57 protein-coding genes and 1 tRNA gene (2 of these 58 cut by a window edge) are annotated in these 57,671 nt (G+C 42.9%); 34 read left to right on the top strand and 24 right to left on the bottom strand.

Features of this window, described 5'->3' with window-relative positions; all coding sequences use genetic code 11:
• On the bottom strand, positions 1-537 hold the 5' portion of the coding sequence (locus tag ACZ45G_RS13175) for an IclR family transcriptional regulator (protein WP_464178808.1). 240 nt of this gene lie to the left of the window's left edge; the window shows 537 of its 777 coding nt (coding positions 1-537); it begins with the start codon at positions 535-537; the stop codon falls past the left edge of the window.
• A gap of 158 nt (positions 538-695) precedes the next feature.
• Between ACZ45G_RS13175 and xseA the strand changes: the two genes are divergently transcribed.
• The 4 genes from xseA to ACZ45G_RS13155 all read left to right on the top strand — a co-directional run bounded on the left by xseA (position 696) and on the right by ACZ45G_RS13155 (position 3,802).
• Positions 696-2,087, top strand: coding sequence for an exodeoxyribonuclease VII large subunit (xseA, locus tag ACZ45G_RS13170; protein ID WP_464178806.1), 1,392 nt, complete (start codon positions 696-698; stop codon positions 2,085-2,087).
• On the top strand, positions 2,074-2,292 hold the full coding sequence (gene xseB, locus ACZ45G_RS13165) for an exodeoxyribonuclease VII small subunit (protein WP_464178804.1): 219 nt from the start codon (positions 2,074-2,076) through the stop codon (positions 2,290-2,292). Before xseA ends, xseB begins: the two co-directional genes overlap by 14 nt.
• Positions 2,293-2,362: 70 nt before the next feature.
• On the top strand, positions 2,363-2,743 hold the full coding sequence (locus ACZ45G_RS13160; protein ID WP_464178802.1) for a hypothetical protein: 381 nt from the start codon (positions 2,363-2,365) through the stop codon (positions 2,741-2,743).
• Positions 2,744-3,802, top strand: a complete 1,059-nt coding sequence (locus ACZ45G_RS13155) for an ADP-ribosylglycohydrolase family protein (RefSeq protein WP_464178800.1) — start codon at positions 2,744-2,746, stop codon at positions 3,800-3,802.
• A 51-nt stretch (positions 3,803-3,853) separates the two neighbouring features.
• Here ACZ45G_RS13155 and ACZ45G_RS13150 read toward each other — a convergent pair whose 3' ends face one another.
• Positions 3,854-4,681 carry a DNA/RNA non-specific endonuclease gene (locus ACZ45G_RS13150; RefSeq protein ID WP_464178798.1) on the bottom strand — a complete coding sequence of 276 codons (828 nt, stop codon included), beginning with the start codon at positions 4,679-4,681 and terminating at the stop codon, positions 3,854-3,856.
• 425 nt (positions 4,682-5,106) lie between these two features.
• Here ACZ45G_RS13150 and ACZ45G_RS13145 point away from each other — a divergent pair, with 425 nt between their 5' ends.
• Positions 5,107-5,379: a DUF6812 domain-containing protein gene (locus tag ACZ45G_RS13145; protein ID WP_464178796.1), complete on the top strand. Its 273-nt coding sequence runs from the start codon at positions 5,107-5,109 to the stop codon at positions 5,377-5,379.
• A gap of 522 nt (positions 5,380-5,901) precedes the next feature.
• Positions 5,902-6,414: a hypothetical protein gene (locus ACZ45G_RS13140; RefSeq protein WP_464178794.1), complete on the top strand. Its 513-nt coding sequence runs from the start codon at positions 5,902-5,904 to the stop codon at positions 6,412-6,414.
• A gap of 313 nt (positions 6,415-6,727) precedes the next feature.
• Here ACZ45G_RS13140 and ACZ45G_RS13135 read toward each other — a convergent pair whose 3' ends face one another.
• The 8 genes from ACZ45G_RS13135 to ACZ45G_RS13100 all read right to left on the bottom strand — a co-directional run bounded on the left by ACZ45G_RS13135 (position 6,728) and on the right by ACZ45G_RS13100 (position 12,793).
• Positions 6,728-9,649, bottom strand: coding sequence for a UvrD-helicase domain-containing protein (locus tag ACZ45G_RS13135; RefSeq protein ID WP_464178792.1), 2,922 nt, complete (start codon positions 9,647-9,649; stop codon positions 6,728-6,730).
• A 110-nt stretch (positions 9,650-9,759) separates the two neighbouring features.
• Entirely contained in the window at positions 9,760-10,089 is a 330-nt protein-coding gene (locus tag ACZ45G_RS13130; protein WP_464178790.1) for a DUF6794 domain-containing protein, read from the bottom strand.
• An 8-nt stretch (positions 10,090-10,097) separates the two neighbouring features.
• Positions 10,098-10,322, bottom strand: a complete 225-nt coding sequence (locus ACZ45G_RS13125) for a YheU family protein (protein ID WP_464178788.1) — start codon at positions 10,320-10,322, stop codon at positions 10,098-10,100.
• A gap of 13 nt (positions 10,323-10,335) precedes the next feature.
• On the bottom strand, positions 10,336-10,791 hold the full coding sequence (locus tag ACZ45G_RS13120; protein WP_464178786.1) for a hypothetical protein: 456 nt from the start codon (positions 10,789-10,791) through the stop codon (positions 10,336-10,338).
• A 16-nt stretch (positions 10,792-10,807) separates the two neighbouring features.
• Entirely contained in the window at positions 10,808-11,092 is a 285-nt protein-coding gene (locus ACZ45G_RS13115) for an integration host factor subunit alpha (protein WP_464178784.1), read from the bottom strand.
• Between the two features lie 44 nt (positions 11,093-11,136).
• Complete coding sequence (locus ACZ45G_RS13110; protein ID WP_464178782.1) at positions 11,137-11,865, bottom strand: L-2-amino-thiazoline-4-carboxylic acid hydrolase; 729 nt, start codon at positions 11,863-11,865, stop codon at positions 11,137-11,139.
• 58 nt (positions 11,866-11,923) lie between these two features.
• Positions 11,924-12,229, bottom strand: coding sequence for a putative quinol monooxygenase (locus tag ACZ45G_RS13105; protein ID WP_464178780.1), 306 nt, complete (start codon positions 12,227-12,229; stop codon positions 11,924-11,926).
• A 12-nt stretch (positions 12,230-12,241) separates the two neighbouring features.
• On the bottom strand, positions 12,242-12,793 hold the full coding sequence (locus ACZ45G_RS13100; RefSeq protein ID WP_464178778.1) for a hypothetical protein: 552 nt from the start codon (positions 12,791-12,793) through the stop codon (positions 12,242-12,244).
• Positions 12,794-13,162: 369 nt separating this feature from the next.
• On the opposite strand from ACZ45G_RS13100, the gene ACZ45G_RS13095 reads away from it, so the two are divergent.
• Both ACZ45G_RS13095 and ACZ45G_RS13090 read left to right on the top strand, forming a co-directional pair.
• Complete coding sequence (locus ACZ45G_RS13095) at positions 13,163-14,161, top strand: S66 family peptidase (RefSeq protein ID WP_464178777.1); 999 nt, start codon at positions 13,163-13,165, stop codon at positions 14,159-14,161.
• Positions 14,162-14,203: 42 nt separating this feature from the next.
• Positions 14,204-14,620, top strand: coding sequence for a secondary thiamine-phosphate synthase enzyme YjbQ (locus ACZ45G_RS13090; RefSeq protein WP_464178775.1), 417 nt, complete (start codon positions 14,204-14,206; stop codon positions 14,618-14,620).
• Between the two features lie 621 nt (positions 14,621-15,241).
• Here the strand turns inward: ACZ45G_RS13090 and ACZ45G_RS13085 are convergent.
• Positions 15,242-15,317, bottom strand: a tRNA-Lys gene (locus ACZ45G_RS13085).
• 165 nt (positions 15,318-15,482) lie between these two features.
• Between ACZ45G_RS13085 and hemL the strand changes: the two genes are divergently transcribed.
• The 12 genes from hemL (at position 15,483) to ACZ45G_RS13025 (ending at position 28,724) form a co-directional block, all read left to right on the top strand.
• Positions 15,483-16,766, top strand: coding sequence for a glutamate-1-semialdehyde 2,1-aminomutase (hemL, locus tag ACZ45G_RS13080; RefSeq protein WP_464178773.1), 1,284 nt, complete (start codon positions 15,483-15,485; stop codon positions 16,764-16,766).
• Positions 16,766-18,157 (top strand): UDP-N-acetylmuramate:L-alanyl-gamma-D-glutamyl-meso-diaminopimelate ligase, encoded by a 1,392-nt coding sequence (gene mpl, locus ACZ45G_RS13075; protein ID WP_464178770.1) that lies wholly within the window; start codon positions 16,766-16,768, stop codon positions 18,155-18,157. The genes hemL and mpl overlap by 1 nt, the downstream gene beginning before the upstream one ends.
• 196 nt (positions 18,158-18,353) lie before the next feature.
• Positions 18,354-18,788, top strand: coding sequence for a bacteriohemerythrin (locus ACZ45G_RS13070; RefSeq protein WP_464178768.1), 435 nt, complete (start codon positions 18,354-18,356; stop codon positions 18,786-18,788).
• Positions 18,789-18,868: 80 nt separating this feature from the next.
• Entirely contained in the window at positions 18,869-19,135 is a 267-nt protein-coding gene (locus ACZ45G_RS13065; RefSeq protein ID WP_464178765.1) for a hypothetical protein, read from the top strand.
• Between the two features lie 148 nt (positions 19,136-19,283).
• A complete protein-coding gene (recD, locus tag ACZ45G_RS13060) occupies positions 19,284-21,020 on the top strand; it encodes an exodeoxyribonuclease V subunit alpha (RefSeq protein WP_464178763.1) in 1,737 nt (578 codons plus the stop codon).
• A gap of 20 nt (positions 21,021-21,040) precedes the next feature.
• Positions 21,041-22,402 carry a cytochrome c biogenesis protein ResB gene (gene resB, locus ACZ45G_RS13055; RefSeq protein ID WP_464178760.1) on the top strand — a complete coding sequence of 454 codons (1,362 nt, stop codon included), beginning with the start codon at positions 21,041-21,043 and terminating at the stop codon, positions 22,400-22,402.
• A gap of 5 nt (positions 22,403-22,407) precedes the next feature.
• Positions 22,408-23,241 (top strand): c-type cytochrome biogenesis protein CcsB, encoded by an 834-nt coding sequence (gene ccsB, locus ACZ45G_RS13050; protein WP_464178758.1) that lies wholly within the window; start codon positions 22,408-22,410, stop codon positions 23,239-23,241.
• 295 nt (positions 23,242-23,536) lie between these two features.
• Complete coding sequence (gene qrcA / locus ACZ45G_RS13045) at positions 23,537-24,211, top strand: menaquinone reductase multiheme cytochrome c subunit QrcA (RefSeq protein WP_464178756.1); 675 nt, start codon at positions 23,537-23,539, stop codon at positions 24,209-24,211.
• A 45-nt stretch (positions 24,212-24,256) separates the two neighbouring features.
• A complete protein-coding gene (gene qrcB, locus ACZ45G_RS13040) occupies positions 24,257-26,377 on the top strand; it encodes a menaquinone reductase molybdopterin-binding-like subunit QrcB (RefSeq protein ID WP_464178754.1) in 2,121 nt (706 codons plus the stop codon).
• A gap of 31 nt (positions 26,378-26,408) precedes the next feature.
• Positions 26,409-27,266, top strand: coding sequence for a menaquinone reductase iron-sulfur cluster-binding subunit QrcC (gene qrcC, locus ACZ45G_RS13035; RefSeq protein ID WP_464178752.1), 858 nt, complete (start codon positions 26,409-26,411; stop codon positions 27,264-27,266).
• Between the two features lie 33 nt (positions 27,267-27,299).
• A complete protein-coding gene (gene qrcD / locus ACZ45G_RS13030; RefSeq protein WP_464178750.1) occupies positions 27,300-28,547 on the top strand; it encodes a menaquinone reductase integral membrane subunit QrcD in 1,248 nt (415 codons plus the stop codon).
• Positions 28,548-28,565: 18 nt separating this feature from the next.
• Entirely contained in the window at positions 28,566-28,724 is a 159-nt protein-coding gene (locus tag ACZ45G_RS13025; protein WP_464178747.1) for a hypothetical protein, read from the top strand.
• Between the two features lie 151 nt (positions 28,725-28,875).
• Here ACZ45G_RS13025 and ACZ45G_RS13020 read toward each other — a convergent pair whose 3' ends face one another.
• Positions 28,876-29,157: a hypothetical protein gene (locus ACZ45G_RS13020; RefSeq protein WP_464178745.1), complete on the bottom strand. Its 282-nt coding sequence runs from the start codon at positions 29,155-29,157 to the stop codon at positions 28,876-28,878.
• Positions 29,158-29,391: 234 nt separating this feature from the next.
• Between ACZ45G_RS13020 and ACZ45G_RS13015 the strand changes: the two genes are divergently transcribed.
• Positions 29,392-31,494, top strand: coding sequence for a methyl-accepting chemotaxis protein (locus ACZ45G_RS13015; protein ID WP_464178743.1), 2,103 nt, complete (start codon positions 29,392-29,394; stop codon positions 31,492-31,494).
• Positions 31,495-31,506: 12 nt separating this feature from the next.
• Here the strand turns inward: ACZ45G_RS13015 and ACZ45G_RS13010 are convergent, their stop codons facing one another.
• Genes ACZ45G_RS13010 through ACZ45G_RS12995 form a run of 4 tightly spaced genes read right to left on the bottom strand, consistent with a single transcriptional unit; the run spans position 31,507 to position 37,185 of the window.
• Positions 31,507-31,992, bottom strand: coding sequence for a DnaJ domain-containing protein (locus ACZ45G_RS13010; protein ID WP_464178741.1), 486 nt, complete (start codon positions 31,990-31,992; stop codon positions 31,507-31,509).
• 5 nt (positions 31,993-31,997) lie between these two features.
• Complete coding sequence (gene dapB, locus ACZ45G_RS13005) at positions 31,998-32,834, bottom strand: dihydrodipicolinate reductase (RefSeq protein ID WP_464178739.1); 837 nt, start codon at positions 32,832-32,834, stop codon at positions 31,998-32,000.
• Positions 32,835-32,846: 12 nt separating this feature from the next.
• Positions 32,847-34,535: a sugar phosphate nucleotidyltransferase gene (locus ACZ45G_RS13000; RefSeq protein ID WP_464178737.1), complete on the bottom strand. Its 1,689-nt coding sequence runs from the start codon at positions 34,533-34,535 to the stop codon at positions 32,847-32,849.
• Between the two features lie 4 nt (positions 34,536-34,539).
• On the bottom strand, positions 34,540-37,185 hold the full coding sequence (locus ACZ45G_RS12995; protein WP_464178735.1) for a 1-acyl-sn-glycerol-3-phosphate acyltransferase: 2,646 nt from the start codon (positions 37,183-37,185) through the stop codon (positions 34,540-34,542).
• A gap of 297 nt (positions 37,186-37,482) precedes the next feature.
• On the opposite strand from ACZ45G_RS12995, the gene ACZ45G_RS12990 reads away from it, so the two are divergent.
• Entirely contained in the window at positions 37,483-37,740 is a 258-nt protein-coding gene (locus ACZ45G_RS12990; protein ID WP_464178733.1) for a hypothetical protein, read from the top strand.
• 36 nt (positions 37,741-37,776) lie between these two features.
• Here the strand turns inward: ACZ45G_RS12990 and ACZ45G_RS12985 are convergent, their stop codons facing one another.
• Both ACZ45G_RS12985 and ACZ45G_RS12980 read right to left on the bottom strand, forming a co-directional pair.
• Positions 37,777-38,448 carry an RNase H family protein gene (locus ACZ45G_RS12985; RefSeq protein ID WP_464178731.1) on the bottom strand — a complete coding sequence of 224 codons (672 nt, stop codon included), beginning with the start codon at positions 38,446-38,448 and terminating at the stop codon, positions 37,777-37,779.
• A gap of 22 nt (positions 38,449-38,470) precedes the next feature.
• Positions 38,471-39,646 carry an exo-beta-N-acetylmuramidase NamZ family protein gene (locus ACZ45G_RS12980; RefSeq protein WP_464178729.1) on the bottom strand — a complete coding sequence of 392 codons (1,176 nt, stop codon included), beginning with the start codon at positions 39,644-39,646 and terminating at the stop codon, positions 38,471-38,473.
• Positions 39,647-39,778: 132 nt separating this feature from the next.
• On the opposite strand from ACZ45G_RS12980, the gene hisC reads away from it, so the two are divergent.
• The 6 genes from hisC (at position 39,779) to ACZ45G_RS12950 (ending at position 46,375) form a co-directional block, all read left to right on the top strand.
• Positions 39,779-40,870, top strand: coding sequence for a histidinol-phosphate transaminase (gene hisC / locus ACZ45G_RS12975; RefSeq protein ID WP_464178727.1), 1,092 nt, complete (start codon positions 39,779-39,781; stop codon positions 40,868-40,870).
• Between the two features lie 27 nt (positions 40,871-40,897).
• The gene (gene cmk, locus ACZ45G_RS12970) at positions 40,898-41,557 is read left to right on the top strand and encodes a (d)CMP kinase (RefSeq protein WP_464178724.1); all 660 of its coding nucleotides are present in this window, start codon (positions 40,898-40,900) and stop codon (positions 41,555-41,557) included.
• 118 nt (positions 41,558-41,675) lie between these two features.
• Complete coding sequence (locus ACZ45G_RS12965) at positions 41,676-43,505, top strand: 30S ribosomal protein S1 (RefSeq protein WP_464178722.1); 1,830 nt, start codon at positions 41,676-41,678, stop codon at positions 43,503-43,505.
• Positions 43,506-43,644: 139 nt separating this feature from the next.
• Positions 43,645-44,553, top strand: coding sequence for a signal peptide peptidase SppA (gene sppA, locus ACZ45G_RS12960; RefSeq protein ID WP_464178720.1), 909 nt, complete (start codon positions 43,645-43,647; stop codon positions 44,551-44,553).
• A gap of 92 nt (positions 44,554-44,645) precedes the next feature.
• Entirely contained in the window at positions 44,646-44,879 is a 234-nt protein-coding gene (locus ACZ45G_RS12955) for a hypothetical protein (protein WP_464178718.1), read from the top strand.
• Complete coding sequence (locus ACZ45G_RS12950; protein WP_464178716.1) at positions 44,876-46,375, top strand: two-component system sensor histidine kinase NtrB; 1,500 nt, start codon at positions 44,876-44,878, stop codon at positions 46,373-46,375. The genes ACZ45G_RS12955 and ACZ45G_RS12950 overlap by 4 nt, the downstream gene beginning before the upstream one ends.
• A gap of 192 nt (positions 46,376-46,567) precedes the next feature.
• On the opposite strand, the gene ACZ45G_RS12945 is transcribed toward ACZ45G_RS12950, so the two are convergent.
• Positions 46,568-47,176 (bottom strand): L-threonylcarbamoyladenylate synthase, encoded by a 609-nt coding sequence (locus ACZ45G_RS12945; RefSeq protein WP_464178714.1) that lies wholly within the window; start codon positions 47,174-47,176, stop codon positions 46,568-46,570.
• 181 nt (positions 47,177-47,357) lie between these two features.
• Positions 47,358-48,443 carry a 6-phosphofructokinase gene (locus tag ACZ45G_RS12940; RefSeq protein WP_464178712.1) on the bottom strand — a complete coding sequence of 362 codons (1,086 nt, stop codon included), beginning with the start codon at positions 48,441-48,443 and terminating at the stop codon, positions 47,358-47,360.
• A gap of 213 nt (positions 48,444-48,656) precedes the next feature.
• On the opposite strand from ACZ45G_RS12940, the gene ACZ45G_RS12935 reads away from it, so the two are divergent.
• The 4 genes from ACZ45G_RS12935 (at position 48,657) to ACZ45G_RS12920 (ending at position 53,446) form a co-directional block, all read left to right on the top strand.
• The gene (locus tag ACZ45G_RS12935; protein WP_464178710.1) at positions 48,657-49,718 is read left to right on the top strand and encodes an esterase/lipase family protein; all 1,062 of its coding nucleotides are present in this window, start codon (positions 48,657-48,659) and stop codon (positions 49,716-49,718) included.
• A gap of 199 nt (positions 49,719-49,917) precedes the next feature.
• Positions 49,918-50,190 carry a PxxKW family cysteine-rich protein gene (locus ACZ45G_RS12930; RefSeq protein ID WP_464178708.1) on the top strand — a complete coding sequence of 91 codons (273 nt, stop codon included), beginning with the start codon at positions 49,918-49,920 and terminating at the stop codon, positions 50,188-50,190.
• Between the two features lie 149 nt (positions 50,191-50,339).
• Complete coding sequence (locus ACZ45G_RS12925) at positions 50,340-51,656, top strand: aminotransferase class I/II-fold pyridoxal phosphate-dependent enzyme (RefSeq protein WP_464178705.1); 1,317 nt, start codon at positions 50,340-50,342, stop codon at positions 51,654-51,656.
• 2 nt (positions 51,657-51,658) lie between these two features.
• Complete coding sequence (locus ACZ45G_RS12920) at positions 51,659-53,446, top strand: chloride channel protein (protein WP_464178703.1); 1,788 nt, start codon at positions 51,659-51,661, stop codon at positions 53,444-53,446.
• Positions 53,447-53,544: 98 nt separating this feature from the next.
• On the opposite strand, the gene tnpA is transcribed toward ACZ45G_RS12920, so the two are convergent.
• The 3 genes from tnpA to ACZ45G_RS12905 all read right to left on the bottom strand — a co-directional run bounded on the left by tnpA (position 53,545) and on the right by ACZ45G_RS12905 (position 55,341).
• Entirely contained in the window at positions 53,545-53,979 is a 435-nt protein-coding gene (gene tnpA, locus ACZ45G_RS12915; RefSeq protein ID WP_464177064.1) for an IS200/IS605 family transposase, read from the bottom strand.
• 149 nt (positions 53,980-54,128) lie between these two features.
• A complete protein-coding gene (truA, locus tag ACZ45G_RS12910) occupies positions 54,129-54,890 on the bottom strand; it encodes a tRNA pseudouridine(38-40) synthase TruA (RefSeq protein ID WP_464178701.1) in 762 nt (253 codons plus the stop codon).
• On the bottom strand, positions 54,874-55,341 hold the full coding sequence (locus tag ACZ45G_RS12905) for a MarR family winged helix-turn-helix transcriptional regulator (RefSeq protein WP_464178699.1): 468 nt from the start codon (positions 55,339-55,341) through the stop codon (positions 54,874-54,876). Before ACZ45G_RS12905 ends, truA begins: the two co-directional genes overlap by 17 nt.
• Before the next feature lie 216 nt (positions 55,342-55,557).
• Between ACZ45G_RS12905 and argJ the strand changes: the two genes are divergently transcribed.
• Both argJ and ACZ45G_RS12895 read left to right on the top strand, forming a co-directional pair.
• The gene (argJ, locus tag ACZ45G_RS12900) at positions 55,558-56,739 is read left to right on the top strand and encodes a bifunctional glutamate N-acetyltransferase/amino-acid acetyltransferase ArgJ (RefSeq protein ID WP_464178697.1); all 1,182 of its coding nucleotides are present in this window, start codon (positions 55,558-55,560) and stop codon (positions 56,737-56,739) included.
• A gap of 2 nt (positions 56,740-56,741) precedes the next feature.
• Positions 56,742-57,476, top strand: a complete 735-nt coding sequence (locus ACZ45G_RS12895; protein WP_464178695.1) for a pseudouridine synthase — start codon at positions 56,742-56,744, stop codon at positions 57,474-57,476.
• On the opposite strand, the gene trpS is transcribed toward ACZ45G_RS12895, so the two are convergent.
• A protein-coding gene (gene trpS / locus ACZ45G_RS12890) for a tryptophan--tRNA ligase (RefSeq protein ID WP_464178693.1) crosses the window boundary here: on the bottom strand, positions 57,465-57,671 show its 3' portion. Its footprint extends 804 nt past the window's final position; the window shows 207 of its 1,011 coding nt (coding positions 805-1,011); the start codon falls outside the window, past its right edge; it ends in the stop codon at positions 57,465-57,467. The genes ACZ45G_RS12895 and trpS overlap by 12 nt on opposite strands.

Here is a 57,671-nt window from a genome sequence, read left to right as displayed (position 1 = left end):
TTTTTCTTTATCAAGGATCGTTCTACTGGTTTTATGCTCAAATGGTAACTCATTGACGATTTCATCCATTTCTTTTTTTGGAAGAAATGCAAGAACAGCTTTTCCAAGAGCAGTGCTGTTAAGATTTTTAATTATCGTCGGAAGTTGATAGGGTAATGCATTGTTTGTTTCTTTTCTATATATGATAAGAAGAGAATCAGAATCCAGAAGAGCCGTATCTATGTTTAGTCTATAGTTATCACATACTTCATCTACTATTGGTTTGATCATTTGAACTAAGTCAAAGCCCCTTAGAAAGCCATGTCCCATGGAAATGGCTTTCGGCCCGAGTTTAAGAATTTTCGTTTCTGGATTTTTATTTAAAAATCCCAGTTCAACAAAGGTATTCACAAACCTGTAAGTAGAGGTCATATTTATATTTGTTAGCTTTGAAACTTCTGACTGGGTGCATTCCATGCGATCTTGATTAAAAAGACTTAGTATCCGTAGTCCCTTTTCAAGAGTTGTAGAAAAATAATGAGATTTCGCTTTCGTCATTTGAATGGCCTTGTTTACTATAATAGTAAATGCTTTACGATTATAGTTAATTATTAGTTCTTCAGTTTCTTGCTGTCAAGAGAAAATAAAAAACAGTCAGCATATGCCTGTTAAAAAATGATTAGAAAATGGAAGATATATGATATGTGTTCATACTTATGGCTGATAAAAAATTTTTCAATTTAACAGATATTACCAAACGAGTGCAGCATTACCTGCAGCCGGCAGTGGGTAAATCCTTTTGGCTGAAAGCCGAGATATCCTCCGGGAGGGAAAGAGGTGGGTCTTTCTACTGCAACCTGGTTGAGACCGATTCTAATGGAAAAATTCTGGCCAAATTGAGTTGCACGATCTGGTCCCGGGATTTATCAAGAATTAGAAATAAGTTTCAAGATCAAAATCTGTCGCTAAAACTTGATGATGGGACCTCAGTTGGCTTTCAATGCGCCATCCAATACAACCCTCAATATGGGTTGTCTCTAAAAGTTGAGGATGCAGATCCAGCATTTGCCCTGGGGGAATTGGAATTAAAGAAACGAGAGATCTTAGATCAACTTGCAAAAGAGGGCCTATTCGAGAAAAACAGAGGAAGAAGGGTCCCAATGCTTCCCCAAAAAATAGGTTTGATAACAAGCCAGGGGAGCGCCGCTTACAATGATTTTGTTAAAACCCTTCAAAGCTCTAAATTTGGTTTTGAAATCATTGTGGCAGATTCCAATATGCAGGGGCCTCAAACCGAGACTTCAGTTCTCCAGGCATTAAGTGTGTTGGAAAAGCTTAATATTGACCTTGTGGTAATTATCAGGGGCGGTGGAAGTAAAACCGATTTATTCTCCCTTGATAATGAAAATATTGCCAGAGCCATTGCAAGCCATAAAATGCCCGTTTGGACAGGCATAGGCCATGAGATTGATACGAGTGTGCTCGATTACGTTGGAAACCGGTCTTTCAAGACACCAACGGCTGTTTCTGAAGAGTTGGTTGCAAGATTCATTGAAATGGATCGTCATCTTAATGAATCCAGAAACAGACTCAAATCAACCTGGGATTATCGGTTTGAAGGGGAAAGGGCTTGGGTCTCTGAATCAAAGACAGGTATTCGGGAAGGCACTCGAAAGCTGATTGATATCCTGAAAAGTGATTTGAAAAGCAAGGCCAATCAATTGGCGGTCAAGGTGAATACTCGCCTGGCAACCGAAAAGGGTATGGTCTCTGTTTCGAAAAGCAGGATTGTGTCTTTGCCAGAAAACAGAATCAAAGAATATAGACGGGATATCGGATATTTTAAATACCGGTTCAGTAAAGATAAAATTCTGGTCCAGCTTAAAAATGAACGAGCTGCCCTCCGCATTAAAAAATCAACACTGAAAGCATATGACCCAAAGACAAGTTTAGAAAGGGGATTCTCTCTAATTTACAATAAGGCCGGCAAACTCCTTAAATCTGTTTCGGAGATTTCCCAGAACGAAACGATAATAACTCAATTAGGTGACGGACGACTGACCAGTATCATAGAAACAATAGAGGTGAAGACAAATGAACGAAATTGATATCTCAAAGATGACCTACGAACAAAAATCTGAAAAACTGGATGAAATATTAAACCGGCTTGATAGATCAGAAACGCCTATTGATGAACTGGCCGAGGATGTAAAATTAGGTGCCAGATTAATCAAGGAGCTTGATAAAAAATTGAAGGCCGTTGAAACTGAAGTTAAAGATGCTTTTAAAGAATTAGAGGATCAAGAAACCTGAACCTCTGCAAAGATATGTTTAAACCCCCTTTGAATCTGTAATTGATAACTCAAAACTGAAAGGTTATGAAATGAAATTCCTTATGCAAATAGTTTATATGTTTTTGTTTATATTAGTGTTAATACCCATGATGAAAGGGTTGCCATTCTTGTGGGTATTCCTGAGCGAAAAAGGGCTTGAAGTTCACAGAACAATTCAAGCAATTCCGATGATAATATTCGCTCTTCTTGTTTTATACTCTCTTTGGTTAGCCAAAGAGTCGGCTGAAGCGTTCGCCGAAGGTGATTGCCTTTTTGTAGAAGCCATTATTATCTCTTTTAAAAAATCGCTCTTATATCTTCCATTCTTGCCAATTGTCGGAGGTTACTTTGAGAAACAAGAACGCAATAAACAGAAACGATCCGACACAAAAGAGATAGATCCCCAGACTCGGTTTGATAGGGACCTTTAAATGGAAATAAGTATTATGTCTTCCAAAAATAAACGAACAATTGAACATTTCAAAGGTTGTATAATTGGTGGAGCAATTGGAGATGCGTTGGGTGCACCAATTGAATTCATGTCGATTGATCAAATCCGATCTATCTTCGGGCATCCTGGACTGACTGATTATTCAGAAGCATATGGTCGAAGAGGTTCCATTACCGATGATACTCAAATGACTTTATTCACAGCCGAAGGTTTGATTTTATCAAAAGTCAGACAGGAATATCAGGGGGATAAAGGGATAATAACTGCTGTTTACCATGCTCTTTTAAGATGGTTATATACCCAAGAAACAAATCGTCAAGATACTCTTATTCAAAATCATGGGACCTGTTCAATTGTGGATGGAGTATTAACAGGCTATAAAGAACTTTTTTCATTAAGAGCGCCAGGGAATAGCTGTTTGTCTGCTTTGAATTCTGGAAGAATGGGGACTATTGAAAGCCCCATTAATGACAGCAAAGGTTGCGGCGGTGTCATGAGAATTGCACCAGTCGGACTCGCCTACAATGATGCTGAAAAAGCATTTCAAATTGGTTGTGAATGTGCAGCGATTACACACGGTCATCCTACTGGTTATCTGAGCTCCGGGGTTTTGGCTGCTCTAATTTCCATGATTCTTTCAGGAGGCTCTCTTGTATATGCAATTGATGAATCTATTAGGATTTTGAAAAATGAGAAAAATAATAGAGAAACATTAGAGACAATTGATAAAGCAATGGGGATGATGGGTAAAACAACTCCTGGACCTGGTGTCATAGAAGATATTGGAGCAGGATGGGTGGCAGAAGAAGCTTTGGCTATCAGTATTTATTGTGCATTGGTTGCCGGCGATGATTTTAAAAAAGGGGTTTTGCTTTCAGTTAATCATTCAGGCGATAGTGATTCGACTGGTTCCATTACTGGGAATATTTTGGGTGCATTGTATGGTCTTGATATTCTCCCTAAAAATTGGGTTATAAACCTTGAACTAAAAGAGCTAATTGAAGAGACTGCTGGCGATCTGTTTGATCAATTCGGATGAACAAATTTAGCAGAAAGAGAAATTGATTCAAATCATGACAGAGATACTTATTTAATCACCGATCTCCTCCAAATTTAATCTCCGTTTCTTGCTTTCCAAATTCCTCTGCTTCCTGACAGTCAACTCAGAAAAAAACTCTAATCCAGTCAGTTTCTCAATTTCATCAATAGTTGTCACATAATCCATGAAATCATTGGTCCCGGGTTCTTGAGGAAAAATGAATGAGACAGCTTTTAAGGTGCTCAAATATCCTTTTTTGAATGCAATTATTTTATAAAATTCATCAGGGATAGCAACGCCAGATTCTAATTTCTCTGGTGGATTCTTTTTAAATATGGGACCGGTTATGACATAAACACTATGGATCTGTTTGTTCGTTGTATCATCTTGGGAAATTTCATCCCTGATTTTACCTTCCAGACTCTTCCAGATCCCCCTGTTTAATGCTGGGGTCTGTGGACAGATATTTGACATTAAATAGGTTTCAAGCTGCGCCATTTGTCCATACTGTTCCATCATTGCAAAGTTTGGGATCATATGCCCTCGATCATATCCAGAGCTTGTATAATCTTCATGGGTTACCTTCGAATCAGTTCTGGTATCAACATAAAAGATCCAGGGGCGTTCCCATTCCTGGATCGATTCAGTTTTTTTGTTCCCCAATCGATATACCGCCCACAATGGATTCTTTAGTTTTTCAGAATAACCAACAGCATATCCTGTATTGACAAGGATTTTGAAATCAGATCTTACATTTTGGGCAACTGGTAAGCCGCCGTATGTGAATAGTTGGGTGCGGTGGATATTGGGGATGTCGTTGGCATATATGGGCGTGATATTGAATAACAGAATTATCGCAAATAGGATAAATTTTTGCATTGAAGGCTCCAATAATTTGAACTCATTCAGTTTCAGGTTTAACCAGATCCTTCTCATCAGCGCTTATCATTTTCTGACAATAATGACACACCATATTCAATTTTTGAACATTTCCTTTGAAAAGGAATCTATCGCAATGCGGGCAATAATAGGATTTCAGGTTTGGATAATTTTGCATTGGTGGGACTATCGGTTCTGTAATATTTGAATTGTTCATTTTTTTCACTGCCTTTGATTAAGGTGGGAGATACCAAAATAAATATTATCATTCAAAAGATTTTTTTTATATCTAATTAATGATACCATCGACGAATATTTTCACAAATAAGGTTTTAAAATTCACATCTTTATTTACAAGCTCCCTTCCTGCCTGCGCTCTTCTTCAAGCTCACCTTTAAAACCAACCTTTATCATGGAGGTATAATATGGATAAAAACATACCATACAAAGAGACTAAAGACCGTATAATCAGGATTCAACTCATTAATGGATCTCAGGTCAACGGACAGATCAATCTCAATAGAGATCCACCATATGACAGATTGAGTGACCTTGTTGCGAGTGGGAGAGAGCCATTTTTGGTTTTATCAAATGCAACCATTCATCAATCTGATTTGGATAATCCTGTTAAATATAAAACTCTTTTTGTGAATACAAATCATATCATTTGGGCGTCGCCTGAGGAGGATCAGAAGTAAGGAAGATGTTGACCACAGGGCTGGCCCTTAAAGCCAAGAGAATCCGGAATCAGGGATGAAAGCCAATTCTCTATACCCTGTGGCTGTAAAAGATTAATAATTCTGATAAAAAATGTCAAAAGCTTTTTATATTTCTCCATAAAAAAAAGTCGATTTAAAGCCCTCCTTTATTATTCTCTGAGTTTTAATTCCATATGAGCTAAGGATAGCATCCCCCGCCATTCTCCATATTCAACTCTTTAAAAATATACATCACATCCTGGTAGATACAGGGAAAATATTTTTCAGGATTTAAACTGTTGGAAAGTGTATCTCCAATAAAAGTTATTTTGTTAGATCGCTTCTAAATAAATTATATTTTCGCTAAAATTGATTTTTTGAAATTTCTTTACAGGTATCTGAAATATTGATAAAGCATTCTTAATCCAGATTTTTAACTTATCTGGTCGGAGATCATTCAAAGTTACATGATAAACGGAACAACACATTTACTGGTTATGTGAAATAAGGAAAGCAACAAGAGTGCAGTGGACGGTGTACTTAAACTTGTTTGGTCTAACATTAGAAATCGTGGCTGCATTTATATTAGCTATTGAGTCTATAGGGCTGGATAGAGTGAGCAGGTGGGCGGGAATAATAACGGCTTTGAGGCACAAGAGCTTCGAGTTTGAAAAAGATCACCCCCCCAAGCCTATTAGTATTGAGGGCATTGTTGCGACGTTGCCAAGCGGAGCAACTGCGTTTGCAGTTGCATCGTTTTTTTATTTTAAATTAGAAGAAGTAAATGAAGCTATTAATGGTTGGTGGGTAATTCCACTGTGTGCTCTGGTTGGTGGTCTTACAGCAGGACTCCTTAGTTTAGTCGTTGCTGAATTAACAGTGAGAGTTTTTAAATATTCGGCAATTGGATTGTTAAAATTGGAGTTAAGTACCAGAGAGGGAAAATCCGGAGTGATCGGGTTTTTGGTGTTGTTGATAGGCTTTTTATTGCAGTTTGCTGCTAATGTTGCACAACTCCAATTGCCATCACAGTAATTGCTGACTTCGTCCAGCCCCACATTAAACTTTATTTCTTGTCAACCTTAATAAACGGCCTTCCCCTCAGTGTTTTTTATAATATATAAAAATCATGCCACTGTTTGCACTCAAGATTAAGTATCCAATTCATTACCTTAACCGGGCTTCAAAGTATCATGAATACTGTTTTAAGCATAAGCATTTTGGACGGAAAAAACTCCAATTTTAAAATTGGAAAATTCAAATGCCGAGGGCGACTATATTGTCTATGATTGAGGTATTGAGGGGTTAAGCCCTTTATTCAAGGGGTGTTCGATACTTTTGATAAAACTCAGTATAATTTTTCTGTATACCGGCACTCTGTCCTTCCATAGTTGGAACAACCAAGGAACTTGCCATATTTACCATTTCGTTCAACCATGATCCCATCCGAACAATTTTTGCAAGCTTTGGCTGTATGATCGCATTCCGGATTTTTACAGTGATAAGATGAACCCTCTTTAACCATGGGAGCTTTATTACAAGCGTTACATGTAATGGGCTTATAGTTACAAAAAGGATAATTACCACAGCCAAAGAAAAATTGTCCATCAGGCATAACACGCATGGTAATTTTCCCTGTTTTACAAACGGGGCAACTACCATAGTCAGGTGGCGATGACTCAGCCCCTTTTGTTAAAAACTCATCAAAGTGGTATTTGGTTTTATTCTCAATAATTTCTTTTATGAAAGCCGACTGAGCATCAACGTCATACAAAACAAAAGTGTGATTCTTGGTCCTCGTAAGCGCCACATAGAAGAGCCTTCGCTCTTCAGCATATTTATAAGGTTCTTCTGGCGGTAAAACCAATTTTAATAAAGGATCATCATTTATCCTCGATGGGAACCCATACTTAGCATCGTTGACATCCAGCACAATGACGAAATCGGCTTCCTTGCCCTTACTCCCATGGACCGTATCAAATTGAATTGTATATTCTATATACTGAGTTTTAAGGGTTTCAAAATGATCTGGTTTTGTAAATCCATACCGGCCAAGGATATACACGGTTGCCGGATCGGGATGCATCCTCCGTATCTGCTCCAGGCATTGTTGTACGGCTTTGCTTTTATCCTGGTAATACCCCACCAGCGTAATTCCATTTCCGGAAATATTTTTATAGGCAGTTATGGCTTTTTTGAGCTGTGCCGGGTTTTCTGTGATAAACGTTTTTGAAAAGGCATTGATTTTATCATTGAACCGGAACGTTTTATCCAACAGGACCTTTTCCGTGTGGCCAAAATGCTTTTCGAACTTTCCAGTGTAATTGATATCAGATCCACTGAACCGATAGATGCTCTGCCAGTCATCGCCTACACATGCCAAAACCGTATCATCCCCATGATCGACAAGAGATTTTACCAAATCTGCTCGAATGGCAGATATATCCTGAAACTCATCTACAAGAATGAATTTAAAACTGTGTTTATATTCCCCTGACCGAACACAATCGGTTGCTTTCCGGATCATGTCACTGAAATCCACACTATTTGTGCGATTAAGTTCCGCAGTATATTCATCCAGAATAGGCTCAAAGATATCTAAGAAAGCGTGACAACGGATTTTTTCTTTGTGTTGGTTGGCTTTTTCTCTTACCGTTTCAAGTGTGTATCCGGACTGCTTGTACAGATCCAAAAAATTGACAATGAGCTTGGTGAGCTGAGTGGCTTTCTTCTCTTCTCCTATCTTATGCAATAATGCCAGAATATCTTCAAATGACATAGGGGAGAACTGAACCCCTTTATTCTCAAGTTTTGTGTGTAGCAGGTCCGTGAGCGTACCTTCCTGCATTTCATAGCTGTAGGTTTCAACAAGAGAGGTCCCTTTTTCTCTGTGAAGGTCCCTTTTCCAGTCTATGCTCTGTTGATAAACAAATTCATCAACAAATGGTGCTGTTTTCCCGTTTCTGTTAATCCCAAAATGCTCAATATAAATGTCATATTCCGGCAGATAGAAATCAGGTTGGTACTGAGTCTTATCTGCGGATGCAGTATCATATTTATAAGGAGCTTCATATTGGTATTCGATGCCATTCACGAACAGAAAATCAGCAATAACAACTTCTTCAAAACTTTTCAATTGCTCCTGTTTTAGAGAAACTCTCCCAGTTCTCTTTTCTTCCCATTGGAGTCTCGATTTAAGGGACCGGATGTCTCCCTCTTTCAGGGCAGCGAAATACTCTCCTTGTTCCGTATAATCAAATTCACTTTTATGGGGAATCAAATGGGTGATAAAATAATCTATGATCCGTTGATTGTATGCAAAATCTCTCTGTGTCAGTTCCGTAATTATGCGGTTGATTAAAGCATCGAATTCAGAGGCATCTTCCTGAAGTTTGCTGACCCTTGGCTTTTTACCGGTTGCATTACCGATGATGTCCAGCCCTAATTTATGAAATGTACTGGTTTTAACGCCTTCAATGTTTGGCAGCTTTTCCTTGATCCTCTCATTGGTTTCCTTGCTTGCCTTTCTACCATATGCCAAGATCAGGGTTTCATGCGGTTGGGCCAGGCCAGATTGAATAAGGTAGCCTGTCTTTGCGATTATTACCGATGTTTTCCCGGAACCAGCCCCGGCCAACACAAGATTGTTATCTTCATTGACAACACATGCCATCCGCTGGTTTTCTGTCAGCGGGTTGTTTTCTACTGTATCAAAATAGTTTCTATACTTTTGGAGTTCTTGAGTTATGAACTTCTGATTTTGACCCTCCCGAAGGGAGTGGGCTTCGGAGACCAGATAAAGGTATTTTTTAACTCTTTTACTCTCGTCATCTGGGAGACTTTGCAACGCAAATTCATTATTAAGCTTTTGATAGATATCTGCACTTTTTCGTTTCCAGCTTTCAATTGTGCTGTGTCTGACGTATTTCCCATTAAAACTGGTCTTAAAAGCATGATAGCTTTCAGGGATTAGTCTGCAATATGGTAAAAGCTCCTGTCGATGGAAATCTTGAATGCCGTTGGTGATTGAATCAAAAATCGATTGGGCATCTCCATTCTTTATGCCAGAAACTTTGAATTTACCGTTTGTAGAAGAGGGGAAAACAATGTCAGTCCAGAAAAAGCCTTTGTCCATCTTTGGCCTGGCCGTTACATTTGTGTAATTCACGGTATCTGATTCAGATTGAACCGAGTATTCAACAATTTTAGCTTTATGATTCCATTGGAATGTAAAGAGACGGTAGAACCAGCTAATAGGGATATCAATCATATTTTACCTTAGAATCTGAGAATATAATAAAAATGAAAGAACGAATGAAAAAGGAAGTGTATCCCGCTATCATGGATATTGCCAGCACAATCTTGAGTTTCAGGTTCGAATCAATATCCGTATTGATCTTTATCCCGAACCAATTTCGGTGGTGGATATTCCTGCAGTCTTTTCCATAGGGCCTTAATAATTATCCCGGAAGTATCATCGACATGAAGATTTGGATTTCCAGAAGATCTTTTACAATCCTCAAGCAATTTAGAGTCTTCATTCCACAGACCGAATTCATTTCGGATACCAACACCAAGACCCAAATGGAAATTGATTAAACCGTTTTCACTGGAATTCTGGATCTGATTCTTGGATTCAAAGGGAAGATCCGACAATAATCTGTTCACGGCTTCTGCTATGGTCGTGGGTTTATTTTTATTGTCATCCATTTAGCACCTCAATCCATTTCATCACTTTTCAAAACAGTACAGGTTTCAGATCGCTGGTCAAAAACGATAACAGCTATTCCAGATTTAAGCTGGGCAAGAGCCTGGGCAATTTTTGTTTCCAGGGGTATTTCAACTTTTCCATAGTCAGTGCCACCTCTGGTGACAAATTCTTCGATAACACCATGCAGTGCTTCTGGACTTAATTGGTCGTATGGAACTTTAAGGGCTGTCATTTTAAAAGGGATACTAAATTCGATCTTTTAACCAGTTAATAATAGGTTCAAGAGGTGCTTTATCTCCCTGAAAAAGAATCTCCATTTCGTCAGTATAAAAAATACGGTATTGAGATTTTTTAATGTTGACTTGAAGCAGAACTATTTCCAAACAATCAAATTGTCCTAATATTTCTTGAAGTCTACGTTTTTGTGTTTCCCCTGGTGTGTTGAAATTATTCAGAGACCCTTTATACTCGATTATAAAAGGAATTTCATTTTTAAAGCCCAAGAAATCAAACGCTGATCCTTTAAAATCTGGACCTTTTTCAACTTTTTCAAAACCTTCGTATTTTTCGAGTATGTATGGTACGAGGAATTCTGTTTGGCGCTCAATTTCTAAATTTCCCATATTTTTATGAAGGTTTTCAAATTTGTCATGAAATTTGGAACTGTCAAAATCTTTAGGAGTTGGTCTTTTTGTATTCATGTGCATCCTTAAAAATTTATTGGTTAATCCGATCCCGCAAAATCCCAGCACATTTAAACGTAACAGTTCTCCTCCCATCCAACATCATTTCCCGACCAGTAGCCGGATTCCTTCCCTTCCGTGGTGCTTTGTCATTGACCTGGAATTTACCAAATCCTGATATCATAACATCTTCTCCGGATGCCAAGGTAGATTTCATGATTTCAAGGAGAATTTCAATTGTGTCTTTTGCCTGGGGAGGCGACTGATTAATTTCTTCTGAGACTTTTTCAATAATTGTTTGTTTAGTTAGTGCTGACAAGGGGTGGTGCTCCTATTTCGGGTTGAGATCTGGTGATTAATGATCTATTGTGGCAATTTATCAAAATCCATGTCCAAATATTTTTTAATTATTTCAATATGGCCTTTTGAAGAAAATTTAACAAAATCAGTCAAAGCGTTTTCCATTATTTCATCTGCCGCAGTCCCCAATTCATGTTTGATGACTTCTCCAACTGTTTTGAACAGATGACCAGCATGATATTCCCAAGGCATAATAGCGGATGCTCCTGGTTTAATTTTTTTTTTATAAACCAAATTGAGCAGTTTAAAGAAAGTGATCTCTGCATCTTTGAAAACGAAATCACAGAGTTCTTCCCCATTGGTTTGAGTTGAATTAACCTTTATTTCAAGAGCTGGGTTAAAGCCTTTAACAAGAGCTGTATCAACTTCTTTACAAAAATATTTTCCATATTCTAAAAGGTTATTTTCCTTCCAGACAGCGTACCATGGACATTTGAAAATATTTAAACGGGCGTCAGGTTTTTTTTCGATCAGTTTAAAATCCATCTCACCTTTTGGTAATTCCCATTCTCCATAGGCAAAATAATTAGCAACGGATAAATCATGGCCATTATTCCTGGCTCGAAGTGCCATCCTTTTACCACGTTGCTGGCCATATTTTTTAACAGCCTTACGTATTAATTTTCCACCATTTTCTTCACCGATTTTGTTAATGACTACCTTTGAAATGCTTGTAAAAAGTAGAGCATGATGTTGTGCTGTAAATATATTATCACCATTGGTTCGTGACATTTTATGTCCTATTTTAAAGATCATTTTGCTCTTATAATTATCAGATTGTCACCAAAGTTTATGCTTCTTTCAGTATTTTCAAAGACATTTTTTCAATGAGATTCTTAACTTTTTCTTTATAAGCAAGCATATGTGGTGCTGATATGTGTGCCTGCAAATCATCCAAATCATCCCACTTCTCTATAATTGTAACAATATTACTATTCAATTCCTGAGGGGGTAATCCTGTCGGTACGTCAACCGTTGGCACATACTCTATACATCCTTTCTCTTCAATAACATTGGGAACATTAGATTTGAAAATTTCAATAAATTCTGATAACTGACCTTCTTTGATTTGTATTGATGCAATCACATTTATCATTTTATAATTTCCTTATTCCTGTTGAGGTTTACATGTTCCGCAAGGCTTATAACCTTCCTGAATTGCTTCTTCATTGGTGTTAAAAGCAGCAGTGCATTTTTTGCTTTTTGCAAATTTACAATCAAAATTATGAAAAACAAGAGTGCCTGTATTGCCCAATAATTTTGGAGTGTCATCAGGAAAGGTACCCGGAATGTTTTTTTCAATATCATTTTCAAAAGACTTCGTTTCTACCGATTCCGTTTTCTCTGACTTGGTTTCTACAATTTTGACTTCGTTGATCTCCGTTTCAATTGGTTCTGCTTGTTTTGGTTCGACCGTTGAAGACACCGTTTCGAGAGGTACAGTTGGTGAAGGCGTGTCTGTAATGCCGGGATTATTACAGCAGGTTGTTACACCAGTGTCTTTTGCTGACTCATGCTTAAGATAAATTGTCAGGCATCCAGCTATTAATAGTATTAAAGATATTACAATGGCCATAAGATTAAAAAAGGCTGAGAAGAATGCTGAAAAACAGAATAATCCGAGGATAACTGCTATCGATCCACCAATGATTTTTTTCATCCACCAATTCCTTTAATTTGAAAATCCTAATAACATTATGAAATATGAATAATTGTTTTCATTGTATGTATTGTTATTTGTGGAATGTTGTCAAGGACTTGGATTTGGGAGTCCACCGATGCTCCTATTTTTTTTGAAATCTGCCTGTTATTAAAGATGCTTTTTAAGATTTTTGCTGGGGCAAGGATTGGAAAAGTTAAGACAGCAGGCAGTAAGCCCGACAGGGGTCATAACAGGGATCTCAAACGGAATTATCGATTGGGCTTAGTCCTTTGATTTTGACAGTCTATATGGTATTGATAAACCCAAGGGAGAAAAAGAAACGATAGGAATCAATTTTCAAGAAATCCTTATTAAAAAGGAATAAACATGCTATTTAAACCGCTTAAAAAAGGGGATACCATAGCGTTTTTTTCACCCTCTTCTCCAGGCACAGTTACAGCCCCGAAAAGATTTGAAAGGGCAAAGACATTTCTTGAAAGCAAAGGATTCAAACTTTTACCGGGAAACTTGACCGGCAAAAAGGATGGGTATCGGTCAGGTAATGCCAAGCAAAGAGCAAATGAGCTCAATGAACTGATTTCTAATCCCAATGTTGACTGCATCATTTCCACCATTGGCGGGATTAATTCAAATTCGTTGATACCTTATATCGATTATAATGCATTTAAACAAAATCCCAAGATCATCATTGGTCATTCTGATGTTACCTCAATTTTGCTGGCACTTTACGCTAAAACCGGCATTACAACATTTTATGGCCCAGCTCTGATCCACTCCTTTGGAGAATTCTCCCCTTTTCTGGACATGACCTGGGCCTATTTTGAGGATATGCTTTTAAAAAGCTATTCTCTTCCATACACCTATACAATGCCGGATTATTGGACTGATGATTTTATAAACTGGGCGGAAAAAACAAAGGATAAGACCTGTAACACAAATAAATGGTTAACCATAAATAAAGGGCAGGCAGAAGGAAGGATCTTGGGCGGAACATTGAATGCCATGAGTACAATCCTGGGCACTGAATATATGCCTCCTGTAGATAAAAACACCATTTTATTTATTGAGGATACAACAAAAACAGCGGCCTATGTGGAACGGTTATTCTCCCTTTTAAAAGCTCATAATTATTTTGAAAATATCGGCGGGATAATTTTGGGTAAGCATGAACAATATGATGACCAGAAAACAGGTAAAAGGCCTCATGACCTTTTGATGGAAATTGCAGGAGAAATAGATATACCGATTCTTGGAGAATTTGACTGTTGCCACACCCACCCCTGTTTTACAGTGCCCTTGGGCAAAAGAATCAGGCTTGATGCAACGGAAAAAACTATAAGTATTTTGGAACCATGGATTGAATGATAAATTGAATATGATTATTAACAAAATATGGAATGAAATTTTATGAAAACATACAGAAAAGAACTATGGTTTGAGATTCCAACAAGAAGGGCATTCATCAATATCACACCTGATATTCAAGAGTGCATTAATAAAAGCGGTATAACTGAAGGACTTGTACTTATAAACGCAATGCATATCACAGCCTCTGTATTTATTAATGATGATGAATCAGGACTGCACCATGATTATGATCTATGGCTTGAAAAATTAGCGCCTCATGCTCCAGTTTCTCAATACAAACATAACGTTGGAGAAGACAATGCAGATGCCCATATGAAACGACAGATCATGGGTAGAGAAAGTGTTGTTGCAATCACGGAAGGAAAGCTTGATTTCGGTACATGGGAACAGATTTTTTATGGTGAATTTGACGGAAGAAGAAAAAAGCGTGTTCTTGTTAAAATAATTGGAGAATAAAATCTTTTTTTGTCATTCCTCATCCGGAATGTGTCAATAGAAATGAGACACCATTTATAATAAATCAAGCTCTAATCTCATCAGTTTTTTCTTGTTTCGGATTTAATCCTATAAATGAAGAAGAAGGGTAGGGAACAAAAAAGATGATTTTTAATGGCAAAAATGATGGTCGCCACCTCTGAATCCCTTGATATTATTGAACAGCAACGAGTTCAACTCTTACCACCAAAAATGGCTACAACGGTCATACATTTTAAGTTGTAGGTCTTGCGCTTCTATTCCAAAATCAAGAAAATTAGCACCTTGATGGAAAATCGGATAAATCAAAACGCCCTTACGGGGTGCATACTCAGGCATATGCTGCTGGAAGCAATCGGGGGTTATTAAGCCAGCGTACCGCTGTAAACAATAATTGCCTGGAAACCTCTATTGACAAGCGGATACGGATGAATAAAAAAAATCTGTTACCCTGTGGAAAAAGTGGGCAACTATATTTTATAAAGAATCCAAGAGGCTGCTGGGGATGTCATATAGTGCCGGAAAAGGATGTACCAGAGGTGTACCAGAGTCACAATAAACAACAAGGCTCTTAACGAATATCGTTAAGAGCCTTGTAATTAATGGTGGGCCGTCAGGGAGTCGAACCCGGGACCTACTGATTAAGAGTCAGTTGCTCTACCAGTTGAGCTAACGGCCCATTAATTTAACGTCGCGAAAATAGCAGTGATCCATCAGGATGTCAATGTTTTTTTGTCTTTTTCTGCTTGGGTCAATAAACCAGTTGACCCTTTAAAGACAGGTCTGGTATATTCAATACTTTTAGGGAATCATATCAGAATACAAATATAGAAGGAAAAATCATATGGAAACGTCTAAATCAAATGCACTGTATAATGCGGCTAAAAAACTTATTCCAGGAGGGGTGAACTCTCCTGTCCGGGCCTGCGGCTCTGTGGGCGGAAAACCTGTTTTTATTGAGCGAGGAGACAAAAGCCACATCTATGATGTGGATGGAAATACCTATATTGATTATGTTCTTTCCTATGGACCGCTGATTTTAGGGCACAGGCCGCCCCAGGTCATCAAGGCCCTTGAAAGGGTGCTTGCTATCGGGACCAGCTTTGGCGCCCCCACTGCCCTTGAAACCGAATTGGCCCAATTGGTGGTCGATATGGTTCCTTCTGTGGATATGATCCGCATGGTCAATTCCGGCACGGAAGCCACCATGAGCGCCATTCGTCTGGCCCGGGGGTATACGGGCCGGGATATTATTATCAAGTTTGACGGATGTTATCACGGCCATGCCGACACCTTGCTGGTAACGGCCGGATCCGGGGTGGCAACCCTTGGTATTCCGGGAAGCCCGGGAATACCCGCAGCGGTTGTTTCAAACACCTTGTCATTGCCCTACAATGACATTGAGGGGTTTGAACGACTCATGGCTCAAAAGGGAGACCAGGTAGCAGGGGTCATTGTTGAAGCCGTTGCCGGCAACATGGGCATGGTGCAACCCAAGGAAGGATTCCTTGAAAGCCTGAGGAAGATGACAACCAAGCATGGATCTGTATTGATCTTTGATGAGGTGATGACTGGATTCCGGGTTGCCCAAGGGTCTGCTCAGGGATATTTTAAAATCACACCGGATCTTTCCTGTTTTGGCAAGATCATTGGGGGGGGGCTGCCCGTGGGCGCTTACGGGGGAAAACGAGTGATCATGGATCAGATAGCACCGGTGGGTTCTGTCTACCAGGCAGGCACCCTGTCCGGGAACCCTCTGGCCATGGCTGCCGGCATTGCAACCTTGACGGTTCTTAAGGATGATGCCGTGTATGCTGAACTGGATCAAAAAACCCATCGCTTGATCAAAGGATTACAGGGGGCAGCAGATGATGCCAAAATTCCAATGAAGACAGGACACATTGGATCCATGGCAGGTTTTTTCTTCACCGAAAGGGACGTCTATAATTTTGAAGATGCCAAGACCTCTGATTTAAACCGGTTTGCCTTATTTTATCAGGGGATGCTGAAACGTGGGATCTATCTTGCGCCTTCTCAGTTTGAGGCCTGCTTTGTTTCTTTAGCCCATACAAATGAGGATATTGATACCACCATTGAGGCGGCCCGAGCTGTCATGGCAGATCTTTAATGGAAGGGGTGATTAAAAAAATACACCTGATTGCCGCCTGCGGAACCGGAATGGGGACCCTTGCCTGCATATTAAAGGAAATGGGATACCAGGTAACCGGGTCAGACCAGAATGTTTATCCGCCCATGAGTGATTTTCTGGCTGAAAAAGGGATCAAACTTTTTTCAGGATTTGACCCCCAAAACCTGGCCCATGGTCCAGATCTTGTTATCATTGGCAATGCCGTTACCAGGGAAAATCTTGAAGCCAAAGCGGTGCTCGCTCAAAAGATTCCTTACCTGTCCATGCCCCAGGCCGTAAATCAGTTCATTGCCAAGGGAAAGAAGATTATTCTTGTCACCGGGACCCACGGCAAAACCACCACCTCATCCATCATGGCCCATTTGCTTGAAACTGCAGGGCTGTCCCCTTCTTTTTTGGTGGGGGGAATTTTACGGGATTTTAATTCCAGCTTTCAGATCGGCTCAGGCGATTACATGGTTATCGAAGGGGATGAATATGATACTGCCTTTTTTGATAAAGGCCCAAAGTTCATGCACTATGATCCCCATATCACCATCATGACAGGGGTGGAATTTGACCATGCTGATATTTTCAGGGACATTGACCATATCAAGGAAATATTTTCTACTTTTGTTCAAAAAATAGCGCCCACCAGCCATATCATTGCCTGCATGGAAGATGAAAACCTGAATCAAATACTTGAAGGCACAACAAAAGTTGAAACCTATGGGCAGGGCGGTGACTGGCAATTTTTTGACCATAGCCAACGATCCGGCAGAACCCAGGCCAGGATTCAGGGGCCGGACAGGCACTTTGATATTGAAACAGGGCTTGTGGGCCGGCATAATCTAATGAATACCCTTGCCTGTGTTGCGGTGGCAAGAAAATTAGGCATCCGAGATACCCTGGTGCAAAAAGCCCTTGCCACCTTTTCCGGGGTTAAGCGTCGCCAGGAAATCAGGGGGGTTAAGCGGGGCATCACTGTTATGGATGATTTTGCCCATCACCCGTCGGCTGTCAGGGAAACCCTGGCGGCAGTAAAACCTTTTTATAAAAATGGGCGGGTTATTGCTGTGTTTGAGCCCAGAACCAATACCAGCATGCGCCGTTTTTTCCAAGCGACATATCCCCAGGCCTTTATGGCGGCAGACAAGACCTTGATCTGCAACCCCTGTGTGAAAAAAAATATTCCCAAAGATCAACGGTTCTCCCCTGAGCAGTTGGTGGCTGATATCAACGGGATGGGGGGCGAGGCCTATCATTTTGAGACACCCGATAGCGTGCTTGACTATCTGGTCCCTCAATTGAGAAAAAATGACCTTGTCTTGATCATGTCAAATGGTGGCTTTGATAATATCCATGCCAAACTTCTTGCGAGGCTTGAGTGAAAGGCGCATGGATTCGCATTGTCGGTATTGGTATTTTTCACATGTTTTTATATATGTACTTGGTTCCCTTTGTGATTTACCCACGATATGGAAAAAATGGATTAGCATTTACCATTATTACCGCTGTGGTAATTTCCATAGCTGTTTTGGGAACCCTATGGATTGGTAATAAGAAAAACCGTAAAAGGAGATAAAGATGACTGAAATAGCAAAAGTTGAGTGGGACCCCAAGTACAGTGTGGATATAGAAGAAATCGATAACTTTCAAAAAAAAATGTTTGAAATGTTTAATGAACTTATTGATATGAAAAGCACAAACGCAGATGCCAAATCCTATGCGGGTTTGATTTCTGATATTAATGACTATGGCAAACTTTATTTTTCCAGGGAAGAAAGAATCCTAAAAAAAAAAGGATATCCTGATTTTGACAGTCATACCAAGGCCCATCGCCAATTCATCAGAAGTTCTATCAGCCTGAGAAGAGAGATAGCCGAAGATATTAATAACCTGACGATTGAGGCGATCGTGGAACTGAGAGATTGGCTCATTCACCATATTGAGACAACAGATTCCCTCTATATACCCTTCTTGAGAATTCACCAATACATCGATGATAAAAATAAGAAATAATTAAAGTTGTATATCAAAATTGACGATACCATAGTCATACTGCGGGTAAAAGAATAACCTTAAATCCTTTGGAAAACACTATGGTATTTGACTATAAAATAATACCGATTCAAAATGAAACTATCGATTCTCTTTCGGAGATACGTGGATTTTTAAGGCGAAAAAAAACCGTTACAAGAAAACAGAAAAAAAATCGACGTAAATCCAACTTAGACAGAAGAGAAGATGTACGGGATGGCGTTATCGTCAGTTTGTCCTCTAAAAATAATCGACGCAAGACCCGGGACCGGAGAAATGTATCCGGAGAAAGAAGACTATTTGGTTCTGGTGCCATCGTTGTTCTTTAATTGATCAAATTTTAGAAAAGTCATATTTGTATTGCCTTCATATGTTGTATTGAACCATATTTGTATTAAACATGGGGCCTAAGACAATTCTTTATTTTTCTGAAAAAGGCTGGTACAAAAGCCAAAGATTTACCTTCAGGAAACAAATATGATACGGCAATTAAAACTTGATATTAGCACCTTGCATGACCTTCAATTGGTTTCCCATCTGGATTATTATTTTGCAAAGACCATGGCCGCTGCATTCCATGAAACAAATCCACTGGTCCTTGTCTCCTGTGCCCTTGCTTCCCAGGCAGTCTCTGATGGGCATATTTGTATTGATCTTAAAAAAAAGGCAGGCACCCGTCTAAGGATTCCGGAACAAGAGGCTTGTATCCAGTTTCCTGCCTTTGAAGAATGGAAAAAAGCCTTAACCTGGGCTGCCATGGTCGGTCGAGACAAAGATTTGTGGGGGCAGGGGGAGCTTGACCCGGAAAATAAGTTTCCCCTGGTTCTTGATTCTGGTAACCTGTATCTGTCCCGGTATTATGATTTCCAGAAACGTCTGGTGCATAATTTGTGCTGCAGGGTGGGGGTACCCCCTGTGCAAATGGATCCAGGTTTTACTCGTATATACCTGGACCCCCTTTTTTCAGGGCAGACAACCGAACAGGTGGAAAAACAAAAAGAGGCCGTTGAAAAAGCAATGGCCCATAATTTCCTGGTGATTTCAGGCGGTCCGGGTACCGGAAAAACATATATCACCACTCTGATTAAGACCCTTCTGGATCGATATGCACAATCTTGTAAAACTTGTAAACCCAGAATCCTTGCTGTGGCCCCAACGGGAAAGGCGGCCTCAAAACTTGAGAATGGCCGGACCATTCATTCGGCATTAAGCCCGTTAAGGGGACAAAGCGGTTTTTTATATAATCAAGGGAACCCTTTGCCCGTTGATGTGGTGATAGTGGATGAGGCTTCCATGATCGATATCGCTTTAATGACAAGACTATTGGAAGCTATTCCCATTGAAGCAAAGGTGATTTTTCTGGGGGATAAAGACCAGTTGTCTCCGGTCCAGGCAGGTGCAGTCTTTGCGGACATCTGCCGGGTAAAAGGGCTTGAACACCATTTGGTTTTTCTGACCTATAATTTCAGGTCCAGAGGAAAAACAGGTATTGAGAACCTGGCCCGGGCCATTAACCACAATGATATCACTTCAATGGAAACCATTTTATCGGGGTCCCAATACCCGGATATCGAGTTTGAAGATACCCGAAAACAAGAGGGCCTTGATCAGATCCTGGAAAAACATATTATCAGGGGATACACCCCTTTGACCGAACAGGCAGACCTTTTAAACAGCCTGGAAAATCTGGATCGCTTCAGGATACTTTGCGCCCATAATATGGGGGAAACCGGAACATTACAAATTAATCATCTTTGTGAAAAGATGTTTCGGTCCCACCCTAATTTTGATATAAGGACCCAGTTTTTTAAAAAAATTGTGATGATCAGTGCAAATGATTATTCAAGGGGACTTTTTAATGGTGACACAGGAATTGTTTATGAGGAAGACAAGGTTATCAAGGCAGGATTTCAGGATTCCGGCGGTAATGTGCGTCAATACAGGTACCTGGATCTGTTGGCCCATGATACTGCCTTTGCTATAACAATCCATAAAAGCCAGGGATCGGAGTTTGATTCGGTTCTGATCATTATCCCTGAAAAATTATCCCCCATTGTTACACGGCAACTATTGTATACCGGGGTAACACGGGCAAGAAAAAAAGCGATTATTGTGGGGTCCCTTGATGTGATCAAAGAGGCCATGACCGTAAGCCCTGACCCTAATTCAACTGTTGCTGTTTTATTGGAACAACGACTTTGCCGTAACACATAAATGTTTAGTGGAAAAAAAATTTGAAAAAAAATGAAAGTATACCCCAGCAAATATGGCTGTTTTTTTGTTCAGTTAGATTAACCGTTTATACCCTGGTGCTCCTGGCAGGCACTTCCATCATCGGAACCGTAATTCTACAGAACGGTTCCCCAACGCAGTATGTAAATCTCTACGGGAATGGGTTTTACAACCTGATCAAGGTATTGAAACTTGACGATATGTACCAGGCTTGGTGGTTCCTTTTTCTGCTGCTGATCTTGTGTATTAATATTATTGTCTGTTCGATTGAAAGACTCTCGTTGACCTGGAAAATTATTTTTCCCAAGCGAATCACCTTTAACCCGGATCGGTTCAAAAAATTGAAAAACCGGGAGACCTTTACCTCTGAAAAAGGAGTTAATGCCCTGGCCGCGCAGTATCAGGCTATTTTATCTAAAAGGGTGGGCAAGGTTCTATACGAAAAAACCGAAAATGGCGGCGTCATGTATGCTGAACGAGGCCGCTGGAGTCGCCTGGGGGTCTATGTGGTCCATGCCAGTATAATTTTGCTGGTGGTCGGCGCATTGATCGGTGCTGTCTTCGGTTTTAAAGCAAATCTGCGGCTGGATGAAGGTGCCAAGATTGACACAATTTTTACCACCAAATCCAGAACACCCATTCAATTGCCCTTTTCTATCCAGTGCAACGAGTTTGAGGTTCGTTTCTATGACACGGGTGCCCCGGATGAGTTTCGGTCCAATCTGGCCATTATTGAAGAGGGAAAGGAAAGCTTTTCCAAGGATATCCGGGTAAACCAGCCCTTGAGATATAAAGGAATTAATATATTTCAGTCTTCCTATGGAACAGCAGCGCCGGACAGTGCGGTGTTTGAAATCGTGAACAATACCACCCAGGAGAGCCTCACCAAACGCCTTGCCGTTGGAGAGCAGCTAACGCTGCCCGGGGATGCCGGAATATTTGAATTCCAAGGGGTTCTGCCCAATTTTAAATTCAGGGAGCATAACCTGGGACAGGCCTTTTTTGGAAAAATAACCTTAACCGGCAAGGAGGGATTTCAGATACCCCTTCCCACCAAATTTCCCACCTTTGATAAAATGAGAAAGGGTCAGTTCTCCTTGGTTGTAAAAAAATTTGATCAACGTTATTATACAGGTCTTCAGGTCACAAAGGACCCAGGTGTCTGGTACGTATATGCCGGGTTTATCCTGATGATTCTGGGGTGCTGGATCACCTTTTTTGTCTCCCATCAATCCTATTTTATTGAAATCAAAACATCAGATCAGAACACAACTTGTGTCCTGGTTTCAGGGAAAGCCAACCGAAACAGCTATGGCATGACACTTAAAATTAAGAAATTAGTAACCCTATTAAAGGATAAATAACGCCCATGAACAGTTCTTTTCTATTATCAACCACCACATTTATTTATGCACTGGCTTCGGTGTTTTATATCGGATCCTTTTCATTTAAAAAACAAGTGCTGGCCCGTGCAGGGTTCTGGGTGATTGTCATCGGTTTTATCGCCAACACCGCCGGGATACTCCTGCGGTGGGTGGAGTCCTATCAGATGGGATACGGCCATGCTCCTTTTTCCAACATGTATGAATCCCTTGTCTTTTTCTCCTGGACCGTGGCAATCTTGTATATTTTTGTTGAATTAAAATACAAGGAAAGCATCATCGGTGTTTTTGTATCTCCCCTGATCTTTCTGGCCATTGCCTATGCCTCATTTGATCCCAATGTCAGCTCCAAGATCAGTCCCTTGATTCCAGCTCTTAAAAGCAATTGGCTCATTGCCCATGTCATCGCCTGTTTTCTAGGCTATGCCGGGTTTGCCCTGGCGTTCGGGTTCAGCTTTATTTATTTTGTCAAACCAAAGGATCCCAAAAGCACTTCCATCTTTTCCCGGCTGCCCTCCTGGGAAATGATTGATGAACTCACCTATCAGATGATCGTATTTGGATTTCTTTTTCTGACCATCGGTATTATCACGGGAGCTGTCTGGGCCAATTCCGCCTGGGGCAAATACTGGTCCTGGGATCCCAAGGAAACCTGGTCTTTAATCACCTGGTTTGTCTATGCCATTTTTTTGCACTTACGAATGATGCGCGGATGGAATGGCTCAAAACTGGCCATTGTTTCCATTGTCGGTTTTATAGCGGTTCTTTTTACCTATTTTGGGGTCAATTACCTGTTATCTGGTCTTCATAGTTATGGATAAAAAGGGATAAAAGGGTTTTAAAAAAAAGGGCATATCTTTCATCAAGATATGCCCTTTTTTTATGGGGGGGAGATCCTTGGCCTTTTGGCGTGTAAGAATGGGGGGATTCATTGGTTTATCCCTAATTTACCTTGACAAGGAAACAAGATATTTATATAGAATAACGCAAATTATGACATAAGGGACGTTATTGCGGATGAGCAAGGAATGCTGTCGGCAAAGCAAATAAGTCCAGGCCAAAGCCTGGACGAACTGGTTAAAGTAACATCAACATTTTAACATTGATGGAGTTTTCATGAGCAAAATAGAAAACAAAGATGAAAATGGTTCCATGGATGGTGCAGGGGAAGGCACTGGTGGTGACCCAAAAGATGACAAGGGCCTGGGGCTTGGCGTTATCTTTTTTATGGTGGCATTTCTGGTCTGTTTTTTGTCCGGCTGGCTGCTTTTTCCCAAGTTGCTTTATTCTAAAAGAGAGCAACCTTTTAACTTTGATCACGTGCTTCATACCCAAGAAGTTGGTGATTGTGAAACCTGTCACTTTTTGAGAGAAGATGGCACATTTTCCGGGATGCCCAGTCTTGAGTCCTGTATGGAATGCCATACAGACGAGCCCATGGGTGAAACAGAAGATGAAGCTATTTTTGCACAAGAGTATGTGGCAAAGGAAAAAGAGGTCCCCTGGTTTGTTTATTCAAAACAGCCCGATTGTGTCTTTTTCTCCCATGCAGCCCATATTACGGGTGACAAACCCATGGATTGTAAATCCTGCCATGGTCCCATTGGTGAATCTGCCACTTCAAAACCCTACGAAGAAAATAGAATCACAGGTTATAGTCGTGATATCTGGGGACAAAATATCTGGGGAATTAAAAAAAATTCCTGGGATCGGATGAAGATGGATGACTGCGCAGCGTGTCACAAAGAAGAAACAGGCCACCAGGGTTATTGTTTCCAGTGTCACAAATAAGCGGCCTACAATACAAGAATTTCAAACTTTATAGAGGACTAACTTATGAAAGTTGATAGAAGAAGCTTCTTGGGATTGGGCCTTGGCGCAGTTGCGGGTGCTGTGGTTTCCCCGGTTGTGTTGAAACTGACCGATGATTCTTCCATCTGGACCCAGAACTGGGCTTGGACTCCTGTCCCCGTTGACGGCGAAATATCCTATGATAATTCGGTGTGCAACCTGTGCCCGGGAAACTGCGGTATCAGTGTTCGAAAAATAGCTGGCAGGCCTGTTAAAATAGAAGGTCTGGCTGGATATCCCATAAATGACGGAGGTGCATGCCTCCACGGCATTGCAGGTCTTCAATATTTGTATGACCCGGCCCGGATAAAAACTCCCCTGAGAAAAAACGGTGATAAATTTGAAAAAATCTCCTGGGCGGAGGCCATTTCCCTTACGGCAAAAAAGATAGCCGACATCAGAAAAAACAAGGCCCCCCAAAAATTAGCCTGTATTACAGACAAATCCCAAGGGTCCGTACCAAAACTGTTTGAACGGTTTTTAACGGCCTTTGGCTCTCCCAATCTTTATACCATGCCAAGTCTGGAATCCAACCTGGAAATGACCGCCCAAACCCTGCACGGCGCCGGTAATACCATTGGGTTTGATCTTGAAAATTCAGATTTTGTTTTAAGTTTTGGTGCCGGTCTGATTGAAGGATGGGGAGCGCCGGTGAGTTGTTTTAAAGCCAACGCATCCAGAAAAGAAAGACATGCCAAACTTTACCAGGTAGAACCCCGGCTGTCCAATACCGCCGCCAATGCAGATAAATGGATACCCATTAACCCAGGAACAGAAAGCGATCTGGCCCTTGGTATCTGTGCTGTGATCATTAAAAATAATTTATTTGATTCCCGTAATTTCAAAGGCGGTTTCAATAAATTTGCCATCATGATTCAACGAGAATATGGCCTGGACAAGGTTGCACAAGTTTGCGGCATTAAGCCTGGTGATATCGAAAAAATTGCCCTCCTGTTTGCCAAGGCCAAAATGCCAGTGGCCATTCCCGGAAAGGGCAGGGGTAAAAATGGACAGAACCTCAAGGAATTTGCCGCCGTTCATACCCTGAACTGTCTTGTAGGCAATTTGAACAAACGAGGCGGCGCTTTTATCATGCCCCAAAATGACTATCTGTCATTTCCCGAAGCAATCCTGGACGATGCGGCTGAAACCGGCGCCGGGCAAGAGAAGCTGGCCGGTTCCATCAATGACCTTGTGGCAAAACTTGCTGCAACGGACACCCCCATTGTGGATGCACTTTTTGTATACAATGCCAATCCCTGCTATTCTTTTTCCGATCCCAAACGGGTAAAAGAGGCATTTAAAAAGATACCCTTTGTGGTCAGTTTTTCCTCCTTTCTGGATGAAACCGCCATGGAAGCCGATGTGATCTTTCCGATGAATACCTTTTTGGAGGGAATGGAAGATGTTCCTTCTCAAGCCGGTCTTGCAAAGAATGTCATTGGCTTGGCCCGGCCTGTCATCAAGCCTGTTTTTGATACCAAAGATCCCGGAGATGCCCTGATTCTTCTGGCCCAGGCCCTTGGCGGAACCATTGCCAAAAATTTTGAATGGGCGAGTTATGCCCAGTGCCTTGAAGAGGTTACACCAGATATTTGGGATGCCTTGTCCGAAGAAGGGCATGTCCTGGTATCACAAGGGGCTCCGGATGGAACTCCCCTTGTTGATTTTACCTTTCTGTCCACCAATCCCGCCACCATCCAGGCTGATGGCGATTTTGAGCTGACACTGATTCCCATCGACAATATGCGGTTGACAGGAACAGTTCCTGCGGTCTCCCCCTTTGCCCTTAAAACAGTTTCAGACAAGGTCTTGACCGGTACTGATATTGTGGTGGAAATTAACCCTGTGACAGCCAAGGGCCTTAAGGATTGTGGTGATGCATTGCTTACCACGCCTGTGGGGGCCGTAAAGGTCAAGGTTAATTTTAATGAGGGGATCATGCCGGGTGTCATCGGGATGGTAAGAGGTCTTGGTCACACCTTTGACAATAAATTTGTCTCAAACAAGGGTGTGAATGTGAATGATTTAATAGGCCCGGTAATTGAGTCAGGTTCAGGACTGGATGCTGCCTTTGGCATAAAAGCCAAAATTTCAAAGGCATAAATTACATGGAAAAAAATCTTAAGAGGTTCTGATGATACAAAATAAAAAAGCACATAGGTTCGGAATGGTCATTGATCTGGACAAATGCACGGGATGTGGTTCCTGCATGGTATCGTGCATGGCGGAAAATAATGTTCCGTTCAAGGAGGATGAATCCAGAAAAAAGGATAGCATCACCTGGATGCGCGTTTATAAGCTGACCAATGGTAAATCTTTTCCTGATACTGAAGTTGTTTATCTGCCCAGGCCCTGCCAGCATTGTGACGGAAAAGGAGGCCACGGGCATTCGCCTTGTGTCTCTGTCTGTCCTGCAACAGCGACAGACTACGACTATGACACAGGCATTGTCAGCCAGATTTATACAAGGTGTTTTGGTTGCCGGTACTGCATGGGGGCCTGTCCCTACCATGCACGGTATTTTAATTGGTGGGATCCCAAATGGCCCGAAGGTATGGAAAACTACCTGAGTCCCAATGTATCCCCAAGAATGCGGGGGGTGGTTGAAAAATGCACACTGTGCTTCCACAGATACCAGTTAGCAAAGGAAAAAGCCTATGCTGAGGGGCGTGAGGAAATCGAAGAAAATGAGTACCAGACAGCCTGCGCAACTGCTTGTCCTGCTGGTGCCATCGTGTTCGGTGATTTGAACAACCCCTCCCACCAGGTGCACCAGATTGTTAAACCCGATCCCCATCCCGACCCCATGAACAAAGACGTGGTGGGTAAGTCAAGAAATCCCAAGGTCTTTCGGCTGCTTGAACGTCTGGGAACCAACCCCAAGATTTACTACCTGTCCGAACGCGAATGGGTCAGAAAAGCGGGGGATAATTATCTCGATGGTGAATGGGATAAGGTTAAGAATCATCATGGATCTGCATCCCATGACTAAAATATCCAAAACCTATGTTAGGAGTATTTAAATATGGATTCTGCATTAATACCTGAAGGCGCTGAGCGGTGCTCATTTCCAAAGTTTATGATTGGAATCAGCATTGTTGGAGCCGTGCTTCTCTGGGGCGTTTATGCCATGTTTCTTTGCTGGTTTAAAGGCTTGAACCAGACAAACATGAATGATTATTACGGGTTTGCCCTGTGGATCTGGGCCGACCTTGCCGTCATCGCCGTTGGGGGCGGGGCTTTTTTTACTGGATTGCTCAAATATATCTTTAAAGTGGATGATCTGAAAAATATCATTAATTTTGCCGTGATCATCGGATTTATCTGTTATAGCTCGGCTCTTTTGATCCTGGCCATTGATATTGGACAACCCTTGCGGGGCTGGTTTATTTTTTGGCATGCCAATGTCCACTCCATGCTTACGGAAGTGGCCTTTTGTCTGTCCTGCTACTTTGCAGTACTGACCATTGAGCTTATCCCCAATATCCTGGAAAACCGTCAGGCCAACAAGGTACCTTTTTTCCATCACCTTGCCCATAACATGCACGGCGTGATGGCTATTTTTGCTGCCACCGGCGCCTTTCTTTCCTTTTTCCATCAAGGATCCCTGGGCGGAGTGGCAGGGGTCATGTACGGCCGTCCCTTTGCCGTTCGGGAAGGATTGCTGATCTGGCCCTGGACGTTTTTTCTCTTTACCTGGTCTGCTGCAGCCTTTGGACCCTGTTTTACCCTGCTGGTTACCAAGATCACAGAAGCCATTACCGGCAAACGACTGGTCAGTGATAAAACCGTCCATCTACTGGCCAAGATTTCCGGCTGGATGATCACCACCTATATCATCGCCAAAATAATTGATACCATTTACTGGGCAACGGTTACAGCTCCCAGCCTTGGTTTCAAAATCAGTCATTTTTATACCAACAATTCGTTCTATGGGTATTGGATTCTGGTTCTTGAAATTATTGTCTGTGGTGTGATCCCCGGAATTTTGTTGCTCAACAAGAGCACAAGGGAAAACCCGACGCTAAGATTGATTGCCATCCTTTTAGGTGTGATTGGTGTTTGTCTGAACAGGTGGGTAATGGTACTCCAGATCATGGCAGTTCCTGTGATGTCCTTTGACACCTGGGCGCTCTATTTCCCCAGCTGGCAGGAAGTGGCCACCACTGTGTTACCGGTTGCCTATGGTATAATTTTTATTGCCGTGGCCTACCGATATCTGCCGGTGTTCCCACAGGAACGCGAACTGAATCAGTCCAAGGTTGAGCAATAATCAAAAAGGAGAAAAGTAATGTTTCCATTTAACTTTGAATGGGTCTGGGACATTGGCCATGTTGTTTTCATGGGCGGGTTATGGTTTGCTCTCTCCATTCTGGGAGCCGGTATGACCTTTGTCATTGTAAAGGCTACCATGGATACCATGAACGACAGCAAAGAGTCTCATCACTAACCGTTAGTTATTGATATCGTTAAAAAAACGGCGCATCCCAGGTCCTATACCGTCCTGGAATGCGCCGTTTTTTGTATTTTATTTTAGATAATCAGATCAATTAATGAAATTGTTGTTCAGCTGGAAAAAACCGGGTAATCAGGATAAATATTCAGGTTTTTTTTACGGCCATAATCCAGACCAGAGACCAGCCCAGAGCCACAGGAAGGATACCAAGGCAGACAAAGAGGACAAGGTCTCCGCTCCAAGGTTTTAATCCCACGGCGGCAATGATGGGAATTAGGACGGAGACAACAACACCGGCTCTTTTTGTTTTAGAGAGTGTTTTCTTTTTACTTTTAACTTGTTTTGGGGCGGGTTTGAACATTCTTGGAAGAATCAGGATGCCGGAAATCAACAGAATCAAGACAAGAATTTCACTTACTCCGGTCAAGGGTTTCTCCTTTGCTCTTGGGTTTAAAACCTTTTATATTTCAAAAATCGTGTTATTTGTCAATTCAATTCAAAGAAAGGACAACCCCATGTAATTTTTTGTCATGTCGACCGGTGGTATAAAATTATTTTTTTAACAGTTGATATAACTGCATCTTCGAAGTAAAATCAGCGACTAAGTATAAAAGAACAGGCCAAGGGTAAACCGCTTTTATTCATCGGGAGAGATCGGCATATGAAATACAAAAAAATGTTAACGCTGACAGCTTTGGGACTTGTTGTTTTCATCATGGCAGTATCAACTTTGATCGTATCCTATACGGTGAAAAAGCAGAACATGATGGTATCCACAGATTCTTTAAAAAATGCAATTACCATTATCCAGTACCAATTGGCCGGTCTTGAAAAAAAAATAATTGCCGATGCCCGGCAGTTGGTTGTCAGTGCAAACCTGGCCAGTGAACTGAGCCTTATTGAATCCTACCAGCAGCGGTCGGACTACCATTCAATGACAAAATTCAATCACATTGCCATGATCGGTAAACTGTATGCCACGGCCAGTGCCGGCAACATGTCGCATATTGCCGTTTATAATTCCAAGGGCAATCTTGTGGCCTTTGTTAAGATTGAACGAGACTATGCCTTTTGCGCGTTCCCATATAAAAAAGAGGATAAACCGGTATTTCAATTGGCTAGGGTGAAACCGGGTGATGAAATAGGTGAAAATCTGTTTGAAATTGTTGACCAGTGGCCCTTTGGAACGGACCTTCTCACCACCAAGGTAACAGAAGAAAGCAAAACCTTTTACAAATCTGACAAAACGGCTATCCAAATTACGGCAGTCACGGCCGCCATAGAAGAAAAATTCCACTTTAAAACAAAAAAAAAGGAAAAAAGGGTATTGGGCATGGTCACTGCCGCCACCACGATTGGTCAAAATTTTTCAAAACAGGTGGCCATGTTCAGTGGTACTGAAGTGATGGTTTTTTCCTCAAAAGGTTCTCGAACAGGGACCTTAACAGGGTATAACAAATTTTCCTTTGATGAAATGAAAAAGATCGATAGGCGCATCAAGGTTGGAAACGCTCAAATATTTCTGGATGAGATTAAAATCTTAGGCCAGGGATATGCCCGGGCCATCTATCCGTTGACTATGGGACAAATGAAAACCGGCGTTATGGTCGTGCTGCACTCAAAGGCCATTGCAGATGCCAATACCAGACAGATTATCAGTTTTTTAAGCGTGGCCGCACTGGTCTGCCTCCTATTACTTCTGCCGGTGGTCTTTTTCTTTGCCGGCACCATGACCAAACCCATACAAAAAGTTGTGAACAGTTTGGAAGATATCGCCCAGGGAGAAGGAGATCTTACCATGAAGCTGGATATCAAAAGCAAAAATGAGATTGGCGAACTCTCCCAGTGGTTTAACCTGTTCATCGAAAAACTGCGGGGTATTGTAAGCGATGTAAAGGACAATGCCTCGTCCCTTGACGCTTCTTCGGGTGAACTTTCCACTGCATCAAAGCAGACGGCAGACACGGCAGATGAGATGTCTGCCAAATTCAACGGGGTGGCTGCCTCAACCTCTGAAATGAGTGATAACCTGTCCTCCATAGCCGTGGCTATGGAGGAGGCGTCCACCAATGTCAACATGGTGGTATCGGCAACAGACCAGATGACACAAACGGTTGGTGAAATATCGGTTAATTCCAGCAAAGCACGCCAAATTGCACAGGATGCAGTTACCATGGCCGGGCAGGCATCCGACGGGGTTAAGGAACTCGGGCAGACCGCAGATCAAATCGGTAATTTTGTCGAATCCATCACTGAAATATCAAATCAGACCAATCTTCTGGCCCTGAATGCCACCATTGAAGCGGCAAGGGCCGGTGAGGCCGGAAAAGGGTTTGCCGTTGTGGCAAACGAAATCAAGGACCTGGCCAAACAGACAGCTGAAGCTGCTCTTGAAATCAAAGAAAAGATCGTTCTCAACCAGGAATCCACCCAAAAAACCATTGATCAGATCAAGTCCGTCACCCAGGTCGTCAATGATATCAATGATATTATCACCACCATTGCATCGGCGGTGGAAGAACAGTCGGCCACAACCCAGGAAATTTCAGATAATATTACCCAGATGTCCCAGGGGATTCAGGAGGTCAACAAGAATGTGGCCCATAGCTCTGATACAGCCATAAAAATAGCCGGTGACATCAACCTGGTGAATAAAAATGCCGGCAAGCTGTCTGCTTCCAGCAGCAATGCCAGTAACAGTGCTGAAAAACTGGCTCAATTGGCAGCAAACCTTCAACAACTGGTATCGGTGTTTAAAACATAAATTGGGGTTGTTTTAAAATTTGCTTTTCAGGTCCCCATAGGCCTTTTGTATTTCCAGAAATTTTTCATTGGCCAGGTGTGAAAACTCCTCCCCCAGATGGGAGACCTTGTCCGGGTGGTATTGTTTTATTTTTTCTTTATAAGCTGCCTGAATTTGCTCCCATGTGGCATCGACTGAAACCCCTAAAATTTCATAAGAAGATCTAAATTCCTTGGATCCGTTCTCTGGACTATCAGCTTTTTTTTTGGTTTTATCCGCACTTTGGGAGGGGGAGTGACCTGAATTAGATCTATAATTATGGGCAGTTTTCCTATTATTTTTTTTAAATAAAAACCAGGGCAGTTCTCCATATCGGATCAGATGAATAATGGCAAAGAGAACAAGTCCATCATCAATCCATCCGATATAGGGCACAAAAAGTTCAGGAATAATATCCACCGGACTGATGAGATAGGCAAGACCTAACAAAATTAAAATAATTTTCAGGTAAAGGCTCATGGGCGTTATCGGTTCTGATTCATGACATCAATCATGGTAAAGAGCCGTTGTTTATTTCCTTTTAACAAGGCTTTTTCTCTTAAATAGACCACAGCATCTAAGGTGCCGCTGACATAGATATCCCTGCCATTGATATTATGCTTGAATTCAAAGAGGGAGGACCCGTCTTCTGCCGTGAGGGTGTAGGTGTGCCACCCGTGACCTGCCAAATGTTCCTTTGGGATACCCCATTGGTTTTCCTGGATTTTGGGGTCCCGGATCTGTTGGATGTCTTCCACCTTAAAATCGGTCCCCAGCTCATTGAAATAACCCACCATGGCCTTGGCAGTCCCGGAGGTATCTGCCTTTCCCTGCTGGTGGCTCTCTTTGACTTCAAGGGAGTATCCCTTGAAAAGATCGGGAAATGTTTGAGCCGCATAGCGCACCATCGCCTGGAGACCCACAATCTGCTTGGCCATATTCGGGGCAATTACAGCGGGAGAAGCCGCATCCTGTACGGTTTTTTCAAGTTCTTCCCGGTTTCCGCCGGTGGTTCCCATAACAAAGGGAATTTTGTTTTGGGTATAAAACAGGGCATTTCCATTCACAGCAGAAGGGTGGGTATAGTCAACGGCAATGAACGAGGGATATTGGGTGAAGATCTCTCGTATTTTTTTGTCCCTTGTATCTGGTTTGACCAGTAAAAATTTGGTTTCCCCCACCATTGCCGTTTGTTCGGGGATATCCTGGCCTGTCAAAGAATAGGGCATGACAATAAAACGCTCGTCTGCAAGACCTGCGGCAGCCATTGTGCGGGCCACATTTCCGGGCAGCCCATTGATCATTATCGGTATTTTTTCCATAATTAAGACTCCTTATAGGGTGTTAACAAGTTTCTTCAGGGTTGGCACAGATGCAAGCCGTTGAATGTTGGATTTCAAAGACCGAACTGCTTGTGGAATATAGGATTCAAAGCGCTTTTTCCCCTTGATTTGGGATAGAAAAGCAAATGCCCCCAGAAATTGAAGATTCCGGGTCACACAGCAATAGTGATAGCAGCGTTTAAACTTACTTTGTTCTATTGTTGACGCAATTCCCAGCCGGGACATCGTATACGACACCAACGCTTCTTGAATGCCTTGGGGCAGGTTGACATAGGGATCTATTAAAAGGGAAGCCAGATCATATTGCAACGGGCCTTTTCTTGCGGATTGAAAATCGATGAAATAAATTTTATCATTATGTATCATAATATTTTTAGATTGCATATCCCGGTGCATAAGACCAACAACACAATGTTCCAGGGCATTGTCGGCAATAGTGTCAAATTCATGGGCATAGGATTCAAAGGTTTCCTTTTTCCCAAGGAAACCTTGAATAAATGCTGTCATAAAATAGGCACATTCTTTTTCCAGGATGAGTTCTTTTGAATAGGCGGTTGTCTGGCAGGTCCAGCGGGTATCAAAATTTAGGCGTCCGATTTGGGAAAATTCAATGAGCTGGTCAATGACCTTTTTGTAAAGCGCCATGAGGGTTGCAGGGTCTTGGGTTTGGTGAACCACCGCAGATAGGTGGACATCCCCTAAGTCTTCCAAAGCCACCTGGCCGGAAAGAACATCATAACCCAGTATTTTTGGCACGGCAACTTTTTGGGATACCAAATGGGCGCCGATGTTAACAAACGCCTGAAGCTGGGAATGATTTTCACTTTGGGCAAGGCAAATGCCATGGTCCGAGAGAACCAGGGAACGCTTCCCATGAAAGGCCCTGTACCAGTGTCGGTCAGACCCGTCTCCTGCAATGGGAGTAATTTGAATTTCATGGAGCCTGCTGGTTGGAAGACCCAACAGCTGTCCGGTGAGGCATTGTTGTGAAGTTTGCGTATAGGCGGAAATTGTACCGATATCTCGCCAGTAAATAGGATCCGCCACATGGGCTTTTATTCTTTTTGTGGGGCAAAGATTCTTGTAGACCTCAATGCTGGAAAAAACCTTAGGATCAAAAGCCCCTGACATATCTGTTATGGGCATGTGGGTGTAGATGTCCGGGGATAAAATCTGAACGCCGGTAAAGGCAAGCCCTTTTCCTGGTGGTGCATTAAAATTTTCAATAAATCCTTGTCCATCCACCTGGATCTTGTTGAATTGCTGACAATCATGGAGCACCAGTGTGGCCAGGGCCTTTGAATCGCGATGGGATGCCAGATGGGATTCATAAACCTGTTTAAGGTCAATATCACAAATAATATCTGCATTGACCACAAAAAAAGGCGCCTTGTCCAAAAAACGCCGAAGGTTGGCAATAGCGCCGCCGGTGTCCAGAATTTTGGGTTCGTACAGGGTTTGGAGTCGGTCTTTGAATCGGTGTTGTCGGACAAAGGCCTCTATTTGTTCATGGCAGTGGTGGGTATTGATAAAAATTTTATCACATCCGCAAGCGATCAGTTGTTCAATGACAAGGTCCAGTAAAGGTCGCTGGTTGAGTGTGAACAACGGTTTGGGGATGCTGTTGGTATAGGGCAGTAAGCGTGTGCCGAATCCTGCGGCAAGAATGAGTGCTTTCATTTTCCTAGGAAACCGTCAACTGGATCAGGCGGTCAATAATCTCTTTATATTCATCAATCTGGATCTGATCCTCGGATCCATTGATCCCATTTTTGGCAAAATAAGTGGCAGCATTTCTATAATTGACCAGGGACAAGGATTCCTTGAAAGAGATATTATCCCGTTTATAAAGTTTGCTGCCAAAGGCCTGAATTTTCTTGGTTTGCTCTTTTGCATCATATTTATCTGTTCGTTCTTTTTCAAGAAAGAGCAGGCAAGTTTTATAGGATTCAAAGAAGGGGAGCAAAAAGGCGGCAAACCATTTTAGTTTTCGAAGTCCCTGGGAGGTCAGGTTCAGCATATCTGCCTGGGTGGGGTCGGGTACCAGTATGCCTTCATTGATAAACCCCTTGAGACATTTTGAAATTTGTTCTTCCGGGGTGATCTCTTCGTCAAAGGAAAACTCATCTGTATAAAGTTTTTGTAAAAATTTATACCGGATCACCAGATCGGGCAGAAAAAATTTAATTTGATCCACCTCAAGAATGGACATGGCGGTGTAAGCTGCCGGCACAAAAAAACAAATGACCGAATTTTTATAATAGTCCAGAATGGCCCGCTTGTTGTGTTTGACAATAAAGGTGGTATTGTCGGAAATTTCTTGTACATCTTCGTCTGCAAGCTCAATAAAATTTCTGGAAATAAAATTATGGAGAACCTTATTGATTGCCTGATCCGGGTCCATGATAAGGGTGTCGGACAGATCCACCTTGTTGAAAGTCAGAAGGTTCATATAGGTGTTCACCCGTTCTATCATCTGTCGTTTAACAAAATTATTCTTGGCACCATTGAGGATGGCAGAGGCAACAATGCCATGGGGGGTTACCAGGGAATTTTCGTTTATGGAATTGATCAATTTGTATCCAAATTGTTTTACAAACTCCATGTATTCCTCGTCTGTGGCCCTGGAAAGATCAACGTTTTTTTCTTTTAAATAGTCCTTTAAGGACAGGGGCTCATCAAATTTAATATAGACCTTCCCATATTTTTTCTTTAAAAATTTCCGGGTATTGAGCAGTCCCTTCAGGGTTTCAGGGCTCTTTTTCCCCCCTTCAATCTCCTTTAAATAGGCGTCTTCTTCAAGAACCCTGTCATACCCAACAAACACCGGGACAAAATACAGGTTGTCGCAAGCTCCGTTCAGATAGGCTTTGATGATCAAACCCAGGCCCCCAGGTCTTGGGGTCAGAAGTTTTCCGGTGCGGCTTCTGCCGCCCTCGATAAAAATTTTAAGATTAAATCCCTCATAGAGTAATTTTTCAAGGTAGGCAGCAAAAATTTTTGTATAGAGCTCAGCCCCCTTAAAGGTTCGTCGTATGAAAAAGGCACCGCCTCCCCTGAATATGGGACCCAGGGGCCAAAAGGACAGGTTCTTTCCTGCGGCAATATGAGGGCAGGGCATATTGTTCCTGAACATCACATAGGGCAGGAGCAGGTAGTCCAGATGGCTTTTATGACAGGGGATCAGGATCAGAGGCGCTTTTGTGGATTTTTCCCTCATCCGATTGATTTCATCCTGATTGACCACCAAGCCGTCGAATAGATTTTTAAAAACCCAGGTTAACAGCAAATTCAAGAAATTAATGACTCTCAGGTTATAGTTGGCCGCTATCTCTTTGATATAAGCGGCTGCTTTTTTATTGACTTTGTAGAGGGGCATCTTGTTTTTGACAGCATAATCCGCCAGATATTCCCGAAGGGCTTTACGGGTAAGAATATCTTCGGTGATTTCCTGGCTGGATTTTAAAACAGGACCGGTAATACTTTTCCTCTGGCGGTTTAAGATATCCACCAAATGGCTTCTTAACCGGTGGGTCTGGAATTCTGCATCCAGGCCGTCAATTTCCGGACGGTTGATAAAGGTCTTAAGGTTCACGGGGGTTGCCACTGCCACCCGGATTTTTTCAGGATGCCGGATCAAAGTATAGATCCGTTTGATCAACCCTGGATTTTCATGGGTTCCAAAGAGGATATCCCCAAGGCCGGGATCTTTATGCATGGGCTTGGTTACATAGATAATATCTTCAGGCACAATGACCACACAGGTATCTGTCTGCCTTTGAAGCTCAATCAGGAGAAAGAGAGGGTCTGGGGTGGATTTGATAAATCGATTGTAAAAGTCATCTTCTTCAATAAGCGAAACAAACCCGGCACGATTATTTTGGAGTTCTCGTTGGGCAAACCCGGATGTATAAATGTCCTTGACATGGAAGTGATGGAGAAAATAATCCAGATGGGACAATAAAATTCTTGCGGCTCTTTTTACGGGTAAAAGAAAAAAAAATCTAAAATCAAACCCAAGTTCGGGAAAAGGAAGATCAAGGGCTTTGAGTCTTGTATGGAAGTATAAAAAATCAAATGTCCGTTTGTTTTTACTGGCAAAGACAACAATGCTGTCGGGTTCAATATTTTTTATTTTATCCAGGTTATGATCATCAAGATTGAGTTTTGTGGCCAAACGGGTAATAATTTTTTTAACGATATAACTTTGATTTCCCGTGTAAAGACTGGCGGAGTAATTCTGGGTATCACCCAGAAGACAATTGATATATTTTCGAAGCCTGGCCCTTGTAGCGGGCACAAACCCTTTAATTGACTGAAACAAACTCATGGAATATTCCTTCTTTGTTAGACCTTCAAAAACAAGGTATTTAAGGACTTTATCTTTATCAAAACTTGGGTGTAATGGCAATCTTATTATTCTTCCAACGGGTGCAAAAACGGATTGAATAAATCTTGAAATCAGCTATTAACAGGTACCTTTCCCCCCCGAAATAATGATGCCAAAATAGCCTTGATTTAAAATTTTCCCTGTGCTATTTTTCTTTATCTATTAACAATCGTGTTATCTGTTAAATGGGATCATATTTATTAAAGTTGCATAAAAAAGCTTAAGGAGGATATTTCTATGAAGACGTTAATTGGTGGAGCTATTGCAGTTCTTCTTGGAGTTGTTGGTTTGGCGGTTTGGTTTGGTGCATTTTTAAATCTTCTCGCTGGATGTATTCCACCAGTGCTCTTGTTGGGGGGTGGTCTTGCCCTTTATCTTGGATTTGATGAACTGAAAGATTCCTGGAAAAGTGACGAAGGTGTTGATGCACCGGTTGATGATGACAAAACAAAAATCGCTGAACTTGAAAAAGAATTAAGTGAACTGAAAAAATAAAAATTTTTTTGAGATTTTGAATTTAAAAGGGCTGTTTTATGACAGCCCTTTTTTTATGGCAGAGGTGGCAAGAAAGTCTGCCACCTCATTCTCTTTTATGCCGGCATGACCTTTTACCTTGATAAATTCCAGGTCTTTAAATTTTTGGGTCAACCCCTTAATTTCTGATACCAATGCCTTGTTTGCCTGGGGTTTGAAATTTTGTGTCAGAACCCCAATGGCATAAGCTGAATCTGAAAAAATACGCACGGGCAGGTCATGCCGTTTTAAATGGGAAATTGCCACTTTAATGGCAGACAACTCTGCCACGTTATTGGTGGCTATTCCAATGCTCTTGGAAATTTCCTTGCGGTTTTCATGGTAAATCAAAAGAGCCCCGATGCCTGCCGGACCAGGATTTCCAGAGGATGCCCCGTCTGTATATATGTGGATACAATCATCAGGGAGTTTTGCAAGGATATCCAACTGCTTTGCCGATTTACCGATAGGAGATCTTGCTTTTTTCTCCCCGGCCGGAACAGCCTTATCCAAGGGTTCCAGTCTCGCCTTTTTTATCCAGTACTCGTAATCCTGGTTTAAATTATATTTTATCAGCACCTTGTCGTTATTTTCTAAAACAATCCCATCGGAAGTGAAGGCAACCCAGACCTTGTTGCCTTTAAAACTCATTCGTTTCCAATCATTTTCAGATGGGGTACTCTCGGTCATATCACTCCCGGTCATATAAATTTTAGGTGTACAGATAGTAGTTTTTAGAAAGAGCGATAAATTGGGCCACCCCTTCCTGCCAATGGGTTTCAAGAGCTGTTAGATCTTCCATTCTGGTGATTTTTTCCCTGATATCCCGGCTGCCCAGAATCAGGTCAATGGGCATTAGTTCATACTCGTATTCATAGGGAGGAAGCTTAAATTCAAAACCGTCGGGGTGAAATTTAAGGATAAGCTGCATCAAAAGAAGGGATGCCAGATAAGGTCTGAACTCTTTTCTTGACGTAATATGGATGTGAAAACCGCGGCAGACCTGTTGCTGCCATTTGCCCGAGGTGGGTTCAAAATTGATGGGCCGAAGAAAGGCGCCTTTAATTTTTTTGCTAGCAATTTGCCCGATTGCCCCGGTGTCCAGAAACGGCGCGCCAAATTGCTCAAAGGGAAGGGTGGTTCCCCTCCCTTCTGAAATATTGGTGCCTTCAAAGATGACCTGACCCGGATATACCATGCAAGACAGGGGAGTGGGCAGGTTGGGAGAGGGGGGTAACCAGACAAGACCTGTGTCCTGCCAGTACATGCTACGTTTCCACCCCTTCATGGGGATAATTTTCAGATCACAGCCAAGATCAAACTCCCGGTTAAAAAATTGTGAAATCTCCCCAACGGTCAGGCCGTGGCGCATGGGAATGGGGAATCGACCCACAAAGGAAGCATAGTCAGGATCTAAAATATTTCCTTCCACCTGAAGACCGCCAATGGGATTGGGCCGATCCAGGATCACAACGGTTTTTTTAAGCTTTGCCGCCATTTCAATACAATGGGAAATGGTATATATAAAGGTATACACCCGGGTTCCCACATCCTGGATGTCTACAATCAGGGTGTCGATTTTGTCAAACATTTGAGGGGTTGGAATCCTTGTTTCGCTATAGAGGCTAAAAACAGGGATGTTTAACCCTGGCTCGATTCCATGGTCCGATTCGATCATATTGTCTTGTTTCTCTGCATAAAAACCGTGCTGGGGGGCAAACAATGCTGTCAGTTGGCCTGGAAACAAGCGGTTGATAATCTCCAGACTAGGGGTAAATGTTTTGTCCACCGAGGCCGGATTTGCCAGCAACCCCAGGCGCTTGCCCTTTAAATATCCCGGGGGATTTGTTTTCAGGTTTTCCAGCCCGGTCATCACCGTATGGGTCATATTCCCTCTTTTCTTTTTTTCCATTAGTTTGGGTTTGGGTTTGGGTTAATAATTAATTCCTACCATAGTTGTTGACAAAAATTCAAATCCTAACTAAATATTGTTTCTTTTACCATGAGGAGATATGGATCCATGAAGTTTAAAATTAGTGCCTCGGTTGAGACTATCAAACCCTATGAGGCGGGTAAACCCCTAAAGGAACTGGAAAGAGAATATAACATCACCAATGCGGTAAAACTTGCCTCTAATGAGAATGCGTTGGGGTTTTCCCCCAGGGTAATTGCGGCGGTAAATGAAACCCTCTCCAGCATGAATCGATATCCGGAACCTGTGGCCCATGAACTGTGCAAGCTTCTGGCCAAAAAATTTCAGGTGGGTGTTGACACTATTGTCCTGGGAAATGGATCCGATGATATTATTGCCCTTCTGGCCCATGGGTTTTTAAACCCGGGAGATGAGGCCATCATGCCCTTGCCCTCCTTTTTAATGTATGAGATCAGTGTCAAAACCGCCAAAGGGACGCCTGTCATGGTCCCCCTTCGAGACTATACCACAAATTTGGATGAGATTGCCAAAAGGGTGGGGCCCCGCACAAAAATGGTCTTTGTCACCAATCCCTTTAATCCCACGGGCAGTACCATTTCTAAGGATGACTTTAGCGCTTTCTCAGAAAAGATACCCCGGGATGTGATCATTGTGGTGGATGAAGCCTATATTGAATTTGTCAGGGACGAATCCGTGTTCAACTCACTTGATGATCCCCTAAAAGATCCCAGGATCGTTACGCTTCGAACCTTTTCCAAGGCCTATGGTCTGGCAGGTTTCAGAATCGGGTATGGGATCATGGACAGGGAGGTGGCGCAAATTTTAAATCGAATTCGTCAGCCCTTTAATGTGAACACCATGGCCCAGGTGGCTGCACAAGCAGCACTCCAGGATGAAGATTTTTTAGACAAAAGCATCCGGGCGACCCATGAAGGAATTGATTATCTTAGTTCTGAGCTGACCAAGATGGGACTTAATCCCCTTCCCACCCAGTCCAATTTTATGATGGTTGATGTAAAAACAGATGCCACCCGTGTTTTTACAGCGATGCTGGGAAAAGGGGTGATTGTCAGGGCTTTAAAATCCTATGGGTTTGATACCTTTTTGCGGGTGAATACTGGAACCCACGAAGAGAACCAAATTTTTATCAAGGCATTAAAACAGGTATTGGGAAAATAAATCAGGTAAGTAATATAAGGATAGGTCATGAAACATCGAATTATCACCATCGACGGGCCGGCAGGTGCCGGGAAGACAACCATCAGCAAGCTTTTGGCCAAGAAATTGGGATGTGTCTATGTGGATACCGGTGCCCTTTACAGAGGCGTTGCCTATGAAATAAAGAATCAGGAGATTGACTGGAAAAATGATGCCTGCCTTGAAGCATTTCTCATGGGTCTGGATTTAAATTTTAACAGGGCAAAAGACGCTCTTTTACTGACCTCGTCTAAAAAGGATATTACGCCGTATATCAGGACACCTGAGATTACAATGCTGGCATCGGCAAGTTCTGCAAAGCCCCAGATAAGATTGGCATTGCTTGATATCCAGAAAAACATTGCCCAGAGCCAGGATGCTGTATTTGAAGGCAGGGACATGGGTACGGTGGTTTTCCCCGATGCCCCCTTTAAATTTTTCCTCTTTGCCGACCTGCCTGTCCGGGCAAAAAGAAGATATGCCGAGATGCCACAAGAACAAAAAGATATTAAAAAAGTACAGCAGGATATGGAAAAAAGAGACACCAATGATTCCCAACGAAAAGAAGCCCCCCTTATGGCAGCACCCGATGCCATAAAAATTGATTCCTCCTGTTTAACCATCCCGGAAGTGGTCGCTAAAATCTTAAATTATATTCAAAAAAGGTAAAAGTTAGTAGAATTGGCTTGATTATTTTATCTTGAGTTGTTATAAAGGCAAATTGCACTCGGAATCTCTTTGTTCGAGGGGCTACTGGTGTAAAATTCGATTAAGGGGAATAATATTAATGAACGACATTGCTGAAGAAAACGAAAATCAACCAATGAATACAGACGAATTAGAGACACAGGAAACAGTATCTGAGCCCGGGATGGGGATGGAAGACATTACCGGCGAAGAGACCATGGAAGAGCTTTTGGGCATTTATGAATCCAGCCTTAGCAAATTTGAAGAGGGACAGGTAGTTACCGGAACTGTCATCTCCGTCGGCAAAGAAAAGGTTCTTGTCGATGTGGGATATAAATCTGAAGGCCAGATCTCTATTCATGAATTCATTGATGAGGAAGGCAATATCAATGTCAAGGTCGATGATAAATTTGAGGTAATGATTGAAGTATGGGATGAGGAAGAGGAAACCGTTCTTTTGTCCCATGAAAAAGCCAAAAAAGTTAAAGTTTGGGATGCAATCAAAGAAATTTATGATGCGGACGAGACCATTGAGGGTGTCATTACCAGCCGAGTCAAAGGCGGTTTTTCCGTTGATATCGGTCTATTGGCATTCCTGCCGGGTTCCCAGGCGGACTTGCGACCCATCCGTAACATGGATGAAATGGTAAACAAGACCTATACCTTTAAAGTACTGAAATATAATAAAAAACGAAATAATATCGTTCTGTCAAGAAGGGTTCTTCTTGAGGCGAAAAGGGATGAACTTCGAAGCACTACCCTTGAGACCATTGAAAATGACAAGGTCATGGACGGTATCGTTAAAAATATTACAGAATATGGTATTTTCGTTGATCTTGGCGGTGTGGATGGACTTCTGCATATCACAGATATTTCCTGGGGAAGGGTTAAACATCCCTCAGAGCTTTTCTCCGTCGGTGATAATATCACGGTAAAGATTCTATCCTTTGATTTTGAAAAAGAAAGGGTATCCCTTGGTATGAAACAGTTGACGCCTGATCCATGGACAACAGCTGTTGAAAAATATCCCATTAACTCAAAGATAAAGGGCAAGGTTGTCAGCCTCACCGATTATGGTGCCTTTATTGAACTGGAAGAGGGTGTTGAGGGATTGATCCATGTATCTGAAATGTCATGGACAAGAAAGGTCCGTCATCCTTCCCAGATGGTTGCCGTGGGAGAGGAAATTGAAGCGGTTGTACTGGACCTGAAACCCGATAACCGCAGAATTTCTCTGGGTATCAAACAGACCGTTGACAACCCTTGGGAAATCATTTCCCAGAAATACCCTGTGGGAACGATTATAGAGGGTAAGATCAAAAACATCACTGAGTTCGGGCTGTTCATCGGCATTGACGATGACATTGACGGTCTGGTTCATATCTCTGATATTTCCTGGACAAAACGGATCAAGCATCCGTCTGAAGTCTACAAGAAAAATGATACCATCCAGGCAGTTGTTCTTGATATTGATAAATCCAATGAAAGATTCTCTCTGGGCATCAAACAGACCCAGGCAGATCCATGGGAATCAGTTGCAGAACGCTATGAAGTGAGTAAAGAAATTTCCGGTGTAATCACCAACCTGACCGACTTCGGTGTATTTGTAGAATTGGAAGAAGGTATTGAAGGCCTTGTTCATGTTTCTGAAATCAGCAAAGAAAACATCAAAAGCCCAAAAGAGCATTACCAGATCGGAGATACGATCACAGCCAAGGTAATGAATATTAATTCCGATGAAAGACGGATCGGGCTTTCCATCAAACGTCTTGAAGAAGATGATGATGACAAGTATCTTGAAGACTTTGCAAAGAATATGAAACCTGCGACCTCATCCTTTGGTGAACTCCTCAGAAACAACATCCAGGAGCAGCTTGAAGCCAATAAAAGCCAGGAAGATGCTGACACAGAGGAAAAAGACGAAAAATAAAACAAAATGTAGTTGATTGCATTTTCAATATCGTAACGGGGCCGGGTAAAGAGTGTTTTACCCGGCCCTTTTTTTATCAAAATATTTTGAACCGGTTTTCCATAATGGAATTCTTTAACTCTATACAGGATATTTAGCTATGTTTTCACGACGACATCCGTTTTTATTTTTTCTAACCATTATGTCCGCTTGTTTTACCCTGGTTTTTCTGGGGTTTGTCGGGCTGGTTCATGTCAGTTCAAAAATAATAGATACTGGTTTTTCTGACTCCCTGGGCCATGAAAAAGGAAATATCGGTATTGTGGAAGTGGTGGGTCCCATTATATCATCAAAAAAAATCATTGAGGATATAAAAACCTTCCGAGAAAACGATGATATCAAAGCAATTGTTATCAGAATTGACAGCCCGGGAGGGGGTATCGGTCCTTCACAGGAAATATACCGGGAGTTGATCAAAACCCGTGCCAAAAAAAAGGTGATCACTTCCATGGGGTCGGTGGCAGCTTCCGGCGGGTATTATGTGGCGGCAGCCACCCAGGGAATTGTTGCAAATCCTGGGACCATTACCGGCAGTATCGGTGTAATCATGGAATATGCCAACCTCATGGAAATTGCCAAAAAGATCGGCATCTCCCCTGTGGTGATTAAAAGCGGGGAATTCAAGGACATGGGATCTCCCCTGCGGGAACTCAAGGAAAACGAAAAACAGATTTTCCAGCAGCTGGTGGATGAACTTCACCTTCAGTTTGTCTCTGATGCAGCCAAGGCCAGAAATATGGACATTGCCAATATGGCAAAATTGGCCGATGGCCGGGTTTATACCGGACAAAAAGCATTGGCACTCAAATTGATTGACCGACTGGGAAATTTGGATGATGCGGTTCAGTGGGCCGGAGAATTGGCCCAGATTGAGGGAAAGCCCGTGCCGGTTTATCCGAGAGAGGACAAGATGACCTTTATCCGAAAGCTGGCCGATACCCTACTCAAAGATATCAACATCTCCGGCGCCATATCGGATAATTTCAGGTATATCATTGGTACCCGTTAAGGCTAACTAAAAATAAAGAGAATGAATGATTAAAAACAAAGCCCCTATTTACTTTAGCTGATAAGTCCTTTATATCTTGTTCATGATAATTCATGAACAATCATCATTTTTCCATAAAAAACGAGTACCAGGCGAGTACTGGAAACATAGACCCGGAAACCGGCCAGGAAATCCAAGCCGATGAAATAGGACTTGCCTACAAGACTCTTATTCAATGCGCAAACATCAATATCATAAATTTTAACGGATTGTTTAACTTGAATTTTGCTTTTAGCCCAAATTTTGCTTCCATCCGTCAGTTTCGATGTGGTAGTAATGAGTCATGAAAATCCAGATAATAAATTTTGATAAAAATACCGTACCTGACATAGAACAGTCCAGGTTCTACAGTCAGGTACGCTTCATTTCCATGGACGAGGATCAGATTCAGCAGCCAATTACCAGCAATATGGAGAGACTCCCGGATATCTCCGTTGTCTTTATCCATACCCATATCAAAGGCTGCCTGGAAAAAATCGCAACCATAACCAAACAGCATATCCAAATCGAGATCATTGCAGCCGTGGACAAAGAGAATCTGGAAACTGGGGTGCAATCGCTTAAGAGCGGGGCTTCGGATTTCATGATCCTGCCGGCCACTGCGGCCACCTTTGACCTGTATATCAGCCGAGCCCTGGAGCGACTTTACCTCCATAAGCATATTTGTTTCAACGAAAATTGCTACAAGAGCCGATTTGCCAGATCCCAGCAGAGCTACCAGCAATTGTTCAACGAGGTGCCCTGCTTTGTCTTTGTCCAGGACAGGGATTACCAGATCACTGAAGCCAACCGGAAATTTGAGGAGTATTTCGGCCGCCATCTCGGAGAATACTGCTTCGGTATCTGCAAAAATCGGGACGAGCCCTGCCGGGACTGCCCGGCCCAGAAAACCATAAAAAGCGGCGCCAACCAGGTATCGGAAATGGAAATTATTTCTTCTGACGGGGTCAAGCATGTGGTCCTCTTCCAAAGCGCCCCCATCAGGGATCTGACAGGTCAGGTAACCCATGCACTGGTCATGCTCACGGACATTACCGATTCCCGTCGTCTGGAAGATCATTTAACCTCCCTGGGCTTTATGATTGGCTCCATCTCCCATGGGATTAAGGGCCTGCTCACCAGCATGGACGGGGGACTTTACCTGATGGACTCGGGATTTAAATTTAAAAACCCCCAAAAAATCCAGAACGGCTTCCAGATAACCCAGGAGATGAATTCCAGAATCAAGAAACTGGTCCTGGACATCCTCTATTACACCAAGACCCGGACCATGGAGTGGGAACAGGTCTCCTGCAGGTCCTTTATGGAAGAGACCCTGGATATGGTAACCATGAAGGCTAAAAAACACGGTATCACTGTGGCCCATAAATTCGAGACCCTGACCCTGGACGACAAATTTGAGATCGATAGGAACAGTCTCCAAGCCGCCATGATAAACTTCCTTGAAAATGCCATCGAAGCCTGTGTTGACGACCCAGTCACCAAGGGCAGGCAGCACACCATCGGCTTTTTTGCCAGGGCCGATCTTGAAAACATCGTGTTCAGAATCCAAGACAACGGCCTGGGTATGGACAAAGCCACCCTGAAGAATATTTTCACCATCTTCTTTTCTTCCAAGGGCAATAAGGGAACGGGTCTTGGGCTTTTTATCTCCAACAAGGTCATCCAGCAGCACAGGGGGCAGATTGAGGTGGACTCCACAAAAGACCGGGGCAGCCGGTTCGTGATCACCATCCCCAGATTGGTGCCACCCACAGCCAGAAATCTCAAGCGAATCAAATAAACAGCATCACCCGGGTAATTTTTAAAGATCAAAGGATATCTTATTTAATTAATGATTTTTTTTAAATAAAGAAAGAAACCCGCCCACAAGCCAGTCTCTTTAATCGGGGGCTGGTTTTGTTTTTTTGGGATTTTTTATGGGGGGAGTCGAGCGAGTACCAGGCGATTATTTTACAGTATTGGTGTATCTTTTTTACTCAAAGATATCAACATCTCCGGCGCCATATCGGATAATTTCAGGTATGTCGTCAATTAAAGAGATCACCGACGACGGAGCGTTCGGAACAGGTCCCCCGTCAATAACCACTTCAAGTCTGTTTTCAAAGTAGTCGTGAAGAAGAGAAGGGTCTTCAAATATATCCCCATTTGGATCTGTGGCCGAGGTGGAGATGATGGGATTGCCAAGTTCCTTGGCAAGGGCCAGGGCGATTTGATTGTTCGGGACCCGGATACCCGCTGTTTTTCGTTTGGTCAGCATGATTTTGGGGACCATTCTGGAGCCGGACAGCACAAAGGTATAGGGGCCGGGCAATAGTCGTTTCATATTCCGATAGGCAAAATTTGAGATCTTGGCATAGGTGGATATGTCTTTTAAGTCCGGGCAGATAAAACTGAAAGGCTTGTTTTTGTCCCTTTGTTTAATGGCATATATTTTTTCAATGGCCTTTTTGTTCATGATATCGCATCCGATACCATAATAGGTGTCCGTGGGATAGGCCACAATTCCGCCTTTACGTAAAATATCTACCACCCGTTGGATTTGGCGTTCCTGGGGATTATCGGGATTTATTTTTAATAACATGCGATTGTATTGTCCTTTTTATTAGCATTTTCGTTGCCAAAATTTCCAGCCATCATCATAAAAATCACCATAAATTAACACCAGACAAATTATAGGTAAAATCTGTCAGTGTCAATCAAATCATCAATTTTAGGTCCAACCATTGTATCAGATTGGTATTGAATCAGATTAGAGAAATACACTAATCCCCAAAACTGATTCCCAGAGCCCTGGCTGTCATCACCAGATCTCCTGCAGGATCCACCCTGCGTATTTTATTGATGGCATCCTTGAGGGTTACCGGCCCCATCGTTCCATTTTCTTTTAACGCCACCATAAACCCGAATTGTTCTCGGGCAATCAGTTGGAATGCGTGAACACCAAACCGGGTGCACAATTGTCTGTCCCACTGTGTGGGCTGGCCTCCCCGCTGTAGATGGCCCAGCACCACACACCGGGTTTCTTTTTTGGATCTATTTTCGATTTCCTCGGCAACCAGGTGTCCGATCCCCCCCAGGCGGGCTTCCCTGTCGGTTCCGGTTTTGTTTGATGTGACAAACCCCTGGCCCTCAAGGGTCACTCCCTCTGCCATGATGACAATGGTGAAATGTTTTCCTTCGGCTTCTCTTGCCTGAATTTTTCGTTGAATCGCATCATGGTTAAATTTAATCTCAGGGATTAAAATTACATCTGCCCCTCCTGCCAACCCGGCATAGGCCGCAATCCATCCGGCATATCGACCCATGACCTCCAGGACCATAACCCGATTATGGCTCTGGGCTGTGCTGTGCAGGCGATCCAGGGCATCCACGGCACAGGCTACGGCAGTATCGAAGCCAAAGGTTGTCTGGGTGGCATCCAGATCATTGTCAATGGTCTTGGGAACCCCCACAACGGCAAACCCCATCTCAAACATTTGCTGGGCAATGGTAAGGGTGCCGTCACCACCAATGGCAACAAGGGCAGCGAGACCCAGGGCTTCAAAATTAATTTTGGCCTGGTTTAAGATGTTTTGGTCAACCTGTCTTGGTTCACCGTGTCCTGTTTTTGCTGAAAATTTGCCGCTGTTGGCCGTGCCCAATATGGTGCCACCCCGGATGAGCAAACCGTCCATGTCTTTGGTTGCCAGGGGCATTACCTGGACCGGGGTGAGCAGTCCGTCAAACCCGCCATGGATTCCAAAACACTCCCAGCCGTTAAGGGTGGCCGTTTTTACGATGGCCCGAATGACCGCATTCAGGCCGGGGCAGTCTCCGCCTCCGGTTACAATTCCGATTTTATTTGTCATCCATGTCTCCTCGTAGGATATTAGCGCAATATAGGGGCTCATTGTATTTTTATATTCCCTGGAAAATATATCATAAAATAATACTTTAACCCATATCTTTCCTTCTAAAATTATGGCCATGGAGGGATTGTGATTTCAGGAGTTATTGCGTATGATCTACGGGTTTTTAAAAGTTGAGAAAAATAGGTGGTAGACCCATTTTATGGAAATGATATGAACATGTTTAATAAAAAAAAGTGGCATATTCTCCTGGGAATTATGCTTACGATTTTTCTTTTGGTTCAGGTGGGCCGTCTTTTTTTCAGGGAACAGGAAAGGGAAATTAGACATTCGATTTATACCGCGGTTAAACGAGCATATCCCAAAGCAGCCCAACGGTTTGAGCAGTCCCATGGGCTTAAATTATTTAAAACAGGCTTAGATTTGTCACCAGGTGAAGCCTCACCAGGTGGGGCCCATGGCACCGTTATCCTCATACATGGACTGGACGAACCGGGGCTTATCTGGATGAACCTGGCACCTGTCCTTTCTGAACGGGGGTTTAAGGTATTGATAATGACCTATCCCAATGATCAATCCATCAAGGCATCTTCAACTTTTTTTTTCAACCAGATGGCCTCTTATTTTGCCCCAAAAAAAAGGTCAGTTTCAATTGTTGCCCATTCCATGGGCGGGTTGATCGCAAGGGACATGCTCACTGACCCCAGCTTTGCCTATTTTCAAAAAGCAAAGCTGGGGAAGGTTCCTTGTATCGACCATTTCATAATGGTAGGAACCCCTAACCATGGCTCTGAGTTGGCTCAATTTCGATTTTTTACTGAAATCAGAGATCAATTTCACAATTTATTCAATAAAAAAACCCACTGGTTGAACGGTCTTCTCGACGGGGCGGGTGAAGCAGGAATAGATCTTTTACCGGGCAGCCGGTTTTTAACCGAGTTGAACAGCAGGCCGCTTCCGGACTTTATTGATATACAGGTGATTGCAGGCACGGTCAGCCCATGGTCAGATGGTGAAATACCAAAGTTTATACAGCATTTGCAACAAAATTTACCCCTTGAAACCCGACCGGCATCCAGGGCATTGAAAAAAACACTGGTGTCAATGAGTCTTATTATTGGGGATGGCCTGGTCTCCGTGAATTCTGCTCGACTGAACAAAGTTCCCTTGACAATGGTACAAGGAACCCACCTGACAATGATTCGAAATATTTCTGTGTCAAGTCAACGGATACCACCGGCTGTTCCCCTTATCCTTAAAATGCTGACACCCTGAAATCAAAGGTCGGATTTTTGTATATACCCTGGGGTTTGCCCCCGGCCGGAATAAAACAGTGTTTGACAGAATCTGTATCTTATGATACTTGTTCAAGGTTTATAGTCCTTGAATAAAAGGTAAAAAAATAAATAAAGATAACAAAGAAGCACTTTGGTATCTTTGATTTTATAAATTCAAAATAACAGGATTTTTTATTATGATTTGTACTACAGTAAGAGAAGGTGACGAGTGTGTATTGATGACTGCCAAGGGTTGTGGTTATAATGATGGGCATTGCCTGCCAATAGTGGATGAATGCAAAGGATGCCAGAGAGCTTCTGAATATAAGACTGGTATTTATTGTACCGCAGCACCGGACCCGTCACTCAAGTGGAAAAATGGAAATTGCAACCTTGCAACCCATATTAAAGCAGCTGTTGCCGCCAAAAAACAAAAAATCAACCCGATCAAGGCATCCAAGAGAAGATAATTTTAGATATAGTTGTCGTTTATATAAACTCTGTGGTTTTCCTGATGTAAGAAGGCTGCAGAGTTTTTATTTTTTTACGGATATGCTGTACCTGTGTTTACCCATAGATTTTGTTATTAACCCCCTATCCTAAACGAAAAGAATAAATTATGAATGCCATTGCAGAAGAACTTAATAAAACGATCATAGAGTCGAATCCTCATATTTATGACATGCTCTCGGATATGGGAAAAGCATTGTTTTTCCCAAAGGGTATTTTAAGCCAGAGCGCTGAAGCCAAGATAAAAGCCGATAAAATTAATGCAACCATCGGTATCGCCAAAGAGGGGAACTCTGTTTTAAGCCTGTCATCCATTACCCAATACATAACGGGAATTGAACCCGATGAGTATTTGCCCTATGCGCCTTCTTTTGGGATTGCTGCCCTGAGGGAAAAATGGAAAAAAAGTTTGTACACCAAAAACCCTTCCCTTGGAAACCAGGCTATCAGCCTTCCGGTTGTCACTTCGGGCATCACCCACGGGGTCAGTATATTGTCCGATCTTTGGGTGAACAAAGGGGATGTCATTGTGCTGCCTGACATGATGTGGGGCAACTACAATATGACATTTTGTGTACGAAATGGCGCTAAAATCGTTCACTATAAAACCTATGACGAAGCACTCACAAAGTTCAATATTGATTCCTTTGAAGCGGTTATTCGTAAGCAGGCACAAGAAAATGATAAAATTATTACGGTCTTAAATTTTCCCCACAACCCCAGCGGATATACCCTGAGTAAATCAGAGGCCCGGCGGGTGGCCCAAATTCTCATTGAACTAGCCCAAAAGGGTACCAATGTGGTGGCGGCATGTGATGATGCCTATTTTGGCCTTTTCTTTGAAGAAGAAACCAGTAAAGAATCTTTGTTTGCAAAGATTGCCGGTCGAGACAAACGGCTGTTGGCTGTAAAACTGGACGGCGCCACAAAAGAAGACTATGTCTGGGGGTTTCGGGTGGGGTTTGTCACCTATGGCATTGCAGGAGATAAGGATATGGCACCGGTACTTGAGGCTTTGGAAAAAAAGACGGCTGGGTGTATCCGGGGCAACATCTCCAATTGTTCCCATCTGAGTCAGACCATTTTGCTCAAGTCCATGTGTGACGACAACTATGATGCCTTGAAACAAGAAAAATTTGACCTGTTAAAACGACGGGCCAAAAAGATGAAACAGGTCCTTTCCGACCCGAAATATGCCGATGGGTTTGAGGTATATCCCTTTAATTCCGGCTATTTCATGTGCATCCGCTTAAAAGATGTCAATGCGGAGCAATTGCGGCTCCATTTGCTGGACAACTATGGTACCGGTCTCATCTCCATTGGCGATAAAAATATCCGGGTAGCGTTTTCATGCCTGGAAGAAAAAGACGTAAAAACGCTTTTTGATATCATTTTAAGCGGCATTAACGACCTTCGAAAAGGGTAGACATGAACATCCGTCAAAATGCCAAGGCAACAGAGATTGCAGTTGCAGGAAAATGGCTCTTCTATTTTGTCCTCATCGGCCTCATTGCAGGGTTAGGAGCTGTTCTTTTCCATTTTTTGTGCGGCCTTGGCATGCATTATTTTCTGGACTTAATGGCGGGATACCGCCCCAGCTCTCCTGCCGGAGAGCACCTGTTAATGCCCCATACCCAGACCCCATTCAACCGGTGGATATTATTGATTTTACCTGCCGCTGGCGGTCTTTTGTCCGGATGGCTGGTCTATACATTTGCACCGGAAGCCGAAGGCCATGGGACCGACGCTGCCATTGACGCCTACCATCACAAAGACGGATTTATCAGAAGCAGGATTCCCTTTATCAAAACCATTGCCTCCACCCTTACCCTGACCACGGGAGGATCCGGCGGCAGGGAAGGGCCCATCGCACAAATAGGTGCCGGATTCGGCTCTTTTCTGGCCACCAAGTTAAAACTATCCAAACGGGAGCGGCGGATCATGATGGCGGCCGGCATTGGTGCCGGCGTCGGCAGTATCTTTCGAGCCCCCCTGGCAGGTGCTTTGTTTGCTGCTGAAGTTCTTTACCGGGACCCGGATTTTGAATCGGAGGTCATTATTCCTGCAGGAATTTCTTCTGTGGTGGCCTATTGCACGTTCTGCCTGGCCTTTGGCTGGGGCTCTCTGTTTGACTCCCCGGGTTTTAAATTCCAAAATCCCCTGGAGCTTGGGCCCTATATGGTGCTTGCTGGTGTTCTGGTCCTGACAGGTGTCTTGTATGTAAAAGTGTTTTACGGGGTGGTTGATCTATTTAAGAGACTACATATTCCCAATCATATAAAACCGGCCATTGGCGGCCTTTTAACCGGTATCATCGGTTTTTTTCTGCCCTACACCCTGGCATTCGGGTATGGCATCGCCCAGGATGCAATTTTTAACAAAGTTGCCATTCCCACCCTGATTTTCCTGGCCATTGGCAAGATATTTACCACCTCTTTTTCCATCGGATCCGGGGGGAGCGGCGGGGTGTTCGGTCCTTCCATTGTCATTGGCGGTGCCATGGGAGGAGCGGTTGGTAAACTTTTCCACATGCTTATCCCCACCATTGTGACCCAACCGGGTTCCTTTGTGATTGTGGGCATGGCCGGTTTTTTTACTGCCGTGTCCAACACCCCCATTTCTACAATTATTTTTGTCTCCGAGATGACCAATTCCTATCATCTATTGCTGCCAAGTCTGCTGGTCTGTTCCCTGTGTTATCTTTTGGCCAAGCGCTGGACTATTTTTGAAAACCAGGTCAAATCAAGGATTGATTCACCGGCCCATGCCGGCGAGTTTATGATGGACATTCTCCAGACCATGAAGGTGGAAAATTTAACACCCCTGATAAAAAATGTAAGGTGTGTGAACGAAGACATGCCCTTCAGCGAATTTAAAAAAATCTTCCAGACCACCAAGCAGCATTATTTTCCGGTTATGAATGGCAAAGGTGATTTTTCCGGAATTTTTTCATCCACAGATATCAGGGAGGTGATCTTTACCAGCCACCTTGAAGACCTGGTGGTCATGAAGGATATCATGATATCCGATATCATTACCACCACCCCGTCCGAAGATTTAAACACCGTACTTTTAAAGCTGACCCAGAAAAATATTGATGCGTTACCGGTTGTTAGCCAAGAAGACCACGGCGTTTTCCTGGGGCTGATTTACAGACGGGATATCATTTCCCATTATAATGATCACGTTAAAAAGATCCGTGATCATGAACAGTAAATATCCTGGCCCAGAGGGCCAGGCCTTGGGCTACCCCTAAAAGGGGTTTAGTATGCCTTGCCCCCTGAGGGGGCAAGGGAAGCTATCCCGAATTAATTTCAGCTGAACAGGTCTCGTTGCTCTGCCCGTTTTTCTTTTTGTTCTTGATACTTCACATACTTTCGTATCATCTCAGAGTCCAAACCAACCGTATCAACACAGTATCCGCGGGCCCAAAACTTGTTACCCCAATAGGGTTTGCATTTTAAATGTTTGAACTTGTTGAACACTCTGATTGCGGTACGCCCTTTTATAATCCCCATAAAATCTGAGATTGAAATCTTTGGGGGCACCTTAACAAGCAAGTGGACATGATCAATTTGAACATTCAGTTCAACAATTTTGCACTTTTTTTGCTCTGAAAATGCCCTGATACAGCTGGCAACCTCTCTCGCCACGTCACCGTTCAAAATCCTGAAGCGGTATTTGGGAACCCAGACAATATGGTATTGGCAACACCATAATGTCTGTGATAACTTTTGGAATCGGCTCATTTGTTACTCCTTACTCGTTTGTTGTGGGGACAACTTCGAATATTGAGTAACATTGAGTCGTACAGATGGCAAAGCCACTGCACTCTGACCTGGCCCAGAGGGCCAGGGTTTCTACATCAGACTAAAAAAGGTCACGACCAACAAAAAGGTCAAGAATAGTTCACCTGCTTTAAAAATAATCCCTTAGCCGGAGCTGTCTTGCCGGCAAGCTTGCGGTCCCTGGCCATTAAAATTTCTTCAAATTTTTTGGGATCATTTTTTTTAAGTCCCACATCCACCAACGTTCCCACAATATTTCGTACCATATTTTTTAAAAATCCCGAAGCGGATATTTTAAAAACCACCAGATCCTTTTTAAAAGGGGCCCCAGCGTCAAAGGATTCAACACCGGCAAAAAAAACTTCCCGGATGGAAGAGGTCCTTGGACTGCCGGTATTTTCAAAGGATTTAAAATCATGAACCCCTGTGATAAAATCACAACATTGGTTCATCAGGGCAAGGTCCAGGGGCTTTTTAAGGTGCCACAAATAGGCATCCCCAATGGCAAGGGGATCCGGGCGATTTAAAATATAATAGTTATATTCCTTGGACCTTGCCTGGTACTGGGCATGAAATGTGTCCTCTTCCACCGAACACTCACGGATCACAATGGCTGATTTTATGAAGGAATTGAGCCCTTTTTTCAACACCAGGGGATCCATTTGGGTCTGGGCATGGAAATGGGCCACCTGGCCCAGGGCATGAACACCTGCATCGGTCCGTCCGGAACCGCGGATAGAAATTTTCTGGTTTAAAATATGGCCCAGGGCAGACTCTAATTCTCCCTGGATCGTCGCACCTTTTGGTTGCCGCTGCCACCCAAAAAACAAGGTGCCGTCATATTCAACAATCAGCTTAAAACAGCGTTTCATTGTCTTCCCGGTTATTAAAATTTTCCATTAACTTTCCATTGGCCTTTGAAATCCGATGGGAAAGGTCCATGGCGGATGTTGCCCCTAAAATTTGGGAATAACGTAAATATAATTTTTTATAAGCCATGGCAATGGCTGCCTGCATATCCAGGCTTTTTTTTGTAGGAAAAATTAAAACAGATTTCCCCTTGGATTTACGGGCGACCAACTTTTTTTTCGCCAGAGAATCGATAAAACGGGTAATGGTGGAGGGGGTCAGGCACAACAAACGACTCAATTCCTTGGGACCGACCCCCGGCGTTTCAAAAACCAACAGCAATAGAGATGCATGGGCAGGAGAAAGCTTCAAGGGCTTAAATTCAGCTTCGGCCAACTTAAGCAATTGCCTGGAAAACGCATTGGTATTAAAAAACAAACAGGTCTCAAGAAAGTTATGCCTGGGAGCGTCCATATTTATCCTCTTTTTATTCGTTTCCATTTTATATTGTATGTACAAATATTATTTTTTTCCATTTATGTCAACCCATTCCCCCGGGTAACCATGGGGACAATTTTTACAGGTTGATAAACCATTTACAGCTGTCACTATCACAGGTATAATAATTAATTTACCAGAGACAATATAATACAGACAGCATTGTTCATAGATTACACAGGAGCCATGGGAATGAAAGGGTTTAAATTTGCCGGAATCCACGCCGGAATCAAAAAAAACGGTCTTAGGGACCTTGGATTAATCTTTTGTGATAAACCGGCAACAGCAGCGGCCTTGTTTACCAAGAACCGGGTAATGGCAGCTCCGGTGATCCTTGGAAAAGAAACCATACAAAAGGGTTTGTGCCAGGCCGTATTGGTTAATTCGGGCAATGCCAATTGCTTTACCGGAGGTCAGGGACTTTTGGATGCCCGGGCAACTGCGGCCTTGGTGGCAAAAGAGTTTGATATCTCCGAAGACCTTGTCATGGTTTCTTCCACCGGTGTAATTGGTGCCCCCTTGCCCATGGACCGATTTAAATCAGGAATTCCCCAATTAAAAAAAAATATCCATACGGACAGCCTGGAAGATTTTGCCCAGGCCATTCTCACAACAGATACCTGCCAGAAAATAGTCAAAGAAAAGGGAAGTATTGAAACCCCCCAGGGACCCAAATCATTTTCCATAATGGGGGTTGCCAAAGGGTCGGGCATGATCCGGCCGAACATGGCCACCATGCTGGCCTATGTCTTGACCGATGCGGACTTAACTGCCACAGATCTGCATCGAGCACTGCTCGCGGCCAATGAACGCTCCTTTAACCGGATTACGGTGGACGGAGATACCAGCACCAACGATACCCTTCTTTGTCTTGCCAGCGGTGAAAGTGGCGCTTGTATCCGGGAGGGTGCCGGGCTTGCGGTCTTCCAGGATCTGCTTGAAAAGGTCTGCTTTCAATTGGGTAAAATGATAGTCAAAGACGGGGAGGGGGCCACCAAGGTTATCCAGATCACCGTAAGGGGCGGCAAAACCCAGGCGGATGCCTTTAAGGCCGCAGAAGCAATTGCCCATTCCAATCTGGTCAAGACAGCCATTTACGGAGAAGATCCTAATTGGGGAAGAATTACCGCGGCGGCCGGCCGCTCCGGGGCATTGGTTGACCCGAATAAAATGGACCTGTATTTTGAAAAAATTCCTTTGGTTTTAAAGGGGTGCTGGCTGGGACAAGCGGCTGAAAAAAAAGCCGCCCTGATCATGAAAGCCCCTGAGATAAATATTGTCCTTGATTTAAACCTGGGGGACAAAACAGATGGTTTTTTGTTTTGTGATTTCAGTGAGAACTATGTAAAAATCAATGCAGATTACAGGTCCTAAAGATGCGATTGCAAAAATTTTTAGCCCATGCCGGTATCTGCTCCAGGAGAAAAGCTGAAACCTTTATTCTGGAAGGGCGGGTAAGGGTCAATGATTTAAAAATCACCGCCCTGGGCACCCAGGTTGATCCGCAAAAGGACACAGTGGTGTTTGACAATAAACGGGTCAGCCCGCCTAAAGCGTCAGAAGGGTACACCTATATTGCGGTGAACAAACCCCGTGGGGTAATCACCTCCTGTTCCCAGAAGAATGCCAGAATCATTCTGGATCTGGTGCCCATTAAAAAAAGGGTCTACCCCATTGGCCGCCTGGACAAGGATTCTGTGGGGCTTGTCCTGCTCACCGATGATGGCCAGCTCCATAACAGGCTTTCCCACCCTTCCCATAACCATGAAAAAGAGTATCTGGTGAAAACCGTTTCTCCTTTTCCAGACAGGGCATTAAAGGCCATGGCAGATGGTATGATCATAGAAGGGGTCAAAACCAGAAAGGCCAAAGTTAACCGCATCTCTAAAAACCAATTTTCGATAATTTTGAAACAGGGCAGAAACCGGCAGATCCGGAAAATGGTGGAACAAACCCACAACAAGGTTGATACCCTCAAACGAATCCGAATGGCAAATATCAACCTTGGCGATTTAAAAGAAAGCAGCTGGCGTTATCTGACGGACCGGGAAATTACAGTCCTCACCAAATTGCCTGGCACCAAGCCACTTGCCACCGCTCTACCCAAGTGACCTGAAGCCAATACTTTTTTTGATTTTATCCAAAAAAGGAACTGAAAATTCCCTGGCTTTGACAGCCCCGGCCTTCAGGATGGCTTCGATGTCGGCAGGGTTTTGGATCAGTTTATCGTACCGGATTCTGGGTTCTTTTAATATTTCGTTAATATATTCGAATAATTCTTGTTTCATGGTTCCCCAGGCAATCCC

This window comes from Desulfoconvexum algidum (assembly GCF_055382125.1).
The sequence above is the reverse complement of the archived record's forward strand: the minus strand, read 5'-3'. Positions and strand labels throughout refer to the sequence as shown.

Coding starts and splice junctions, on each gene's coding strand:
- ccsB (WP_464178758.1), top strand. CDS start 22,408: ATGAACAGTTCTTTTCTATTATCAACCACCACATTTATTTATGCACTG.
- ACZ45G_RS12945 (WP_464178714.1), bottom strand. CDS start 47,176: ATGTTATTAAAAATAAATCCCGATAATCCCCAGGAACGCCAAATCCAA.
- ACZ45G_RS13095 (WP_464178777.1), top strand. CDS start 13,163: ATGCTATTTAAACCGCTTAAAAAAGGGGATACCATAGCGTTTTTTTCA.
- ACZ45G_RS12905 (WP_464178699.1), bottom strand. CDS start 55,341: ATGGACGCTCCCAGGCATAACTTTCTTGAGACCTGTTTGTTTTTTAAT.
- xseB (WP_464178804.1), top strand. CDS start 2,074: ATGAACGAAATTGATATCTCAAAGATGACCTACGAACAAAAATCTGAA.
- ACZ45G_RS13110 (WP_464178782.1), bottom strand. CDS start 11,865: ATGTCACGAACCAATGGTGATAATATATTTACAGCACAACATCATGCT.
- mpl (WP_464178770.1), top strand. CDS start 16,766: ATGGAAGGGGTGATTAAAAAAATACACCTGATTGCCGCCTGCGGAACC.
- tnpA (WP_464177064.1), bottom strand. CDS start 53,979: ATGAGCCGATTCCAAAAGTTATCACAGACATTATGGTGTTGCCAATAC.
- ACZ45G_RS12950 (WP_464178716.1), top strand. CDS start 44,876: ATGAAAATCCAGATAATAAATTTTGATAAAAATACCGTACCTGACATA.
- ACZ45G_RS13130 (WP_464178790.1), bottom strand. CDS start 10,089: ATGGATGACAATAAAAATAAACCCACGACCATAGCAGAAGCCGTGAAC.
- ACZ45G_RS13120 (WP_464178786.1), bottom strand. CDS start 10,791: ATGAATACAAAAAGACCAACTCCTAAAGATTTTGACAGTTCCAAATTT.
- ACZ45G_RS12985 (WP_464178731.1), bottom strand. CDS start 38,448: ATGACCGAGAGTACCCCATCTGAAAATGATTGGAAACGAATGAGTTTT.
- hemL (WP_464178773.1), top strand. CDS start 15,483: ATGGAAACGTCTAAATCAAATGCACTGTATAATGCGGCTAAAAAACTT.
- ACZ45G_RS12930 (WP_464178708.1), top strand. CDS start 49,918: ATGATTTGTACTACAGTAAGAGAAGGTGACGAGTGTGTATTGATGACT.
- ACZ45G_RS12995 (WP_464178735.1), bottom strand. CDS start 37,185: ATGAGTTTGTTTCAGTCAATTAAAGGGTTTGTGCCCGCTACAAGGGCC.
- ACZ45G_RS12920 (WP_464178703.1), top strand. CDS start 51,659: ATGAACATCCGTCAAAATGCCAAGGCAACAGAGATTGCAGTTGCAGGA.
- ACZ45G_RS13070 (WP_464178768.1), top strand. CDS start 18,354: ATGACTGAAATAGCAAAAGTTGAGTGGGACCCCAAGTACAGTGTGGAT.
- truA (WP_464178701.1), bottom strand. CDS start 54,890: ATGAAACGCTGTTTTAAGCTGATTGTTGAATATGACGGCACCTTGTTT.
- ACZ45G_RS12895 (WP_464178695.1), top strand. CDS start 56,742: ATGCGATTGCAAAAATTTTTAGCCCATGCCGGTATCTGCTCCAGGAGA.
- argJ (WP_464178697.1), top strand. CDS start 55,558: ATGAAAGGGTTTAAATTTGCCGGAATCCACGCCGGAATCAAAAAAAAC.
- ACZ45G_RS12965 (WP_464178722.1), top strand. CDS start 41,676: ATGAACGACATTGCTGAAGAAAACGAAAATCAACCAATGAATACAGAC.
- ACZ45G_RS13010 (WP_464178741.1), bottom strand. CDS start 31,992: ATGAGCCTTTACCTGAAAATTATTTTAATTTTGTTAGGTCTTGCCTAT.
- ACZ45G_RS13125 (WP_464178788.1), bottom strand. CDS start 10,322: ATGACAGCCCTTAAAGTTCCATACGACCAATTAAGTCCAGAAGCACTG.
- ACZ45G_RS13025 (WP_464178747.1), top strand. CDS start 28,566: ATGTTTCCATTTAACTTTGAATGGGTCTGGGACATTGGCCATGTTGTT.
- ACZ45G_RS13090 (WP_464178775.1), top strand. CDS start 14,204: ATGAAAACATACAGAAAAGAACTATGGTTTGAGATTCCAACAAGAAGG.
- ACZ45G_RS13160 (WP_464178802.1), top strand. CDS start 2,363: ATGAAATTCCTTATGCAAATAGTTTATATGTTTTTGTTTATATTAGTG.
- ACZ45G_RS12980 (WP_464178729.1), bottom strand. CDS start 39,646: ATGACCCATACGGTGATGACCGGGCTGGAAAACCTGAAAACAAATCCC.
- ACZ45G_RS12940 (WP_464178712.1), bottom strand. CDS start 48,443: ATGACAAATAAAATCGGAATTGTAACCGGAGGCGGAGACTGCCCCGGC.
- ACZ45G_RS13015 (WP_464178743.1), top strand. CDS start 29,392: ATGAAATACAAAAAAATGTTAACGCTGACAGCTTTGGGACTTGTTGTT.
- qrcD (WP_464178750.1), top strand. CDS start 27,300: ATGGATTCTGCATTAATACCTGAAGGCGCTGAGCGGTGCTCATTTCCA.
- dapB (WP_464178739.1), bottom strand. CDS start 32,834: ATGGAAAAAATACCGATAATGATCAATGGGCTGCCCGGAAATGTGGCC.
- ACZ45G_RS13105 (WP_464178780.1), bottom strand. CDS start 12,229: ATGATAAATGTGATTGCATCAATACAAATCAAAGAAGGTCAGTTATCA.
- recD (WP_464178763.1), top strand. CDS start 19,284: ATGATACGGCAATTAAAACTTGATATTAGCACCTTGCATGACCTTCAA.
- ACZ45G_RS12925 (WP_464178705.1), top strand. CDS start 50,340: ATGAATGCCATTGCAGAAGAACTTAATAAAACGATCATAGAGTCGAAT.
- ACZ45G_RS12935 (WP_464178710.1), top strand. CDS start 48,657: ATGAACATGTTTAATAAAAAAAAGTGGCATATTCTCCTGGGAATTATG.
- ACZ45G_RS12990 (WP_464178733.1), top strand. CDS start 37,483: ATGAAGACGTTAATTGGTGGAGCTATTGCAGTTCTTCTTGGAGTTGTT.
- qrcB (WP_464178754.1), top strand. CDS start 24,257: ATGAAAGTTGATAGAAGAAGCTTCTTGGGATTGGGCCTTGGCGCAGTT.
- ACZ45G_RS13135 (WP_464178792.1), bottom strand. CDS start 9,649: ATGATTGATATCCCTATTAGCTGGTTCTACCGTCTCTTTACATTCCAA.
- ACZ45G_RS13155 (WP_464178800.1), top strand. CDS start 2,744: ATGGAAATAAGTATTATGTCTTCCAAAAATAAACGAACAATTGAACAT.
- qrcA (WP_464178756.1), top strand. CDS start 23,537: ATGAGCAAAATAGAAAACAAAGATGAAAATGGTTCCATGGATGGTGCA.
- xseA (WP_464178806.1), top strand. CDS start 696: ATGGCTGATAAAAAATTTTTCAATTTAACAGATATTACCAAACGAGTG.
- qrcC (WP_464178752.1), top strand. CDS start 26,409: ATGATACAAAATAAAAAAGCACATAGGTTCGGAATGGTCATTGATCTG.
- cmk (WP_464178724.1), top strand. CDS start 40,898: ATGAAACATCGAATTATCACCATCGACGGGCCGGCAGGTGCCGGGAAG.
- ACZ45G_RS13150 (WP_464178798.1), bottom strand. CDS start 4,681: ATGCAAAAATTTATCCTATTTGCGATAATTCTGTTATTCAATATCACG.
- sppA (WP_464178720.1), top strand. CDS start 43,645: ATGTTTTCACGACGACATCCGTTTTTATTTTTTCTAACCATTATGTCC.
- ACZ45G_RS13000 (WP_464178737.1), bottom strand. CDS start 34,535: ATGAAAGCACTCATTCTTGCCGCAGGATTCGGCACACGCTTACTGCCC.
- hisC (WP_464178727.1), top strand. CDS start 39,779: ATGAAGTTTAAAATTAGTGCCTCGGTTGAGACTATCAAACCCTATGAG.
- ACZ45G_RS13100 (WP_464178778.1), bottom strand. CDS start 12,793: ATGAAAAAAATCATTGGTGGATCGATAGCAGTTATCCTCGGATTATTC.
- ACZ45G_RS13065 (WP_464178765.1), top strand. CDS start 18,869: ATGGTATTTGACTATAAAATAATACCGATTCAAAATGAAACTATCGAT.
- ACZ45G_RS12955 (WP_464178718.1), top strand. CDS start 44,646: ATGAACAATCATCATTTTTCCATAAAAAACGAGTACCAGGCGAGTACT.
- ACZ45G_RS13145 (WP_464178796.1), top strand. CDS start 5,107: ATGGATAAAAACATACCATACAAAGAGACTAAAGACCGTATAATCAGG.